General features: G+C 70.8%; 54 protein-coding genes, 1 tRNA gene, 1 other RNA gene and 1 riboswitch (2 of these 57 only partly in view). Of the genes, 31 read left to right on the top strand and 25 right to left on the bottom strand.

Annotated features, from left to right (window positions below):
* Positions 1-243 carry the 3' portion of a malate synthase A gene (gene aceB / locus CGQ25_RS01565; protein ID WP_208711500.1) on the top strand. It extends 1431 nt beyond the left edge of the window, so only the last 243 of its 1674 coding nucleotides appear in the window; the start codon falls outside the window, past its left edge; its stop codon occupies positions 241-243.
* Positions 244-577: 334 nt separating this feature from the next.
* Positions 578-1318 (top strand): DsbA family protein, encoded by a 741-nt coding sequence (locus CGQ25_RS01560; protein WP_208711499.1) that lies wholly within the window; start codon positions 578-580, stop codon positions 1316-1318.
* Positions 1319-1351: 33 nt separating this feature from the next.
* On the opposite strand, the gene CGQ25_RS01555 is transcribed toward CGQ25_RS01560, so the two are convergent.
* The gene (locus tag CGQ25_RS01555; protein ID WP_208711498.1) at positions 1352-2455 is read right to left on the bottom strand and encodes a Gfo/Idh/MocA family protein; all 1104 of its coding nucleotides are present in this window, start codon (positions 2453-2455) and stop codon (positions 1352-1354) included.
* A 78-nt stretch (positions 2456-2533) separates the two neighbouring features.
* Positions 2534-2722 carry a DUF1918 domain-containing protein gene (locus CGQ25_RS01550; protein ID WP_208711497.1) on the bottom strand — a complete coding sequence of 63 codons (189 nt, stop codon included), beginning with the start codon at positions 2720-2722 and terminating at the stop codon, positions 2534-2536.
* A 118-nt stretch (positions 2723-2840) separates the two neighbouring features.
* Between CGQ25_RS01550 and CGQ25_RS01545 the strand changes: the two genes are divergently transcribed.
* Positions 2841-3482 (top strand): cyclopropane-fatty-acyl-phospholipid synthase family protein, encoded by a 642-nt coding sequence (locus CGQ25_RS01545; RefSeq protein WP_208711496.1) that lies wholly within the window; start codon positions 2841-2843, stop codon positions 3480-3482.
* 43 nt (positions 3483-3525) lie between these two features.
* On the opposite strand, the gene CGQ25_RS01540 is transcribed toward CGQ25_RS01545, so the two are convergent.
* From CGQ25_RS01540 to CGQ25_RS01530, 3 genes are all read right to left on the bottom strand, one after another.
* Entirely contained in the window at positions 3526-4617 is a 1092-nt protein-coding gene (locus CGQ25_RS01540) for a Vms1/Ankzf1 family peptidyl-tRNA hydrolase (RefSeq protein WP_208711495.1), read from the bottom strand.
* Positions 4618-4681: 64 nt separating this feature from the next.
* Positions 4682-5578 carry a biopolymer transporter Tol gene (locus tag CGQ25_RS01535; RefSeq protein ID WP_208711494.1) on the bottom strand — a complete coding sequence of 299 codons (897 nt, stop codon included), beginning with the start codon at positions 5576-5578 and terminating at the stop codon, positions 4682-4684.
* Entirely contained in the window at positions 5575-6795 is a 1221-nt protein-coding gene (locus CGQ25_RS01530) for an ROK family protein (protein ID WP_208711493.1), read from the bottom strand. Before CGQ25_RS01530 ends, CGQ25_RS01535 begins: the two co-directional genes overlap by 4 nt.
* Before the next feature lie 178 nt (positions 6796-6973).
* Here CGQ25_RS01530 and CGQ25_RS01525 point away from each other — a divergent pair, with 178 nt between their 5' ends.
* From CGQ25_RS01525 to CGQ25_RS01495, 7 genes are read left to right on the top strand one after another with little or no spacing between them, the layout of a single operon-like run.
* The gene (locus CGQ25_RS01525; RefSeq protein ID WP_208711492.1) at positions 6974-7714 is read left to right on the top strand and encodes a sugar phosphate isomerase/epimerase; all 741 of its coding nucleotides are present in this window, start codon (positions 6974-6976) and stop codon (positions 7712-7714) included.
* The gene (locus tag CGQ25_RS01520; RefSeq protein ID WP_208711491.1) at positions 7711-8823 is read left to right on the top strand and encodes a Gfo/Idh/MocA family protein; all 1113 of its coding nucleotides are present in this window, start codon (positions 7711-7713) and stop codon (positions 8821-8823) included. Before CGQ25_RS01525 ends, CGQ25_RS01520 begins: the two co-directional genes overlap by 4 nt.
* A gap of 52 nt (positions 8824-8875) precedes the next feature.
* Positions 8876-10213 (top strand): extracellular solute-binding protein, encoded by a 1338-nt coding sequence (locus CGQ25_RS01515; protein ID WP_208711490.1) that lies wholly within the window; start codon positions 8876-8878, stop codon positions 10211-10213.
* 54 nt (positions 10214-10267) lie between these two features.
* On the top strand, positions 10268-11254 hold the full coding sequence (locus tag CGQ25_RS01510; protein ID WP_208711489.1) for a carbohydrate ABC transporter permease: 987 nt from the start codon (positions 10268-10270) through the stop codon (positions 11252-11254).
* Complete coding sequence (locus tag CGQ25_RS01505; RefSeq protein WP_208711488.1) at positions 11247-12086, top strand: carbohydrate ABC transporter permease; 840 nt, start codon at positions 11247-11249, stop codon at positions 12084-12086. Before CGQ25_RS01510 ends, CGQ25_RS01505 begins: the two co-directional genes overlap by 8 nt.
* A gap of 48 nt (positions 12087-12134) precedes the next feature.
* The gene (locus CGQ25_RS01500; protein WP_208712809.1) at positions 12135-13271 is read left to right on the top strand and encodes a Gfo/Idh/MocA family protein; all 1137 of its coding nucleotides are present in this window, start codon (positions 12135-12137) and stop codon (positions 13269-13271) included.
* Between the two features lie 39 nt (positions 13272-13310).
* Positions 13311-14315: a sugar phosphate isomerase/epimerase gene (locus tag CGQ25_RS01495; protein WP_208711487.1), complete on the top strand. Its 1005-nt coding sequence runs from the start codon at positions 13311-13313 to the stop codon at positions 14313-14315.
* Positions 14316-14407: 92 nt separating this feature from the next.
* On the opposite strand, the gene CGQ25_RS01490 is transcribed toward CGQ25_RS01495, so the two are convergent.
* Together CGQ25_RS01490 and CGQ25_RS01485 are read right to left on the bottom strand one after the other, a co-directional pair.
* Complete coding sequence (locus CGQ25_RS01490) at positions 14408-14641, bottom strand: hypothetical protein (RefSeq protein WP_208711486.1); 234 nt, start codon at positions 14639-14641, stop codon at positions 14408-14410.
* A 13-nt stretch (positions 14642-14654) separates the two neighbouring features.
* Positions 14655-15464, bottom strand: coding sequence for a methylenetetrahydrofolate reductase (locus tag CGQ25_RS01485; RefSeq protein WP_208711485.1), 810 nt, complete (start codon positions 15462-15464; stop codon positions 14655-14657).
* Positions 15465-15608: 144 nt separating this feature from the next.
* A riboswitch (glycine riboswitch) is annotated at positions 15609-15706 on the bottom strand.
* Positions 15707-15857: 151 nt separating this feature from the next.
* Between CGQ25_RS01485 and CGQ25_RS01480 the strand changes: the two genes are divergently transcribed.
* Positions 15858-16544, top strand: a complete 687-nt coding sequence (locus tag CGQ25_RS01480; protein WP_208711484.1) for a TetR/AcrR family transcriptional regulator — start codon at positions 15858-15860, stop codon at positions 16542-16544.
* Here CGQ25_RS01480 and CGQ25_RS01475 read toward each other — a convergent pair.
* Complete coding sequence (locus tag CGQ25_RS01475) at positions 16498-17136, bottom strand: LytR C-terminal domain-containing protein (RefSeq protein WP_208711483.1); 639 nt, start codon at positions 17134-17136, stop codon at positions 16498-16500. The two genes, CGQ25_RS01480 and CGQ25_RS01475, sit on opposite strands and share 47 nt — an antisense overlap.
* Positions 17137-17143: 7 nt before the next feature.
* On the bottom strand, positions 17144-17443 hold the full coding sequence (locus CGQ25_RS01470; RefSeq protein ID WP_208711482.1) for a type II toxin-antitoxin system VapB family antitoxin: 300 nt from the start codon (positions 17441-17443) through the stop codon (positions 17144-17146).
* Positions 17444-17600: 157 nt separating this feature from the next.
* On the opposite strand from CGQ25_RS01470, the gene CGQ25_RS01465 reads away from it, so the two are divergent.
* Positions 17601-18491 (top strand): hypothetical protein, encoded by an 891-nt coding sequence (locus tag CGQ25_RS01465; RefSeq protein ID WP_208711481.1) that lies wholly within the window; start codon positions 17601-17603, stop codon positions 18489-18491.
* 133 nt (positions 18492-18624) lie between these two features.
* Here the strand turns inward: CGQ25_RS01465 and CGQ25_RS01460 are convergent, their stop codons facing one another.
* Entirely contained in the window at positions 18625-19110 is a 486-nt protein-coding gene (locus CGQ25_RS01460; RefSeq protein WP_208711480.1) for a DUF4188 domain-containing protein, read from the bottom strand.
* A gap of 87 nt (positions 19111-19197) precedes the next feature.
* Here CGQ25_RS01460 and CGQ25_RS01455 point away from each other — a divergent pair, with 87 nt between their 5' ends.
* Complete coding sequence (locus tag CGQ25_RS01455; protein ID WP_255405495.1) at positions 19198-19773, top strand: TetR-like C-terminal domain-containing protein; 576 nt, start codon at positions 19198-19200, stop codon at positions 19771-19773.
* Between the two features lie 106 nt (positions 19774-19879).
* On the opposite strand, the gene CGQ25_RS01450 is transcribed toward CGQ25_RS01455, so the two are convergent.
* The 5 genes from CGQ25_RS01450 to CGQ25_RS01430 all read right to left on the bottom strand — a co-directional run bounded on the left by CGQ25_RS01450 (position 19880) and on the right by CGQ25_RS01430 (position 24035).
* Complete coding sequence (locus tag CGQ25_RS01450) at positions 19880-20383, bottom strand: glutathione peroxidase (protein ID WP_208711479.1); 504 nt, start codon at positions 20381-20383, stop codon at positions 19880-19882.
* Between the two features lie 53 nt (positions 20384-20436).
* Complete coding sequence (locus tag CGQ25_RS01445) at positions 20437-21501, bottom strand: M23 family metallopeptidase (RefSeq protein WP_208711478.1); 1065 nt, start codon at positions 21499-21501, stop codon at positions 20437-20439.
* A 321-nt stretch (positions 21502-21822) separates the two neighbouring features.
* Positions 21823-21908 (bottom strand) — tRNA-Ser (locus tag CGQ25_RS01440).
* Positions 21909-21978: 70 nt separating this feature from the next.
* Positions 21979-23322 (bottom strand): HAMP domain-containing sensor histidine kinase, encoded by a 1344-nt coding sequence (locus CGQ25_RS01435; RefSeq protein ID WP_208711477.1) that lies wholly within the window; start codon positions 23320-23322, stop codon positions 21979-21981.
* The gene (locus tag CGQ25_RS01430; protein ID WP_304442228.1) at positions 23319-24035 is read right to left on the bottom strand and encodes a response regulator transcription factor; all 717 of its coding nucleotides are present in this window, start codon (positions 24033-24035) and stop codon (positions 23319-23321) included. Before CGQ25_RS01430 ends, CGQ25_RS01435 begins: the two co-directional genes overlap by 4 nt.
* Positions 24036-24202: 167 nt before the next feature.
* Here CGQ25_RS01430 and CGQ25_RS01425 point away from each other — a divergent pair, with 167 nt between their 5' ends.
* From CGQ25_RS01425 to CGQ25_RS01400, 6 genes are all read left to right on the top strand, one after another.
* Positions 24203-24763 carry a hypothetical protein gene (locus CGQ25_RS01425; protein ID WP_208711476.1) on the top strand — a complete coding sequence of 187 codons (561 nt, stop codon included), beginning with the start codon at positions 24203-24205 and terminating at the stop codon, positions 24761-24763.
* Between the two features lie 42 nt (positions 24764-24805).
* Positions 24806-24902, top strand: an RNA gene (gene ffs / locus CGQ25_RS01420) — signal recognition particle sRNA small type.
* 53 nt (positions 24903-24955) lie between these two features.
* Positions 24956-27922 carry a DNA polymerase III subunit gamma and tau gene (locus CGQ25_RS01415; RefSeq protein WP_208711475.1) on the top strand — a complete coding sequence of 989 codons (2967 nt, stop codon included), beginning with the start codon at positions 24956-24958 and terminating at the stop codon, positions 27920-27922.
* 9 nt (positions 27923-27931) lie between these two features.
* The gene (recR, locus tag CGQ25_RS01410) at positions 27932-28531 is read left to right on the top strand and encodes a recombination mediator RecR (RefSeq protein WP_208711474.1); all 600 of its coding nucleotides are present in this window, start codon (positions 27932-27934) and stop codon (positions 28529-28531) included.
* A gap of 98 nt (positions 28532-28629) precedes the next feature.
* Entirely contained in the window at positions 28630-29655 is a 1026-nt protein-coding gene (locus tag CGQ25_RS01405) for an isopenicillin N synthase family oxygenase (RefSeq protein WP_208711473.1), read from the top strand.
* A 169-nt stretch (positions 29656-29824) separates the two neighbouring features.
* Positions 29825-31138: an aspartate kinase gene (locus tag CGQ25_RS01400; protein WP_208711472.1), complete on the top strand. Its 1314-nt coding sequence runs from the start codon at positions 29825-29827 to the stop codon at positions 31136-31138.
* Positions 31139-31264: 126 nt separating this feature from the next.
* On the opposite strand, the gene CGQ25_RS01395 is transcribed toward CGQ25_RS01400, so the two are convergent.
* Together CGQ25_RS01395 and CGQ25_RS01390 are read right to left on the bottom strand one after the other, a co-directional pair.
* A complete protein-coding gene (locus tag CGQ25_RS01395) occupies positions 31265-31495 on the bottom strand; it encodes a hypothetical protein (protein WP_369802272.1) in 231 nt (76 codons plus the stop codon).
* A 111-nt stretch (positions 31496-31606) separates the two neighbouring features.
* The gene (locus tag CGQ25_RS01390; RefSeq protein WP_208711471.1) at positions 31607-31831 is read right to left on the bottom strand and encodes a hypothetical protein; all 225 of its coding nucleotides are present in this window, start codon (positions 31829-31831) and stop codon (positions 31607-31609) included.
* A 91-nt stretch (positions 31832-31922) separates the two neighbouring features.
* On the opposite strand from CGQ25_RS01390, the gene CGQ25_RS01385 reads away from it, so the two are divergent.
* Positions 31923-32402: a MarR family winged helix-turn-helix transcriptional regulator gene (locus CGQ25_RS01385; protein WP_208711470.1), complete on the top strand. Its 480-nt coding sequence runs from the start codon at positions 31923-31925 to the stop codon at positions 32400-32402.
* Between the two features lie 15 nt (positions 32403-32417).
* Positions 32418-32912 (top strand): serine protease inhibitor, encoded by a 495-nt coding sequence (locus CGQ25_RS01380; RefSeq protein WP_208711469.1) that lies wholly within the window; start codon positions 32418-32420, stop codon positions 32910-32912.
* Between the two features lie 92 nt (positions 32913-33004).
* Here CGQ25_RS01380 and CGQ25_RS01375 read toward each other — a convergent pair whose 3' ends face one another.
* On the bottom strand, positions 33005-34651 hold the full coding sequence (locus tag CGQ25_RS01375; RefSeq protein ID WP_208711468.1) for an alkaline phosphatase: 1647 nt from the start codon (positions 34649-34651) through the stop codon (positions 33005-33007).
* A gap of 263 nt (positions 34652-34914) precedes the next feature.
* Here CGQ25_RS01375 and CGQ25_RS01370 point away from each other — a divergent pair, with 263 nt between their 5' ends.
* Both CGQ25_RS01370 and CGQ25_RS01365 read left to right on the top strand, forming a co-directional pair.
* Complete coding sequence (locus tag CGQ25_RS01370; protein ID WP_255405707.1) at positions 34915-36177, top strand: glycosyltransferase family 87 protein; 1263 nt, start codon at positions 34915-34917, stop codon at positions 36175-36177.
* 10 nt (positions 36178-36187) lie between these two features.
* Positions 36188-37456 (top strand): glycosyltransferase 87 family protein, encoded by a 1269-nt coding sequence (locus CGQ25_RS01365; protein WP_208711466.1) that lies wholly within the window; start codon positions 36188-36190, stop codon positions 37454-37456.
* Here the strand turns inward: CGQ25_RS01365 and mptB are convergent.
* A complete protein-coding gene (mptB, locus tag CGQ25_RS01360) occupies positions 37453-39039 on the bottom strand; it encodes a polyprenol phosphomannose-dependent alpha 1,6 mannosyltransferase MptB (protein ID WP_208711465.1) in 1587 nt (528 codons plus the stop codon). The two genes, CGQ25_RS01365 and mptB, sit on opposite strands and share 4 nt — an antisense overlap.
* Before the next feature lie 162 nt (positions 39040-39201).
* On the opposite strand from mptB, the gene CGQ25_RS01355 reads away from it, so the two are divergent.
* Both CGQ25_RS01355 and CGQ25_RS01350 read left to right on the top strand, forming a co-directional pair.
* Positions 39202-40137, top strand: coding sequence for a 3-methyladenine DNA glycosylase (locus CGQ25_RS01355; RefSeq protein WP_369802270.1), 936 nt, complete (start codon positions 39202-39204; stop codon positions 40135-40137).
* Between the two features lie 31 nt (positions 40138-40168).
* Positions 40169-40444: a hypothetical protein gene (locus tag CGQ25_RS01350; RefSeq protein WP_208711464.1), complete on the top strand. Its 276-nt coding sequence runs from the start codon at positions 40169-40171 to the stop codon at positions 40442-40444.
* A gap of 96 nt (positions 40445-40540) precedes the next feature.
* On the opposite strand, the gene CGQ25_RS01345 is transcribed toward CGQ25_RS01350, so the two are convergent.
* The 3 genes from CGQ25_RS01345 to CGQ25_RS01335 all read right to left on the bottom strand — a co-directional run bounded on the left by CGQ25_RS01345 (position 40541) and on the right by CGQ25_RS01335 (position 44955).
* Positions 40541-43687 (bottom strand): S8 family serine peptidase, encoded by a 3147-nt coding sequence (locus CGQ25_RS01345; protein ID WP_208711463.1) that lies wholly within the window; start codon positions 43685-43687, stop codon positions 40541-40543.
* Positions 43688-44143: 456 nt separating this feature from the next.
* Complete coding sequence (locus CGQ25_RS01340; RefSeq protein ID WP_208711462.1) at positions 44144-44437, bottom strand: DUF1540 domain-containing protein; 294 nt, start codon at positions 44435-44437, stop codon at positions 44144-44146.
* A 101-nt stretch (positions 44438-44538) separates the two neighbouring features.
* On the bottom strand, positions 44539-44955 hold the full coding sequence (locus CGQ25_RS01335) for a YchJ family protein (RefSeq protein ID WP_208711461.1): 417 nt from the start codon (positions 44953-44955) through the stop codon (positions 44539-44541).
* A gap of 85 nt (positions 44956-45040) precedes the next feature.
* Here CGQ25_RS01335 and purS point away from each other — a divergent pair, with 85 nt between their 5' ends.
* The 3 genes from purS to purL are packed head-to-tail and all read left to right on the top strand — an operon-like array spanning position 45041 to position 48443.
* On the top strand, positions 45041-45331 hold the full coding sequence (purS, locus tag CGQ25_RS01330; RefSeq protein WP_208711460.1) for a phosphoribosylformylglycinamidine synthase subunit PurS: 291 nt from the start codon (positions 45041-45043) through the stop codon (positions 45329-45331).
* Positions 45332-45333: 2 nt separating this feature from the next.
* Positions 45334-46116, top strand: a complete 783-nt coding sequence (purQ, locus tag CGQ25_RS01325; protein ID WP_208711459.1) for a phosphoribosylformylglycinamidine synthase subunit PurQ — start codon at positions 45334-45336, stop codon at positions 46114-46116.
* On the top strand, positions 46113-48443 hold the full coding sequence (purL, locus tag CGQ25_RS01320; protein WP_208711458.1) for a phosphoribosylformylglycinamidine synthase subunit PurL: 2331 nt from the start codon (positions 46113-46115) through the stop codon (positions 48441-48443). Before purQ ends, purL begins: the two co-directional genes overlap by 4 nt.
* Before the next feature lie 72 nt (positions 48444-48515).
* Here the strand turns inward: purL and CGQ25_RS01315 are convergent, their stop codons facing one another.
* Positions 48516-49568, bottom strand: coding sequence for a zinc-dependent alcohol dehydrogenase family protein (locus CGQ25_RS01315; protein ID WP_208711457.1), 1053 nt, complete (start codon positions 49566-49568; stop codon positions 48516-48518).
* Positions 49569-49691: 123 nt separating this feature from the next.
* On the bottom strand, positions 49692-52820 hold the full coding sequence (locus CGQ25_RS01310) for an alpha-amylase family glycosyl hydrolase (protein WP_208711456.1): 3129 nt from the start codon (positions 52818-52820) through the stop codon (positions 49692-49694).
* Positions 52821-52936: 116 nt separating this feature from the next.
* Here CGQ25_RS01310 and CGQ25_RS01305 point away from each other — a divergent pair, with 116 nt between their 5' ends.
* Genes CGQ25_RS01305 through CGQ25_RS01295 form a run of 3 tightly spaced genes read left to right on the top strand, consistent with a single transcriptional unit; the run spans position 52937 to position 54280 of the window.
* Positions 52937-53383: a helix-turn-helix transcriptional regulator gene (locus CGQ25_RS01305; RefSeq protein WP_255405491.1), complete on the top strand. Its 447-nt coding sequence runs from the start codon at positions 52937-52939 to the stop codon at positions 53381-53383.
* Between the two features lie 10 nt (positions 53384-53393).
* Positions 53394-53804: a VOC family protein gene (locus tag CGQ25_RS01300; RefSeq protein WP_208711454.1), complete on the top strand. Its 411-nt coding sequence runs from the start codon at positions 53394-53396 to the stop codon at positions 53802-53804.
* Complete coding sequence (locus CGQ25_RS01295) at positions 53801-54280, top strand: iron chaperone (RefSeq protein WP_369802268.1); 480 nt, start codon at positions 53801-53803, stop codon at positions 54278-54280. Before CGQ25_RS01300 ends, CGQ25_RS01295 begins: the two co-directional genes overlap by 4 nt.
* 2 nt (positions 54281-54282) lie before the next feature.
* On the opposite strand, the gene CGQ25_RS01290 is transcribed toward CGQ25_RS01295, so the two are convergent.
* Positions 54283-55752, bottom strand: partial view of an LssY C-terminal domain-containing protein gene (locus CGQ25_RS01290; protein ID WP_208711453.1) — the 3' portion only. It continues 252 nt past the right edge of the window; 1470 of the gene's 1722 nt are visible here — the last part of the coding sequence; its start codon lies beyond the right edge, outside the window; its stop codon occupies positions 54283-54285.

The following is a 55752-nucleotide window of genomic DNA, read 5'->3' as shown; positions in this document are numbered from 1 at the left end:
CAGGGTGAGATCGTGACCCGCCAGTGGGTCGAGGAGATCCTCGACGAGGAGTTCGCCAAGCTCGAGCGCTTCGACGGCGACCGCTTCCGCGACGCCCGCGAGCTGTTCGAGGAGTGCGCCCTCGGCGCCGAGTTCCCGACCTTCCTGACCATGCCTGCCTACGCGCGCTTCCTGTGCGAGACCGCGGGCAAGGAGGACGAGTTCGAGGCCGGCCTGCCCGAGCGGCAGTTCGCCGCGGCCTAGCCTCGGCCGCTGGGCCCGCTGGTTGAGCGAAGTCGAAACCCGGGCCCAATGAATCTCCCGGATCCCGCGCGCTTCCATCGCAACAGGCACCCCGAAGGCCGGGGGCGGGACATCCGGGGTCACCGTTGAGGGGCCTCCCGCGTAGTGGTGCTGCGCGGACACGGGGCCCCTCAACTCATCCCACCTGGAGCGAACGACGGCGCCGACCCCCCGAGAGGCGGGCGGCGCCGTCGTGCGTGGTGCTGGTGCGGGAAGACGAACTCGCCGACTCCTACTTCTCTACAAGACGTAGAAGAGTTGGAATACTCTGGGCAGAGGATAACTTGAAGGTTTCATGAACATTGACATCTGGTCCGACATTGCCTGCCCCTGGTGCTTCATCGGCAAGCGCCGCTTCGAGAGGGCCCTGGCCGCCTTCCCCCACAAGGACCAGATCACGGTCACCTGGCACAGCTACCAGCTCGACCCCACGCTGCCCGAGCACTACGACGGCACTGAGCTCGACTACCTGAGCACCCGCAAGGGCATGCCGGCCGAGCGCGTGCAGCAGATGTTCGACCACGTTGCCGAGGTCGCCTCCGGGGAGGGCCTCCACTACGACTTCGACCGGATCGTGGTTGCCAACTCGTTCTCCGGCCACGAGCTCATCCACCTCGCCAAGGCCCGCGGCGGGAACGCCATGGCCGACTCGGTCAAGGAGGCCCTGCTCTCGGCCCACTTCGAGCAGGGCCTCGACATCGGCTCCCGCGAGGTCCTGCTAGCGGTCGGGACGGAGGCCGGGCTCGAGAGTGCGGAGATCTCCGCGGCGCTCGACGCCGGCACGTACCGCGACGCTGTCCGCGCAGACATCAGCCGGGCCCGGGCGCTGGGCATCCAGGGCGTGCCCTTCTTCGTCCTGGACAGCAAGTACGGAATCTCCGGTGCCCAGCCCGCCGAGCTCTTCACCCAGGCCCTCGAGACCGCGTGGCGCGAGGCCAACCCGCTCGTGATGGTCGGCCAGCCCGCAGGCCCGGGCGCTGGGGACGACGCCGAGACCCTCGGCGGAGAGGTGTGCGGCCCGGACGGCTGCCTCTGAGGCTGAGCCCGGTTCCCGCGCGGGCGCGTGCCTCTACAGCGCGACGGCCCGGCGTTCGCGCGCCGAACGGTAGGCGGCCTCGACCACGCCCAGGGTGAGCAGCGCGGCGTCGACCGTCACGGCCGGCGCACGCTTGGCGCGGATGGCGCCGACCACGTCCGCGTACTGGCGGGCGAGGCCCGCGGGCGACTCGGTGGGGTCTGCCCGTGGGGCCGCGGCCGCCACGGCGAGCTGGTTCCCGGCGCCGTACAGGCCGTAGTCCGGGGCGTTCGGCGCGGAGTCGGTGTGCAGGTAGACGAGGGTCTCGTTCTCGATCACCGCCGACCCCAGGCTTCCCGAGACCTGGAGGCGGGACGAGAGGCCGGGGTAGGCCGCCGTGCTCGCATGGACGGTCGCGATCGCGCCCGACTCGAAGCGGAGCAGCACTCCAGCCGTGTCCTCGGCCTCGATGGCGTGCACCGTTCGCGCCGTCATCGCCATGACCTCCACCGGGCGGCCGAGGAGGGCCACGACGAGGTCGAGCGTGTGGATGCCCTGGTTCATGAGTGCGCCGCCGCCGTCGCCGGCGAAGGTGCCGCGCCACGGGGAGGCCTGGAAGTACGCCGCGCTGCGCCACCACGGGACGGTCGCGACCGCGGAGGCCACGGTTCCGAGCCGGCCCGCGCGGACAGCGTCGCGCACGGAAAGGCTGGCGGCGTCGAAGCGGTGCTGGCTCACGACGGAGACCACGCGGCCCTCCCCCGCCTCACGCGCATCGCGGGCGAAAGCCCGCGCCGCGTCCAGATCGACGTCGAGCGGCTTCTCGATGAACGCGTGGGCACCTGCATCCAACGCCTCGGCGGCGACGGCGAGGTGGGACGAGGTCGGGGTCGCGACGACGACGAGCGGCGCCGCGCCGTCCGACGACCCGGCGGCGCGGCCCCGGCCGAGCGCCTCACCCAGGCTCCCCACAGCCTGCGGTCGGCGGGAACCGGACGCCGCGACCTCCTCGGCCAAGACGCGTGCGCTCGACGCCCCGCGGCTCACGATCGCGGCCAGCTCCACGCCTGGGGTGGCCGCGATGGCCTTCGCGTGGGAGCGGGCGATGGCTCCTGCGCCGACGAGGACGGCGCGGACCGGGGCAGGATCAGCGGACACGCCTTCCATTGTCCGGTGGACGGGGCCGCTGTGGCAATCGCTTGCCACAACGTGCCAAAAGTTTGTCGTCTGTGGCCGTCAGCTCGCCGCCTTCTCGACCGAGAAGTCCCCGCCGGGGAAGACGACGGATTCGTGGCCGTCGTCGAACTTCACAAGGTACGGCGGCTCCCCGTTCGCTCCACGGACCTCGAGGATCTCCCCGTGGCGGTCTGCGGAGTCCACCGTGCGGCCCCGGATGACGATGCGGTCGCCCTGCACTGCGTTCATGCTTCACACCTCCTTGCCCCCGAGGGTACGTAGTGCCACCGGCAGCGGGAAGGCCTCGCGACGGCCGCCGGGGCGCACGCCCCTTGTGCCACGCGCGGGCTCCCGATAGGAGTGGTTCATGACGAACGAGCCGAAGCCCACGACGGGCGAATTCTGGGACGGGTTCTACCGCGAGCGCGACGCCGTGTGGAGCGGGAAGCCGAACGCCGCGCTGGTGCGGGAAGCCGGGATGCTCGCGCCCGGGCGGGCGCTGGACCTGGGCTGCGGCGAAGGCGCCGACGCGATCTGGCTGGCCGAGCGCGGGTGGGTGGTGACCGCGGTCGACGTCTCCTCGGTCGCGCTCGGCCGGGCCGCCAAGCACGCCCTCGACGCCGGCGTCTCCGACCGCATCACCTGGGAGCGCCACGACCTCGCGACGTGGGAGCCCGTGGGCGACTACACCCTGGTCACCGCGGCCTTCCTGCACTCGCCCGTCGAGCTGCCGCGCGAGCACATCCTGCTCGCGGCCTCCCGTGCGGTCGCGCCGGGCGGGATGCTGCTCGTGGTCGGCCACACGGCCTTCCCGCCGTGGTCCCAGCACGCGCACGACGGCGAGGCGCCGCTGCCCTCGGCGGACGAGCTCGCCGCCGCGCTCGGGCTGCGTCCGCACGAGTGGACGGTGGAGACGCGCGAGACCGAGGGCCGCACGGCGACTGGGCCAGAGGGACAGACGGCCGTGCTGACCGACACCGTCCTCACGGCCCGTCGCGCCTCCGACTGACAGCGGGACCGCCCGCAGGGGCCGGCGTCCCCGGGATGCCCTCCTACCAGCGAAGCAGCGAGGCGGCCTCGCCGCCGTCGAGCACGTCCGAGGGGACCAGCACCGTGTCCGCGTCGGTGAGCACGGCCGCGCGCAGGAGCGTCGCCGAGGGATCCGCGTGGCCGAGCACGCCCGCACCGACGGCCTCGGCTTCTGTGGACGCCACCCAGGGCGCGTCGTCGAGGGCGAGGACGCGCCGCTGGACGACGGCACTCGGGGCGAGGAGCAGCGTGTCGACCCGAGCGCCCTGCAGCGCGTGGATCACCGCGCCCCAGCCGTGGGCCGCGAGCGCCCCTCGGCCCTCGGCCATCCGATCGAGGAGCCGGGCCTGCCGGGTCGCGGCGACCTCGTCCACGATGGCGCCGACCTGCTCCTCGTAGCGTTCACGGTCGGCACCGGGGGCGGCGGAGTTCATGGGCACGACCCGGACGAGCTTCGCTGCGCGCTCGCCGAGCGACTCGCGGATCTTCTCGAGGGCGCGCTCGTCGCCGGACAGGATGACGAGGTCGACGCCCCCGGCCTCGACGAGCCGGTCCACCTCCGCTGCGACCTCGGCGCCGTTCCTGCGCCAGACCTCTTCGGTGCGCCGCTGGTAGCGGCCCTGGGACCAGCCGCCGGAGGGCACCTTCTTGAGGTTCTCGGTGTCCCCATGGACCTCCTGCTCGGCGAGCGGGGACCGCGCGGACGCCCGGTGCCGCCGGATCTCGGCGTCGGCCCGCTCGGCCTCGACCTCGAGGTAGACCAGGTCGGTGCCCCGGTGCTCGGCGAGCGGGACGAGGTTCGGGATCGGCCCCACGTCAACCAGCGGAGTGCTCGGAGCACCCGGCAGGACCTCGTTGACCACCACCTCGCCGCCGCGGATGAGCACGAACCTGGAGATCGGGGCGGGAAGGCCCTTGGCGGCCCAGTCGAGCCTCTCGGCCGCGGTCCGGCAGCTCTTGTCCGCTCCGGCGGCGGCGAGCATCCGGCCGATGTTCTCGCCCAGCACGTCCGTGGCCTCGAGCGTGTCGACCGTCCCCGTGCTGACGTTCGCGTGGATGGTGCACCACGGTCCGCTTTCCTTGAGCAGGCCGGCATATTCCTGCAGCGCGCGCATGAGTCCTCCTCGTGAAGATAGCCTCACTGTCTCGGTGAGGGCTGTATACCCTGTGGGAGGTGCCTCACGCGCCGGATCGGAGCCCGTCCCCGATCGGGTAGCCGACGTACGCGAACCGGCTGCTGTCCGGTGCCCAGCTGTTGACGTTCATGGTCCCCTGCCCGCCGAACACCTCGATCCGGCGACGTTCGGCAGCCCAGTCGGAAGAGTCGACGAGGACCACGTGCACCGGGACGTCGGCGGGGTGGCCGAGGGTGCCGGACGGGAAGCTCACGTAGGCTCCGTGCCTCCCGTCCGGCGAGATGTGCGGGAACCAGTCCACGCGGCCGCTCTCGTGGAGCCGCTCGAGGGAGCCGTGCCCGTGAGCGGGGACGCGTGCGAGCTGGGCATGGCCTGCGCCCCCGCCGAACGACTCGGTGTTGAGGAGGATCCATGCCCCGTCGGGCGTGAACTCGGGGCCGTCGCAGTGCCCGTCCCCGACATCGGGGCGGGCCACCGTGCCGTCTGCGAGGTCGAGGACTGCGAGGCGCCCCCGGCGGCGGCCGTCGCCGTCGTGGATCTCGACGTATCCGAGCCGCCCGCCGTCCGGGCTGACCCCGTGGAGGAAGTGGCGCGCCCCGTCGTCGTGCGTGACGCGCTCCGCCGCGCCACCCGTGAGCGGGACGCGGTAGATGTGGCCGTCGTCGGCGGAGCAGAAGGCGGCGGTGCCGTCGGGGGCGGGGACGTGGTCGTTGTTGACCGGCGGCAGGCCGGTCGCGGGCAGCGGCTCGGGGCCGCCGCCGTCGGGCGCGAGGAACCACAGACGTCCGTCGCCGTTGAGCAGGAGGCGCCCGTCGGCGAGCCAGTTGGGCGCCTCGAACAGGGTCTGCGCCGTGACGAAGGCGAGCTCGGGCTCACCGCCGTCGGCCGGCGCGGTCCAGACCTCGCAGCGCTGACCGTCCCGCAGGGTGCGGGGCGTCATCCGGCGTTCGCCGTCGCGGCCAGGGCAGCCTCCACGCCTGCGGGCGAGAGCACGTGCTGGGAGACGAGCTGGCTCGCGCCCATCACGGCGGCCCGCTCGCCGGCGCGGGAGAGCACGATGCGCAGGTTCGTCGTGGCGAGCGGGGGCGAGCGGTGGTAGACGACCTCCCGCACGCCCGCCATGATGTGGTCGCCGGCCGCCGCCATCGACCCCCCGAGCACGATCACGCTGGGGTTGAGCAGGTTCACGCACGTCGCGAGGACCTCGCCGATGTCCCGCCCCGCCTGCCGCAGGGCCTGGATCGCGGCGAGGTTGCCGTTCGCGGCGAGGCCGACGACGTCGGCGCCCGCCTGGGCCTCGACGCCCTGCTCTGCGAGGAAACGGGCGACGGCGCCGCCGGACGCGAGGGCCTCGAGGCATCCCACGTTGCCGCACCGGCACACCACGTCGGAGCCGCGCGCCACGCGGACGTGCCCGAGGTCGCCGGCCGTGCCGTCCGCACCGCGCTGGAGCTGGCCGCTGGAGATGATGCCCGAGCCGATGCCGGTGGCCACCTTGATGAAGAGCAGGTCGTCGACGTCCGGCCAGTACGCGGCGCGCTCGCCGAGCGCCATGATGTTGACGTCGTTGTCCACGAGGACGGGGACGGGGAGTGTGCGCTGGACGAATCCGACGACGTCGAACCCGTCCCAGCCGGGCATGATCGGGGGCTTCACCGGCCTGCCGGTGGCGTGCTCGACCGGCCCGGGGAGGCCGATGCCGACGCCGGCGAGCCGGCTCTCGGGGCGGCCGCTCTCGGCGAGGAGCTTCTTGCCGGACTCCACGACATAGCCGAGCACCGCCTCGGGGCCCTCCGCGACCGGCTTCTCTGCCCGCCGCTCCGAGAGGACCTCTCCGTTGAGGTCGGTGAGGGCCACGCGAACGTGGCTCGCGCCGACGTCGGCCGCGAGCACGGTGCGCGCCTGGGCGTGGAACGCGAAGCGGGACGGCGGGCGGCCCCCGCTCGAGAGCGCCTCGCCCACGGACACGACAAGGCCCGAGGTGAGCAGGAGGTCCACTTTGCCGGCGACCGTGGACCGTGCGAGGCCTGTCGTCATGGCCAGCTCTGCCCGCGTCCAGGGCTTTCCGTCCCGCAGGAGCTGGAACAGGTCGCCGGCACGCGCGAGGCTGCCGCTGGCCTCGACGGCCGCGGAGGGGGCGTTGGATGGCGACGTCATGCATCAGTGATAGCACGCACCCCTTCTGCACGCTATGACCTCAGAAGAATGACGGTGAACCGAGATCTTTTGCTTGACGTTCGTCAAAAGCACTCCTAGGTTTGCTGTGAGGCAGCTCACTCGCCGCGCACCTCCGACCGCGACGACTGCCCACCGTCCCCACCCACGAGGAGAGACAGTGTCACTTTCGATCCAGCTCTACACCGTGCGGAAATCCCTCGAAGAGGATCTTCCCGGCACCATCAGGCGTCTGGCCGAGATCGGCTTCACGCAGGTAGAGCCCTACCGCTTCGTCGCGAAGGCCGCGGAGCTGCGCGCCGCGCTCGCGGAGAACGGACTGACTGCGCCGTCGGGCCACGCTCCGCTGCTGCAGGAAGACCAGGACGAGATCCTCGCCGCCGCCCGTGACCTCGGGATCGGCACAGTGATCGACCCCCATGTCCCCGCCGAGCGGTGGAAGGACCTCGAGAGCATCAAGGAGACCGCGCGGCAGCTCAACGAGGCTGCGAAGAAGGCCTCGGAGTACGGCCTCCGCGTCGGCTACCACAACCACTGGTGGGAGATCGAGGACCTGATCGAGGGCCGCACTCCCCTCGAGCACCTCGCAGACCACCTCGACCCGGAGGTCGTCCTGGAGCTGGACACCTACTGGGCAGCGGTCGGCGGCCAGGACCCGGTGGAGCTGCTGGGCCGGCTCGGCGACCGCGTGAAGTTCATCCACATCAAGGACGGCCCCGTCACGTGTGAGCCCTCGGACCAGCTCCCGCTCGGCCAGGGCAGCATCCCCGTGTTCGAGGTGATCGGCGCGGCGACCGCACTGGAGGCAGCCGTCGTCGAGCTCGACGACTTCAGGGGAGACATGTTCGACGCCGTCGAGCAGAGCTTCGGGTTCGTCTCGGCCGGGAAGGTCCAGGCATGAGCGCGCGGGGACCCGTCGGCGTCGGCGTCATCGGCGCGGGATTCATCAGCAAGCAGTACCTGGACAACCTCACGAGCTTCCCCGACGTGAAGGTGCTGGCCATCGGCGACATCTTCCCGGAGGCGGCCAAGGCGCGCGCCGGGGAGTACGGCATCCCCGTGCACGGGGGCGTGGACACAGTGATCGGCCACCCCGAGGTGGAGATCGTCGTGAACCTCACGGTCCCCGCGGCCCACGTGGAGGTGGGCACCCTCGCCGTCGAGGCCGGGAAGCACGTGTGGAGCGAGAAGCCCTTCTCCCTGGACCGGGAGAGCGGGAAGGCGCTCCTCAAGGCGGCCGACGCCGCGGGCGTCCGCCTCGGATGCGCTCCGGACACGTTCCTGGGCGCCGGCCTGCAGACCGCGTTCCGCATGATCCAGCGCGGCGACATCGGAACCCCGCTGACCGCGCTGACGCTCATGCAGTCCCCCGGACCGGAGTCGTGGCACCCCAACCCCGCCTTCCTCTTCCAGGAGGGAGCGGGCCCGCTCTTCGACATCGGCCCCTACTACCTCACGACCCTCGTCCAGGTCTTCGGCTCGATCAAGCGGGTCGCCGCCCTCGGCTCCAGGTCCCGGGACATCCGCGTGATCGGCTCCGGCCCCAAGGCCGGCGAGGAGTTCTCCGTGACGGTTCCCACGCACGTGAGCGCCATGGCGGAGTTCGAAGGCGCCACGTCGTCCCAGAGCGTCTTCAGCTTCGACTCGGCGCTGAAGCGGGCCGGCTTCGTCGAGATCGCGGGCACGGAGGCCACGATCGCGCTCCCCGACCCGAACATGTTCGACGGCGACATCCGCATCTGCCGCCTCGGGGAGGAGGACTGGACCACGGTCCCGAGCGTCGGTTCGACCGCGAGCCGCGGTGCCGGCGTCCTCGAGATGGCCCGGGCGATCCGCGAGGGGCGCCCCCACCGCGCCCAGGGCGAGCTCGCGTTCCACGTGCTCGACGCCATGGTGGCCATCGCCGAATCGATCGAGACGCGCAGCTTCGTCGACGTCGAGAGCAGTGCCCTTGCCGCGCCCGCCCTCCCCGAGGACTGGGACCCGACCGCCCCCACCCTCGGCGCCTAGTGCCGCCGGCAGCCCACTCCCCACTGACTCAACGACGAGAACCGGAGCAACGATGAAGAAACCACTCAAGTTCCTCTCCGCCGTCGCAGCCGCGGCAGCCATGACCATGGGCCTCGCGGCCTGCGGCTCGGGCGGATCCGGCGGAGGCGGAAACGCCTCAGGCGACACCATCACCTACTGGGCGTCGAACCAGGGCAACAGCATCGAGGACACCGCGGCGAAGCTCAAGCCGTCCCTCGACCGGTTCACGGAGAAGACCGGCGTCAAGGTCAAGCTCGAGGTCATCGGCTGGCCGGACCTGTACAACCGCATCCTCACCGCCGTGACTAGCGGCGACGGCCCCGACGTCCTCAACATCGGCAACACGTGGGCCGTGACCCTCCAGGAGACCGGGGCGTTCGAGCCGGTCGAGGGCAAGCTCCTCGAGGCGGTCGGCGGCAAGGACCGCTTCGTCCAGTCCAGCTGGTCCACCGGCGGCGCCCCCGGCAAGACCCCCACCTCGGTGCCGATCTACGGCCTCGCCTACAACCTGTACTACAACACCAAGCTCTTCAAGGCCGCGGGGATCGACAAGGCCCCCGCCACGTGGGACGAGTTCGTGGCCGACGCGAAGAAGCTCACGAAGGACACCAACGGAGACGGCAAGCCGGACCAGTGGGGCTTCACCGTTGCCGGCGCCTCGGTGCAGCAGAACGCGCACCAGGCATTCGTCCGCGGCCTCCAGAACGGCGGCGAGCTCTTCGACTCCTCCGGCAAGCCGACGTTCGACAGCGCCGAGCAGCTCAAGGGTGTCAAGCAGTTCATCGACCTCATGGCCACGGACAAGGTGATCGCGCCCTCCGACGCCGAGATTGTCGACGGCGCCCAGAAGGTGGACAACCTCATCAACGGCAAGGCCGCGATGATGTTCGACCAGAGCCCGATCAAGAACTTCACCGCCCGCGACTTCAAGGACTGGGGCGTTGCGGCGGTCCCGATGATGACCGCCGGGGCCACGGGTGACGAGGGCACGCAGAGCCACGTCGCCGGCATCAACATCAGCGTGTTCAAGAACAGCAAGAACAAGGACAACGCGTTCAAGCTCGCAGGCTGGCTCACGAGCGACGACGAGCAGGCCTACCTCAACAAGGCCTTCTCGTCCCTGCCTGTGGTCAACGGCGTGACCGACAAGGACCCGGCCTTCCAGACGGAAGAGGTCAAGGCGAAGCAGGACGCCCTGGCCAACCACGCCAAGCCGATGCCGCTCATCGCCAAGGAAGGCCAGATGGAGACCCTGAACGGCACGGCGATGAAGGGCCTCTTCGCCAAGGCGGCGACGGGCTCCGTCAGCGAGGCGGACATCAAGTCCGCACTGACCGACGCCAACAACCAGATGGCTGCTGCCCAGTAGCCATGAGCGCAGGTGCGGGGCCGCCAGGCCCCGCACCCCGCCCGAGGAGTCTCCATGTCGCAGACCACCATGCCCTCCACGAAGCGGGGCAGCGAGCGCGAGCCGGCTCCGTCGCCCGCCCACGCTCCCCGCCGCCGTCGCCGGTCGTTCCTGCCGTACGGCCTCGTCGCCCCGGCAGCGCTGCTCGAGCTGCTCATCCACATCGGCCCGATGCTCCTGGGCGTGTGGATCGCGTTCATCTCCCTCAACCAGCTCAACCTCACCAACTGGCTCGCGGCCCCGTTCGTGGGCCTGCAGAACTTCGTCAACGGCCTCAACCCCGACAGCACCATCGGCCAGGCCTTCTTCTCGACCCTGGGCCGGACCCTCCTGTACACCGTGCTCGTGGTGGGCTGCTCGTGGGCCCTCGGCATGGCCGGAGCGGTGTTCCTGACCTCCAACTTCAAGGGCCGCGGCCTCCTGCGGACCTTCTTCCTGGTCCCCTACGCCCTCCCGGCCTACGTCGGCACCATCGCCTGGGCCTTCATGTTCAACCAGCGCGACGGCGCGGTGAACCAGATCCTCGTCGACACGCTCCACCTCTTCGGGGACGAGCGGCCGTTCTGGCTCCTCGGCCAGAACTCCTTCGGCGCGATGGTGGTCGTGAACATCTGGCAGCTGTGGCCCTTCGCGTTCCTGATGCTCCTGGCAGCCCTGCAGAACGTCCCCAACGACGTCTACGAGGCGGCCTCGATCGACGGCGCGACCCTGTGGCAGCAGTTCCGCACCATCACGCTCCCGATGGTCCGGCCGGCCAACGGCGTCCTCCTGCTCGTCATGTCGCTGTGGACGTTCAACCAGTTCAACATCCCCTTCGTGCTCTTCGGGGCGGCGTCGCCCAAGGAAGCCACCCTGGTCTCGCCGCTCATCTACCAGAACTCGTTCGGAAGCTGGAACTTCGGCCTCGGCGGGGCCATGAGCGTCCTCCTCCTCATCGCCCTGTTCATCGCCTCCGTGTTCTACATCCGCATGGTCCTTCCCAAGGGGAACGAGAATGATTGAGACCCGCAACTTCCGCATCCTGCGCGCCGTCGTCCTGACGTTCCTCTCGCTGTGGGTGGCGATCCCGCTCTACGTGGTGGTCTCGACCTCGCTGAAGCCCCTCAAGGACGTCTCCGGGCTGTTCCAGTGGATCCCGCGCGAGGTCACGCTCGCGCCGTTCATCGACATCTGGTCCACGGTCCCCCTGGCCAAGTACTTCCAGAACAGCCTGATCATCACCACGTGCGCCACGGTCTTCTCGGTCACGGTCGCGGTCCTCGCCGCCTACGCCATCGCGCGGCTGCCCTTCAGGGGCAAGCGCCCGTTCAGCCTTGTGGTCCTCTCGACCCAGATGTTCCCCGGAATCCTCTTCCTGCTGCCGCTGTACCTGATCTTCACGCAGATCCGGAACATCACCGGGATCCAGCTCCAGGGCTCGTACCTGGGCCTGATCATCACCTACATGACGTTCACCCTGCCGTTCGCGATCTGGATGCTCACCGGCTACTTCGCCTCGATCCCGAAGGAGCTCGAGGAGGCCGCCATGATCGACGGCACCGGCAGGATGGGCGCCCTCGTCCGGGTCATCCTCCCCGTCGCGAAGCCGGGCATCATCGCCGTGGCGGTCTACTCGTTCATCTCGGCCTGGGGAGAGGTCCTCTTCGCCTCCGTCCTGACGAACGAGTCGACCAAGACGCTGTCCTTGGGGCTCAAGTCCTACGCGAGCGAATCGGACGTGTTCTGGAACCAGCTCATGGCCGCATCCGTCGTGGTCTCGCTTCCCGTCCTCATCGGATTCATTCTGGTGCAGAAGCACCTTGTCGCGGGCCTGTCCGCCGGCGCCGTCAAGTAGGCCGCGGACACCCGAACTGAAGGAGTACATGTGAAATCGGAGCAGGCCATGGCCCAGCCCCAGCCGACCCTGGGTGTGGCGGTGATCGGGTATGCGTTCATGGGCAAGGCCCACTCTCACGCGTGGCGGAACGTGGGGGCGTTCTTCGATGTCCCGGCCGTGGAGCAGAAGGTCCTCGTGGGCCGCCACGCCGAGGAGGTCGCCGAGGCCGCCGCACGGTACGGGTGGGCCGAGTCCGCCACCGACTGGCGCGAGGTGATCGCCCGGGACGATGTGCACATCGTGGACATCTGCGCCCCCGGCTGGCTCCACGCCGAGATCGCGGTGGCCGCCCTCGAGGCCGGCAAGCACGTCCTGGTCGAGAAGCCCCTGGCCAACACCCTGCCCGAGTCCGAGCGGATGGCCCAGGCCGCCCGCGCTGCCCGGGCCCGCGGAATCGTCTCCATGGTGGGGTTCAACTACCGCCGCGTCCCGGCCCTGGCCTACGCCCGCCAGCTCATCGCCGCCGGCCGCATCGGCACCGTCCGGGAGGTCCGCGCCTCCTACCTCCAGGACTGGCTCGCCGACGAGAACGCCCCCATGACCTGGCGCCTGCGCAAGGAGGCCGCCGGGTCCGGCGCGCTGGGCGACATCGCCTCCCACGCCATCGACCAGGTCCAGTACCTCACCGGGGACACCGTCACCGAGGCCTCCGGCCGGCTCCACACCTTCACCGCCCAGCGCCCAGGTCCCGACGGGCCCGAGGACGTCACGGTCGACGACGCCGCCTGGGCCACCCTGTCCCTGGCCTCCGGGGCCGTGGCCTCCGTGGAGGTCTCCCGCGCCGCCACCGGGCGGAAGAACTCCCTGCGCATCGAGGCCTACGGCTCGGCTGGGGCCATCGCGTTCGACCTCGAGCGCCTCGGCGAGCTCGAGTTCCTCGACGCCACCGCCCCCGCCGAGGAACAGGGCTTCCGCCGCATCGTCGTCACCGAGCCCGGCCACCCCTACGCCGGCGCGTGGTGGCCCCAGGGCCACATGATCGGTTGGGAGCACACCTTCACCCACCAGGTCCGCGACTTCCTCACCGCGATCCGCGACGGCACCGCCCCCTCCCCTTCCTTCGACGAAGGCCTCCAGGTCCAGCGCGTCCTGGCCGCCATCGAGGAATCCGCCGCCGCCAAATCCATCACCGTCCAGGTCTGACACGGCCTACCCCTGCCGCGAGAACTGAAGGAGATCACGATGCCCCGCCCGTTCACCCTGTTCACCGGCCAGTGGGCCGACCTCAAGCTCGAGGAAGTCGCCGAGCTCGCGGCCGGCTGGGGCTACGACGGCCTCGAGATCGCCGTCTCCGGCGAACACCTCGACGCCGCCCGCTGGGACGATGCGGCCTACATCGACGAACGCCTCGGCATCCTCGAGCGCCACGGTCTCAGGCTCTGGGCGATCTCGAACCACCTCAAGGGCCAGGCCGTGTGCGACGACCCGATCGACTTCCGCCACCAGGCCATCGTCGGCTCCGCCGTCTGGGGCGACGGCGACCCCGAGGGCGTGCGCCAGCGCGCCGCCGAGGACCTCAAGAACACCGCCCGCCTCGCCAGAGCCCTCGGTGTGGACACGGTTGTCGGGTTCACCGGGTCGAAGATCTGGCAGTACGTGGCGATGTTCCCGCCGGTTCCCGCCGAGGTGATCGAGGCGGGCTACCAGGACTTCGCCGGCCGGTGGAACCCGATCCTGGACGTCTTCGACGAGTGCGGCGTCCGGTTCGCCCACGAGGTCCACCCCTCCGAGATCGCCTACGACTACTTCTCCACCCGGCGGGCGCTCGAGGCGATCGGCCACCGCGAGGCCTTCGGGCTGAACTGGGACCCCTCCCACATGATGTGGCAGGGCCTGGACCCGGTCGCGTTCATCACCGACTTCGCGGACCGGATCTACCACGTGGACTGCAAGGACACCCGGATGCGGATGGGCAACGGCCGGGCCGGGATCCTCTCCTCGCACCTGCCCTGGGGCGACCCCCACCGCGGCTGGGACTTCGTCTCGGCCGGCCGTGGCGACGTCCCGTGGGAGGACTGCTTCCGCGCCCTCACGGCGATCGGCTACACCGGCCCCATCTCCGTCGAATGGGAGGACGCCGGCATGGACCGGCTCATAGGGGCGCCCGAGGCCCTGGCGGCCCTGAAGAAGTTCGACTTCGCCCCCTCCACCGCCTCCTTCGACGCCGCCTTCAGCAACCAGGCCTGACGGAAGCCGCTGCGCGCGGAACGCGGGCACGACGGCGCGGGTTCGCCTCCGCCGTCGTGCCCGCCTTCTGTGTGTCCCCAGGTATGGGGGGGCTACCGCGAGGGGCGCGAGCCGACGGCGATCACCACGTCGTCGCTGCTGTGGAACATGCGGCGCCCCTCGATGCCACCGAACTGGATCCAGAGGACCGAGCCGTCGCGGCTCGCGCCGTCGACCGTTCCCGGGCCGATGTACTCGCCGTGGGCGGTGATGTGGACGAGGGCGCCGCGGCGCAGTTCGTGCCAGGAGTGGCGCGCGACGCGCGCGATGCTGGGTGCGTAGGCCATGTTCGCCGTCCCCTCAGACCAGACCGAGGTTGTTGAAGGTGAAGAGGTGGATGCCGGCCAGCCCCGCGCGGGACGCCGACAGCTCGCCGATGAGCCGCTCCGACGAGTAGGCGTCGCCGCTCAGCAGCCTGCGGGCCAGCGGTCCCTTGCGGCTGATGAACTTCAGCGACGGGCCCACGCCGATCTTGGCGGCGAGCGAGATGAGCCGCGCGCGCGGGACGCGGCCGGGGACCCCGGCCCACACCGGCAGGTCCAGGCCCTCCTGCCGCAGGAGCGCGGCGAAGGCGGTGATCGCGGGCGCCGAGAAGCACATCTGCGTGACCACGTTGGCCGCGAGGTGCTGCTTGGCGAGGAGCGAGTCGAGGAGCTCGACGGCGGTGCGCTGGGGATGGCCCTCGGGGTACCCGGCGATGCCGATCGCGAGCCGCCCGCCGGTGAGGTCCGCGATGTCCTCCATGAGGTCCAGGGAGGTGGCGTACGGGCCGGCGGGGCGGACGGCGTCCCCACTGATCGCGAAGACCTCCTCGATCCCCGCGGACTCGAAGTCGCGCAGCGTCTTCGCGAGCCGGGAGCGGTCTACGATGCTCCGCGCCGCCAGGTGGGGCACAACGCTGTACCCGAGGCCGGCCAGGCGGACCGCGGCCTGGGCCGTGGCCTCGATCCCATGGTGCGGGAGGCAGGTGACCGTCAGGGCGGTGCCCTGGGGAACCGTGGTGGCGATCGCGGGAACGATCTCCTCGGTGGGCACGATCTCGAGGCGGGTCCGAAGGGGCTCGGTGGAAGCGGAGGTGCGCGGTGGCGCGGTGAGCGTCTGTCTCGTCATGGAGGACTCCCAGGTCTGGCCGGGACTGGGCCCGGCATGGATGGCTGTCCTCCCCGCTCTGTCATGAACCTGAGAGTTTCCGCGGCTGTCGCCGCTTTGCACCGTCGGTGAGCCCGCTCTGCGCGGGCTGCTTTCCAGAGTTGCCTCACCGCGGCGGTACGTGGGCCTGAGAGATTCCTGGGGAGGATTTGCTCCTACGGCACCCGCTGGCTGCACCGGCAGGACTCTCCCGCCGCAGATCATCGGCCTATTGACTTGTAGCGCAGCCCGGGGGCGGCACCGGTTCAGTGTGTCGGACCTCACCCACTGTGTCAATCGCGCCCACTGGCCCGGCGCCGCGCCACATGGCCCCTCAGCCGCACTTTTGGTGACACACCGACGTAAAATGTGAGTATGCCCCGCATCCAGGCCGAGTCGAATGCAGCCCAGCGAGCCCTGACGCAGCGCAGGATCCTCGACGCCTTCGGCGAGCTGCTCTTCACGCGGGGCCTCCCGGGACTCACCATGACGGACGTCGCGCGGCAGGCCGGCGTCGGTCGCACGGCTGTGTACAACTATTACGCGGACATGGAGGAACTCCTCATCGGGTACGCGCTCGACGAGACGGGCCGCTTCCTCGCCGAGCTCAAGGCCCAGCTGGCCGGGCTCGAAAACCCAATCGACCGTCTGGCCGTGTACATCCGCGCCCAGGTCGAGGACCTCTCCCGCCGCCACCTTCCCCCGGGGCCGGCCATGCGGGCCGTGCTCTCGCCGTCGTCCTTCGCCAAGCTCGGCGACCACGTGGGCGAGCTGAACATGCTCCTGACCGGGATCCTCCAGGACGCGATGGCGGAGGGCTACCTGCCCCAGGCCGACGTCGACGAGCTGGTGGGGCTCGTGCACGGCTCCCTCACCGCGAGCGCGGACCGGGGCCGCGAGGAGGAGGGTGCGGCGCACGACGACGAGGCGGAGCGCCGCACGGCCGCCACCGTGCGCTTCATCCAGCTCGGGGTCGGCGCGCGCTTCGACGCGGAGGGCAGGCCGGTGCGGGGTGCTAGCGGACCGGCGGCGTCGCCGTCGACGTCGGCAGGTCGCAGGTGATGGTGCCCGGAGTCTGGTCGATGAGCGCGGCGTCGGTCAGGGTCTTGTAGCCGGGGGCGAGGATGAGGTCCAGGCTCGCGTCGCTGCGACCGTCGCGCACGTAGATGCTCCCGGGGACGTTGCGCTGGAGCGTGAACGCGGCGGCCTCCCCCGCGATGCCTCCACGGATCACGGCGGCGGCCTCGGTCGGATAGGTCGCGTTCCCCACGTCCTTGATCACGAACTTGCGCGCCGCGAGCTGGTCGGCGACCTGGCGTGCGAGGCCCTCGCGGAATGCCGCGTTGAGCACGTTCACGCTGATCTGGTCCGCGGGGACGTAGTCGTAGGTCCCGGTGGGGCAGGCCGGCAGGGCCGGCTGGGCGTTCGGCTGCGGAATGGTGAGGTAGCCGGAGAGGATGGCCCAGGCGGTGCCCGCGCCGAAGACCACGATCAGCGCGAGGAGGGCGATGGCCACACCGTGCCGGACCCGCCGCCACATGCGGGACGGGTCCTGGAGCCCCTCGGGGTCTTCGCGGAACTGCTCGCGCAGCTGGCGGCCGTTGACCACGTGGTGTCCGTGGTAGACGGTCGGGTCCTTCGGCTTGCGTGCCATCGTCTGCTCACGAGTCCAGGTCGAGGACGCGGGCGTGGATCGCGGTGCGCTGGTGCAGTGCCGTGCGGACCGCGCGGTGGAGGCCGTCCTCGAGGTAGAGGACGCCCTTGTACTGCACCACGTGCGGGAACAGGTCGCCGAAGAAGGTGGAGTCCTCGGCCAGGAGCGCCTCGAGGTCGAGGGTCCTCTTCGTCGTCACGAGCTCGTCGAGGCGCACCGGTCGCGGGGGCAGCGCAGCCCAGTCCTTGGGGGACGTGTAGCCATGGTCGGGGTACGGACGTCCTTCGCCCACCGCTTTGAAAATCACGCCTCAAGACTAGGCTCGCACCGCCTCCGGGGGGAGCCGGGCCGGGAGCGGCCGGGGCATTGTGGCCAAACGGTTACCCGCCCCGTGGGCCTCGCGGGGGCCCGTCATCTCGGCAGGCGGATTCTTGCGCCGAAGGCCCCAATGGAAGAATGGCGGCATGGAGACCACGCCCGCCTTCGCCCTCCTGCTCGACGTCGACGGCCCCATCGCGAGCCCCGCGACACGTGACGTGAAGCCGGAGATCATCAGGCTCCTCGGCGAGCTCGGCACGGCAGGCATCCCGATCATCTTCAACACCGGCCGCTCGGACGCGTTCATCCGCGAACAGGTCATGGAGCCCATGCTCGCGGCCGGGATGCCCTCGGGCTTCACCGTGCACGCGATCTGCGAGAAGGGCGCGACGTGGTTCTCGTTCACCGCCCAGGGACCGGGCGTGGTGCACGTGGACCACAGCCTCGCGGTGCCTGACGCCTTCGCGGACGACATCCGGACGCTCGTCGCCGAGAAGTACTCCGCCCACATGTTCTTCGACGAGACGAAGCGGGCCATGGTCTCCGTCGAGCAGCATGTGGAAGTCTCGAACGCGGACTACCGCGCCGAGCAGGAGCTGTTCGACGCCGACGCGATGGCTGCGATGGGCAGGCACGACCTCGGGGTCGTGCGTCTGGACCACCACGTGCCCGGCAGCGACGACACAGTGGACTACCGCGTGGACCCCACCATCATCTCCACCGACATCGAGTCCGTGCGTCTGGGCAAGGACCTCGGGGCGTCCCGCGCGTGCGAACTCCTGCGCCGCGACAGCATCGTCCCCGCCGCCTGGTACACCGTGGGCGACTCCCGCACCGACTACGCGATGGCGGACTGGCTGCACCACAACGACCACGTCGTCTCGCACGTGGACGTCCGCCCCTCCGACGGCGTCCCCGCCAAGCCCTACGAGGTCCTCACCGCGGCGTACCTGGGCCTCGACGACGACGTGATCCACGACGACGCCGGCCTCGCCTTCCTCGCCCGGTGGCGGGATTCGCTGGCCCTCGCCGACTGACCGCCGAGGTCACCCCGTCTGAGCCCGAGGTCACCCCGTCTGACCGCGAGGTCACCCCCTCTGACCGCGAGGTCACCCCGTGTGAGCGCGAGGTCACCCCTGAAGCACGACGCCGGCCACTCGCCGTCGTGCGTCAGCCTGCCCTCTGCGCACGCAGCCGCTGCCGCGCGGTGTTGAGACCGGCGGTGACGGGCACGTGCCGCGTGGCCCGGGCGAGGCCGAATGCCGGCATGCCGTTGTACACGACCTCGATTCCGGATGCGGGCACCTGATAGGTCTCGTGCCAGACGCCGATGTCGCCCGTGCCTGCCACCGTGCGCATGAAGTCGCGCCAGGGCTTGAGGTGCGGGGCGTCGCGGTCGGCTGCGAAGCGATGGAGGTGCTCCGGGCTCTTCCAGTAGCTCACGAGCAGGGTGGTGCGGCCGAGCCACTGGTGCCACGCGAGCATCCCGGCGTCCGGGGCCCGCTCGAGGTGCCCGAGCATCCGCGGCATTGCGGACGCGACGCGGAGCACCGGCCCGAGCTTCCACCAGCGGTTGGCCCGCATCCCGATGAGGAAGACCGTGATGTCTCCGTCCGTCGCGGCCGTGTACCGGCCGGGGAAGACCTCCTGTGCCATGGCCCTGCCCTCGCTGTCTGCTCAGAACGTTCTGCAACTCGGTTTTGTAACTGCGTTACGTAACAACGTTATGAATACACTGAGGGCATGGCAAGGCCCGTCCTGCACGACAGCGTGCTCCGTTCCCGCCTTCTCGACGTCACCGCCGAGCTTGTGGACCGGGAGGGCCCCGCGCGGGTGACGCTGAGGCAGGTCGCGGCCGCCGCGGGAACCTCGACCACGGCGGTGTACTCGCTCTTCGGGGGCAAGTCGGAGCTGCTCTCCGCCGTCATCGACAGCGGGTTCGCCTCGTTCGGCGATGCGCAGCGGGCGGCGGCCGACGGCGGCCTCCCGGCTCTCGGGATCGCGTACCGCGAGTGGGCGCTCGCGCATCCCGCGCTCTACCGGCTCATGTTCGGAGGAGCGCTGGCCTCCTATGCGGAATGCGTGGCGGATCCGGAGACCGCGGACGGCTCCATGGAGCCGCTTCGCCGGTCGATCGCGGCAGCACAGGCGGAGGGGAGCATGAGGCAGGCCTCCCTCGAGGACGTGGCGGCAGTGATCTGGGCCCAGGTCCATGGCCTCGTGAGCCTCGAACTCGCAGGCATCGCGCCGCCCGACGCCGACTGGGACGCCGCCTACAACGCCGGGCTCGACGCCGTCTCACGCGCCTGGGCGCCGTGAGGCCGCAAGGCCTGCTGCGGCTGCCGGGCCAGAGGCCGGGCCAGGGCCGGGCCGGGCCAGGGCCGGCCGGGGGCGGCCGGGGGCGGCGGCGCGTGAACCCCTGTCGTCAGGCGGCCGAGACCGTCGCGGGGAGGGCATCCTCGATCGCAGCGACGAGCTCGGGAGCGTCCGGCTCGACCGCGGAGCGGAAGCGGCCGACGACCTCGCCCTCGGGGTCGACGAGGAACTTCTCGAAGTTCCACTTGACCTTCTCGCCGAGGTCATACCCTGCCGGGAAGCCCGTGAGGGCGGCGTAGAGCGGATGCTGGTGCTTGCCGAGGACATCGGACTTGGCTGTGAGCGGGAAGGTCACGCCGAAGTTCACGCGGCAGAACTCCTCGATCTCGGCGTCGCTGCCCGGCTCCTGCCCGGCGAACTGGTTGCACGGCACCCCGAGCACCACGAGCCCGCGCTCTCGGTACTGGCGGTAGAGCGCTTCGAGACCGTCGTACTGCCTGGTGAAGCCGCACTTGGAGGCGACGTTCACCACGAGCACAGCCCGTCCGGCGAAGCTGCCGAACGTCGTCTCGGTTCCGTCGTTGAGGATCAGGGCAATGTCAGTAAGGCTCACCCGACCGAGTCTAGGGGAGGGTGCGCGGGTCGGGCGGACCTTCGCTCCGGTGGCTACTTGGTCGGCGTGGGAGTGGGCGTCGCCGTGGCGGTCGGCTGCGGGGCCGTCGTGGTCGTCGTCGTGGTGGTCGTGGTGCTCGGTGCGGCGGTAGCCGTGGGAGTCGGACTCGGCGCCACCGCAGTCGGAGTCGGTGTCGGTGTTGGTGTGGGCGTCGGCGTCGGCGCCGGTGCCGTGGTCTCGGTCGGAGCCGGAGCCGGCGCGGGAGCCGGAGCCGGCGCGGGAGCCGGTGCCGGCGCGGGAGCCGGCGCCGGGGCGGGGGCCGGTGCCGGGGCGGGCGCCGCCGGGGTGGTCGTGGACGACGGCGGCGCGGCAGGCGAGCCGGTCGGGGTCGGGTCGACGAGCGGCGGTGGAGCCGGGGCGGTCGGGGCCGGGACCACCACTTCGCCGGGGGTCGGCTCGGCGGCCTGCGCGGGGATCGCCCAGTTCTGGCGCTCGTTCGTGGACTGGCCGTCCTTGGGAGTGTAGTCCGTGATGACCACGGAGCCGAGCGCAGCCATCTGCGCGATCGGGATGAACGTGAACGTCATCGGGTCCACGTGCTGCCCGTCGCGGATCGTCTCGAAGTGAAGGTGGCAGCCCGTCGACGAGCCCGTCGAGCCGACGAGGCCGATCACCTGCCCGACCTGCACCGTCTCACCCGTCTTCACTGCTGCACCGAGCATGTGGTTGTAGGTCGTGATGATCCCGTTGCCGTGGTCGATCTCGACCCGGTTCCCACCGCCCCAGGGGTGCCAGCCAGCGGCCCGCACCACGCCGGCGTCGGCCGCGTACACGCGCGTGCCGCAGGCGGCTGCGAAGTCCTGCCCCCAGTGGAACTCGCCGGCCGTGCGCGTGAGCGGACTGGTGCGGTACCCGAACCCGGAGGTCGGGACCAGGGTCTCGAGCGGCGCGTAGAGCTTGCCCGCCTCGGGACGGTGGAGATCCACGGAGGCGACGTTGACGGGGCCGCTGGGGCTGGTGCCGGTGCTCTGGCCGGCGCCGACCGTGAGCACGTCGGTGCGGTAGAAGCTGACCGAGGCGTTCGGATCGGCCATGATGGGGAGGACGTCGGATGCCATGGCAGGCGTCGCAGCAAGCGCTATCGAACTGAGGGCCGCGAGGAGCACGCCAGCGGAGCGGGCGCGGAGGCGTGTGGCACGGTGAGCAGAGGCTCGGAGCATGGTGTTCGGACTCCCCAATCAGTCGCCGCGCCGCCCCGACGGCGCTACCGGTATACAAGCGCCCCCGGCTGACGCACGATTCATTGTGCGTGACCCGAGGGCTTCTTGAACAGGGGCCGAAAGACCATGGCCGCCCGGCCAAACCTGTGAATTTCGCACCATGCCGGTGGGAGGGAGAAAGGAAGCCCCCGGTCCGAGGACCGGGGGCTTCCACATGCGCGGAGGATGGGGGATTTGAACCCCCGAGGGCTGTTAACCCAACACGCGTTCCAGGCGTGCGCCATAGGCCGCTAGGCGAATCCTCCAGGCTTGCTCATCAAGAGCAGGCTCCAGAATACCCGACTGTGCGCCGTGTGCCGAATCGGGCCCGAGGCGTCACGCGCGCGGAAGCCTCAGCGAGAACGCGGCCCCGCCCTCTGGCGCCCTCCCGGCGCTGAGCCGCCCGCCGAGCCGGGCCGCCAGCCGGGAGGCGATCGAGAGCCCGAGACCGGTGCCGACCTTCCGCTCCCCCGCGTACCGGTCGCGGAGGACGCCGCGGTCGAACGCGCGGGCAAGGTCCTCGTCGCTGAGCCCGGGGCCGCCGTCGCGCACCTCGAGCACGACGGCGCCGCCCTCCTCCCGCCCTGCGAGCACCACGGGCGCGCCCCGGGGTGCGGCCCGGAGGGCGTTCTCGACGAGCCCGTCGAGCAGCTGGCGCAGCCGCCGGGGGTCGGTGGAGACGATCAGCGGTCCGGACACCTCCGCCCGCACCGCGACTCCCGCCGGCTCCCACACGCCGCGCCACGCCTCCACGACGGCTGGGAGGACCTCGGCGGCGTCGACCTCCGCTGCGTCGATCCGGAAGTCGTCGGCCTCGAGCCGGGCGAGCTCGAGGAGGTCGCGGACGAAGTGGTCCAGGCGCTCCGTCTCGGCCGCGAGCGTCCGTCCGACGCCGGGCACCTCGGCCGGCGGGATGATGCCGTCCGCGAGCGCCTCCGCATAGCCCTGCAGCGCCGTGAGCGGGGTGCGCATCTCGTGGGAGATGGACAGGAGGAACTCGCGCTGACGGGCTTCGCTGGACGTGAGCGAGGCGTCAAGGCCTGCGAGCGCCCTGGAGACCTCCGCAATCTCCGCCGGGCCGCCGCCGTCGACCGCCACTCCCCGCTCGCCGCCCGCGAGCCGCCGCGCCGCCCCCGCCATCCGCACGAGCGGCCTGGCGACCCATCGTGCCACGAGCGCCCCGCCCAGGACCGCCGCAGCGAGCCCGATCAGCAGCGCCCATAGGAGCCGCGCCACGAGCGGCCCGGCAGCCTGCGTGACGGCCGAGACGGGCTCGGCGAGCACGAGCCCGCCCCCGGCGGCAATCGGCCGCGCCTCGACCACCACGGGCACGCCGAGCACGGTTTCCGCCTGGGACACCGACTGGCCGGCGAGGACCTTCTTCACCACCTCCGGGCTCACGAGCCGGCGCCCCGCACCGGAGACGGTCCCGTCCGGCTGGACGAGTGCGATCCGCCCGGCTTCCCCGAACGCCTGCTCCCTGAGGGAGGCGAGGTCCGTCACGTTTCCCGAGGCGCTCAGCGCCGTCGCCGCCCGGGCGAGGTCGGTGCGGGCCTGGTCCACGGCTGCCGAGCGGATGAGCTGGGCGCCGACGAGGCCTGCCACGACCGTGGCGATCGCGGCCACCACGGCCATGACGAGGGTGACGCGCGCGTGCAGCGAGCGCAGCCATCGCCTCATGGCGCCCGGGGCCGTTCGTCCGCCGCGCTGTAGCCGACTCCCCTCGATGTGCGCAGGGGACTCGCCTCGCCGAGCTTGGCCCGCAGCTGCGCCACATGGACGTCCACGGTGCGGCCCCCGCCGTAGTCCGCCTGCCCCCAGACGGCGGCGAGGAGCTGCTCGCGGCTGAACACCCGCCCGGGCTGGGACATGAGGTACGCGAGGAGGTCGAACTCCATCGCCGTGAGCGCCACGTGCCGCCCGTCGGCCTCGGCGGTGCGGCGTCCGAGGTCCAGCCGGACGCGGCCGACCGCCAGGACGGGCGGCGCCTGCGGGCCCGCCGCCCGGCGCAGGATGCCCCTGACCCGGGCCACGAGCTCGCGCGGCGAGAACGGCTTGGTCAGGTAGTCGTCGGCGCCGAGCTCCAGGCCGAGCACGCGGTCCACCTCGTCGTCGCGCGCGGTGACGAAGATGACGGGAGTCCAGTCGCCTTCCTCGCGCAGCCGGCGGCAGACCTCCACCCCGTCCAGGCCGGGCAGCCCGACGTCGAGCACGATGGCCACGGGCCGCAGCTGCCGGACGCGGGCGAGCGCGGCGGCTCCGTCCCGCTCCACGTGCACGCCGTACCCGGCCCGCGTGAGGTACAGGCGCTCCAGGTCGGCAATGGCGGCCTCGTCCTCGACCACGAGCACGAGCCCGCGTTCACCGCCTGCGCTCTGCCTGCGCTCCTCCACAGACTCATTCAAGCGCACGACGGCGCGCGCTCGCCCCTGCCTTCCCGGACGGCCGCGAGACTTTACAGTCCCCGAACATGGAGCGAACCCGGCGCTTGCCGGCGCGGGGAACCATGGGCTGCATGAGGCGCGAATCAGCCGCTACCCCCAGAACGGAAGGCACCACCATGCTCCCGACGACAGACCACTCCACACGCTCCCGCCGACCCTGGAAGGCAGGGGCCGCGGCTGCGCTCACGGCAGCCCTGCTCGCCGGCGGCGGGACAGCTGCGGCCTTCGCGAGCACGGCGCCCCAGTCGGTGGCTCCCGCCGCTGCGGCGTCCACCCCGTCACCGTCGCCGTCGGCCTCCGGGCATCCGGGCCCGGGGGCCCAGCGTCTGGCGCGGGTCGCGCTGAGGCGCGTGCTCGCCGTCGTGATCCGGCAGGACGGGAGCGACCAGTACGGACAGCACGCCCAGCGCGCGGCCCGGGCGCTCACCCGGCATCCAGCGGTGTTCAAGCATGTGCCCGAGAAGCTGCAGCAGGATCTCAAGACGCTCGCCGACGCGCCCGCGGGAGACGCCGTGAAGGACGCCCAGACCGTCAAGGACCGCGCACTCGACGGGACCTACGGCGACTCCGTGAAGAAGGCGGCCGAGGCCATCCAGAAGGCGCCCGCGAAGGCCCAGCAGAAGGGCTCGCCCTCGCCGTCTGCCACCCCGAGCCCGAGCCCGAGCGCGACCAGCTGAGCGGCCGATTCGAGGCATCGGCCCAACTCCGCTAAGATGGTCTGCAGCCCCTCATGTGGCGTCATCCTGCTGAACTCCCCCAGGACCGGAAGGTAGCAAGGGTAGGTGGGCTCTGGCGGGTGCATGAGGGGCCTTTTCGTACCTGTGGATAACCCGGGCCGGGCCTCGGTCCTGATTGGTAGGGTTCTCTCTGTGACTGCTCCAGCTGCCCTGTACCGCCGGTATCGGCCGGACACGTTCAAGGACGTGATCGGGCAGGAACACGTCACCGAGCCGCTCATGACGGCGCTGCGCAAGGACCGCATCAGCCACGCCTACCTCTTCTCCGGCCCGCGCGGCTGCGGCAAGACCACCTCGGCGCGCATCCTGGCGCGCTGCCTCAACTGCGAGAAGGGCCCGACACCGGACCCGTGCGGCGTCTGCCCGAGCTGCGTCGAACTCGCGCGCGGCGGCGCCGGGTCCCTCGATGTGATCGAGATCGACGCGGCGAGCCACGGCGGCGTCGACGACGCGCGCGACCTCCGCGAGCGCGCCACGTTCGCCCCGGTCCGGGACCGCTACAAGATCTTCATCATCGACGAGGCCCACATGGTCACCTCGGCGGGCTTCAACGCGCTGCTGAAGATCGTCGAGGAGCCGCCGGAGCACATCAAGTTCATCTTCGCGACCACGGAGCCGGACAAGGTCATCGGCACCATCCGGTCCCGGACGCACCACTATCCCTTCCGCCTCGTGCCGCCGGAGCCGCTGCTGGCGTACCTCGAGCAGCTGTGCGCCGCCGAGAACGTCACGGTGGCCCCCGGGGTGCTGTCCCTCGTGATCCGAGCCGGCGGCGGGTCGGTGCGCGATTCCCTGTCTGTGCTCGACCAGCTCATGGCTGGCGCCGGGACCGACGGGATCGACTACGAGCTCGCCGTGGCGCTCCTGGGCTACACCCACGCGGCGCTGCTCGACGACGTCGTGGATGCCATGGCTGCGGGCGATTCCGGCACGGTGTTCCGCGCCGTCGACCGTGTGATCCAGACGGGCCACGACCCGCGCCGCTTCGTCGAGGACCTGCTCGAGCGGTTCCGCGACCTCATCATCGTCCAGGCGCTGCCCGACGCCGCCGAGTCCATCCTCCGCGGAGTCCCCGCCGACCAGCTGGCGCGGATGCGCGTGCAGGGGCAGAACCTCGGTGCTGCCGAGCTGTCGCGTGCCGCCGACGTCACCAACGAGGCGTTCAACGAGATGACCGGGGCCACGTCGCCCCGCCTCCACCTCGAGCTCCTCTGTGCCCGCCTCATGCTCCCGGCCGCCGATGCGAACGAGCGGGGCTGGGCTGCCCGCGTCGACCGCCTCGAGCGTCGGCTCTCCTTCGCGCACGACGGCGCGGAGCCGGCTCACGCCGCCCAGGCACCTGCCGCCCCAGCGCCGGCTGCTGAGGCACCTGCCGCCCCGGCGCCCGCCGCCGAACTGCGGGGCGCCGATGGGCAGAAGGCGCCGGCCGTACCCGAACGGAACGGACGGCAAGCGGAGCCGCGCGCGACGGCGCCGGTGGCCGAACGACCAACAGCCGTTGCCGCCGAACCGCGTGCCACCGAGCCGACGCCGTCTTCCTCGGGACCAAACAGGGTGACCTCGGGACCAAACAGGGTGACCTCGACACCACAGGAGGTGACCTCGGCACCACACGGGGTGACCTCGGCGCAGGGTGGAGGCGCGGGGAGCGTCGAGATGGTGCGCCGCGCCTGGCCCGAGATCCTCGACGCGCTCGCGAAGGTCAAGCGCAGCACGTGGGCCCTCGTCGGCCCGAACGCATCCGTCGCGGGGTACGACGGCCGAACACTCGCCCTGGCCTTCGGGACCTCGGGCCTGGCCTCGGCGTTCACACGCGGCGACCACTCCGAGAACCTGCGCAAGGCCATCCAGGACGTGATCGGGGTCGACTGCCAGATCGACGCCGTGACCGGGGGCAACGGGCCGGGAACCGCGCCGACGGCGGGGGGCGACCAGCGCCCAAAAGCGCCGGCTGACCCGCCCCCGGGCACGAGTGTGCCCGAACCCGGCAGACCCACGCCGGCTCAGGGACCCTCCGCCCAGGCGCCGCGGGCTCAGGCTGCAGCGCCCCACGCCACCGCGGGCAGGGCTGCCCAGCCCGAGGCGGCTCCTGCTCCTGCACCGGTGGCAGCTCCCTCGGCCGCGGACATCGCCTGGGGTCTGGCGCCGGCCCCCTCTCCAACCCCGACAGCCGAACCGACGCGATCCGCCCGGGTCGCGGAGCCGTCCCGGGCCTCGGCACCGGCCGTCCAATCCTCCCCAGGGGCCTCCCAGCCATCCACGGGGGCGGCACCGCCCGCGCTGTCGGCACCGTCCACGCCCTCGTCAGCTGGCGCCGACGCGGGTCGGCCGGCGGCACCCCCGGCACCGGAGCCCTCGCGGGCTGCCGCCCCCACCCCGGCATCGACGCCGGCGCCGGCGCCAGCAGCAGCACCCGCCCGCCGCCCCGCCGCCGAGCCGACCCCCTACGACGACATCCCGTACTCGGACGAGGAGCCTCCGAGCGACTGGGACGCCCCGTACCCGGAGGACGAGGGCTACGCCCCGAGCCGCTCGCGCAGCACCGCCCCGGACCACAGCGCCGCTCCGAGCGCCCCGGAAGCCGCGGGCACTGCAACGCCCGGGCCAACCAAGACCTCGGCCGGTGATCCGTGGTCGTACGCCAAGGAGACCTCGCCGGGCGTGTGGACCGTGGGCACGGAGCCCAACCTCCGATCCGGCGGCGCCCAGGCCCCGGCAGAGGCGAGGCCGACCGCGGAGCCTGACCCGGCGCCGTCGTACGCCCCTGCAGCAGCCCAGCCGCCCCAGTCATCCCCCCCATCGGCCCCCTCCCCCGCACCGGCCTCCCCCGCAGGGTCCGGGCGGGGCGACGGCGGCCGGAAGCTGAGCATGTACGAGCGGCTGAGCCGCAGCGCGGCCGCGCAGCAGTCGGTGCAGCAGCAGTCCGCCCAGCAGCCGCCGGCCCAGGGGGCGCCCCAGTATGTCGAGGAGATCCCCAGCGCGGACGACGAGACGATCGAGGGCTCGTCGCTGTTCGGCCGGGCCGCTGTCGAGCGGATCCTGGGCGGGAAGCTCATCGAGGAACGCTCCCTCGACGGTGCGCCCCTTCCGCCGCGGTAGCGTAGTGGGGTGTATGAAGGCGCAGTCCAAGATCTGATCGATGAGCTCGGCCGGCTCCCGGGCATCGGCCCGAAGTCGGCGCAGCGGCTCGCCTTCCACATCCTCGAGGCCGACTCCGATGACATGAAGCGGCTGGCCGCCGCGATCGTCGGAGTCAAGGAGCGGGTCAAGTTCTGCCAGATCTGCGGCAACGTCTCCGAGCAGGACACGTGCGCGATCTGCCGCGACACCCGCCGCGATCCGAGCGTGATCTGCGTGGTCGAGGAGTCCAAGGACGTGCTCGCGATCGAACGGACGCGCGCGTACCGCGGCCGGTACCACGTGCTCGGTGGAGCCATCAACCCCATCGCGGGAATCGGCCCCGACCAGCTGCGCATCCGGGAGCTGCTCACGCGCCTCAACGACGACCAGGTCACCGAGATCATCCTCGCGACCAACCCCAACCTCGAGGGCGAGGCCACGAGCACGTATCTCGCGCGCATGCTCAAGACCATCGGGGTGACCGTCACGCGGCTCGCGTCAGGCCTGCCGGTGGGCGGAGACCTCGAGTACGCGGACGAGATCACACTCGGCCGCGCCTTCGAGGGCCGCCGGAACGCGATCAGCTGAGGGCGCGATCACCCGCGGCAACGGCGGGGGATGATACCCCGCCGCCGGTTCGTGACAGATTGTTACGCTCCCCTCTCGCGCGGGCGCATGCTGGATCCATGAGCACTGCACGAACCTCCATCCCGGTCCTCGACCTCTCGACCGCGAGGGGCGCCGACGGCTCCTTCACCCCCGACTTCCTCGAGGCGCTGCGCGACGCGTCGCACAACGTCGGCTTCTTCCAGATCACCGGCTACGGCGCCCGCCCGGGACAGGACCAGGAGCTCCTGGACACGGTCGCCGAGTTCTTCCGCCTCCCGCTCGAAGACCGCCTCGCGCTCGACAACCGCTCCTCGGCCCAGTTCCGCGGCTACACCCGGCTCGGCACCGAGGTCACCCGCGGACGCGCCGATGCCCGCGAGCAGATCGACTACGGCCCCGAGCGCGCGCCGCTCGAGGACGTCCCCGCGGAGAAGCCCTACCTGCGCCTGCAGGGCCCCAACCAGTGGCCCGCAGCCTTTCCCGACCTCGAGAAGGCCGCCATGGAATGGGCCGAGCTCATGAGCACAGTCGGGGCGGAGCTCCTGCGCGGCATCTCCGTGGCGATCGGCCTGCCCGAGGACCACTTCGACGAGCCCTTCGCCGGAACGCCTGCTTGGATGGGCAAGCTCGTGCACTACGTCGGAACTGGCGTCGTGCCTGGAGCGGGCGACCAGGGCGTGGGCCTCCACGCGGACTACGGCTTCGTCACGCTCCTGCTGCAGGACCAGGTCGGCGGGCTCGAGGTCAAGCCGTACGGGCAGGACGAGTGGATCGATGTTCCCCCCACCCCAGGGGCGCTGGTCGTGAACCTCGGAGAGATGCTGGAGGTCGCGACCGACGGCTACCTCATGGCCACTATCCACCGCGTCATCGCCCCGCCGGCGGGCGTGGACCGCTACTCGGTGCCGTTCTTCTGGTCCCCGCGCCTCGACGCGGTCATCGACAAGGTCGAGCTGCCGGCCGAGCTCGCCGCCGCGGCCCGCGGCGTCTCCGACGACCCCGACAACCCCATGCTCGCCTCGTACGGGCAGAACGTGCTCAAGGGCTGGCTCCGCGCCCACCCCGAGACGGCGCGGATCCACTACCCCGACCTGGCCGGCTGACCTCCCTGCCACAGCGCACGACGGCGCCCCGCACCCAGGCGGGCCGCGCGCCGTCGTGCGCGGTTCCCGCGGCGTCCGCAGACCGGTCACAATTCATGGACGCCAACGGCCGGGCGTAGACTGTCAAGGACCATCCCTGTAGCCTCTAGCCCCCTGTGAGTGTGCCCGCATGTCGTTGCCCCTCGAATTGCCTGCCCGGCAGCTGATCGTCCAGAAGTTCGGCGGCTCGTCCGTCGCGGACGCGGCGGGCATCAAGCGGGTGGCCGAGCGCGTCGTCGAGACGCAGCGCGCCGGGCACGAGGTCGTCGTCGTGGTCTCCGCCATGGGCGACACCACGGACGAGCTGCTCGACCTCGCAGGCGAGCTCACGGACAGCGCACCCGCGCGCGAGATGGACATGCTCCTGTCCGCCGGCGAGCGCATCTCCATGGCCCTGCTCGCGATGGCGATCAACCAGCTCGGCGCCAAGGCCCAGTCGTTCACCGGCTCCCAGGCGGGCATGATCACCGACGGCATCCACGGCAAGGCGCGCATCATCGACGTCGACCCGCACCGGGTGCGCACCGCGCTCGACAAGGGCAACGTCGCGATCGTCGCCGGCTTCCAGGGCATGAGCCGCGAGAGCCACGACATCACCACGCTCGGCCGCGGCGGCTCCGACACGACCGCCGTCGCCCTGGCCGCCGCGCTCAACGCGGACGTGTGCGAGATCTACACCGACGTGGACGGCGTCTACACGGCCGATCCGCGCGTCGTCCCCGCGGCCAAGAAGATCGAGCGGATCTCGAGCGAGGAGATGCTCGAGCTCGCCGCCTCCGGCGCCAAGATCCTCCATCTGCGCTGCGTCGAGTACGCGCGCCGCTTCGGGGTCCCGCTGCACGTGCGGTCCTCGTTCAGCCACAACCAGGGGACGTGGGTGCTGCCCAGCCCCGAGGACAAGATCACCGTCAGCGAGGGAGTCGCTTTGGAACAGCCCATCATCTCCGGCGTCGCGCACGACCGCTCCGAGGCCAAGGTCACCGTCGTCGGCGTCCCGGACATCCCCGGCAAGGCCGCCGCGATCTTCCAGGTCATCGCGAAGGCCCACTCGAACATCGACATGATCGTCCAGAACGTCTCGACGCTCGGCCGCGGCAAGACGGACATCTCCTTCACTCTCCCGATCGTCGAGGGCGCCGAGGCCCTCACCGCGCTCAAGGAGGCCCAGGAGGAGATCGGCTTCGAGGACATCGAGTACAACGCCGAGATCGGCAAGCTCTCCCTCATCGGGGCCGGCATGCGCTCTCACCCCGGCGTGTCGGCGACGTTCTTCCAGGCGCTGTCCGACGCCGGCATCAACATCAACATGATCTCCACCTCGGAGATCCGCATCTCGGTCGTCACGCGCGCCGACCTGCTCGACGACGCGGTCCGCGCCATCCACACGGCCTTCAACCTCGACGCCGAGACGCAGGCCACCGTGTACGGCGGCACCGGCCGCTGACCCTGCCGGAGAACGGCGCGGAACGGAGGAAGCGGAGCCGAAACCCTGGGTTTCGGCTCCGCTTCGCTGTTTCGGGCCCAGCCCGCGTCCGGGGCGGCCTTCTGGCACTGCTGCTGAAGGTGTGTTCTAGAGGTGCGTCATAGGGGGCTTCTCGTCCTTGCGGACGGCGTAGTGGTGTCCTTCTGAGTCGGTCTCGACCGCGAACGTCAGCAGTTCCTGGTCCGACGCCTGCTCGAAGGCATCGTGCCTGTGGACCACCGGCGCGTTCGGGTCGCCGTGAGCGGCAGGACCCCAGATCGCGGCGGCACGGTCCGCCGCGTGGAAGAACCTGTCCATGGCCTTGTGCGTGCGGGGCATCTCATCACCCCCTTCCGGTACGCGCCATTGTACGCCCGGGTGTGCTCTGGCTCTCAGGGCTGAGCACGCTGCCGAAGGCCTCCGACCGCGCGGGCCCGAGCGCGCCTGGGGTCAGCGCAGCGAGCGGTCGGTGGGGTCCTTGGGGACCACGTAGGTGCTGCCGTCGGGGCGGGTCACGGTCTCCCACTGCTGGGCCTCCGCCTCGCGCTGGACCAGGAGCTGCTTGTTCTCCTCGGTCATCTCGTGCGTCATGGAGCTCACATGCGCCGGCCCGAAGATGGCGCGCAGCTTCCCCGTGGCGTGCATGAACCTCCGGGCGGCACTCTCACCGGACATTTCTGGCTCTCCCTTCGACCGCCGGACCTCCGGCTCCTCTATGAATAGTACACTCATGGTTAGTGCACTAACCAATGCGGAAGGATTCGCCATGGACGCCTCATACGACGACCTCAAGCTCGAGAGGCAGCTCTGCTTCGCGCTCAGCGTCGCGAGCCGCAGCGTGATCGCGTCCTACCGGCCCGTCCTCGAGAAGCTCGGCCTCACCCACCCGCAGTACCTCGTCATGCTGGCGCTCTGGGAGCGCAGCCCGCGCACCGTGAAGGACATCAGCGAGGCGCTCCTGCTCGAGCCGGCGACGATGACCCCGCTGCTGCGGCGCCTCGAGGACGCGGGCCTGCTCACCCGCACCCGCCAGCCGGGCAACGAGCGGGCGCTCGATGTCGCGCTCACGCCGGAGGGAGCCGCGCTCCGCGAGAAGGCTCTCGCGGTGCCGCCGACCATGATGTCCCGCCTGCAGATCACCCGTGAGGAGGCCGGCGAGCTCCACGCCTCGATGATGAAGCTCATCGCCTCCGCCCAGGCCAGCCGGGACCTTGACGGCGCCGAAGCCTTGGTAGCCCAGGCCTGACGGAGCGCGGAACCCGTGCGCCCCGTCCGCCGCGTCTGGATCCCGGCGCTGCTCGGCCTCGCGTCATGCGCCGTGGCGCTAGCCGCCTGGGCTGCCCAGCCCGGACCGGCGGGCCCCGGCTCCTCCGAGCCGCGCACGACGGCGCCCCCCACCTCGAGCGGCACCCCCGGCGAGCCGACGGCGGAGCTGGAGGTCGTCGTCGTGCGCGGGACGGGTGAGCCGGAGCAGCGGTGGAGGCTGCGCTGCGCCGGCCCCGCCCCGCTCCCCGGCAGCACGCACCCGTGGGCCGCAGACGCGTGCCGGCTCGTCGCCGCACGGCCCGAGCTCCTCACGCCGCCGCCGGGCAACCAGCTCTGCACCCAGCAGTACGGCGGCCCGGAGGTCGCGACGGTCATGGGAACGGCCGGCAGCGCGCGCGTCGAGCGGCGCTTCGACAGGACCGACGGCTGCGGTATCGCCGCGTGGAAGGCCGCCGAGGCGCTGCTCGGCCCGCCTGGCGGCGCGATCTAGGGAAATGACCCCTCAACGCCCACAAGGCGACTCCCCACCGCGCCTGAACGGACACCCCCGACGCTGTGGGTCCCGTCCCTGCCGTCGGGGAGTCAGCTCGCGGGGGTCAGGGTCTTCGAGTAGACCGTCTCGCCGAGCGCATTGCGCAGCGAGACGGTGAAGGCGTCCCCGCCGTCGATCTCGACATGGCCGAAGAACTGGCTCTTGCCGTCCCGCGGGGACTGGTTCGTCCGGATGCCCGCCTTCGCGAACTCGACCGTGGGCCCGAACGTCAGGTCCATCGCGTTGGGACCGAAGGAGCCGGCGTTGACCGGCCCGGCGACGAACTCCCAGAACGGGTCGAAGTCGCGGAAGGCCGCACGCTCGGGCGAGTAGTGGTGCGCGGCGCAGTAGTGCACGTCCGCGGTGAGCCACACGATGTTCTTCACCCCGGCGTCCTTGAACGCCTTGAGCACGCGGGCGAGCTCGAGCTCGCGTCCCAGCGGCGCGCCGTCGTTGCGGTTGGAGATGCTCTCCTGGCCCTTCGCGTCCGGCACGACGATGCCCAGCGGGAGGTCGTTGAGGATGACCTTCCACGTTGCCTTGGACGCGCTGACCTCGCGGATGAGCCACTGGACCTGCTCCTCGCCGAGGATGTGCGTCTCGGTGGCCTCGAGCCCCGGCGTGTTCTCGCCCTTGAAGGAGCGCATGTCGAGCGCGAAGAGGTCCAGCTGGGCGCCCCGCGGGATCTTGCGGTAGATGCGCGCGGGCTCGAAGCCGGTGGTCGCGGGCGCGAGGGCGCGCCGGTCCGCGATGGGCTGGTACTCCTGCCACGCCTGGCGGCCGCGCGCCGCGAGGGTGTTGACGTCGCGGACGGTGTAGCGGGAATCGTCGATGGTCTGGCCCGGCCACCAGTTGTTGTGCGTCTCGTGGTCGTCCCACTGTGCGATCACCGGGACGTCTGCGTAGAAGGCGCGGACGTTGGGGTCCATGAGGTTGTAGCGGTGGCGCCCGCGGAACTCGTTGAGCGTCTCGGCGACCTTGGAGACCTCCTCGGTCACGACGTTCTTCCACACCTGCCCGTCGGGCTCGGTCACGCTGGCCTGGATCGGCCCGTCGGCGTAGACCGTGTCCCCGGAGTGGATGAAGAAGTCCGGCCTCGTGGCGTGCATCGCGGCGTAGGCCCGCATCCCGCCGATCTCCTCGTTGATGCCCCAGCCCTGGCCCGCGGTGTCCCCGGTCCACACGAAGCTCTGCCCCCGCGGAACGTCGTTGCCCCGCACGGCGGTGCGGCCGGCGGCGTTGGGTCCGGCCGCCGTCGAGAAGGAGCCCTGGACGGCCTCGCCGAGGTTCCCGTCCTCGTCCTCGAACTGCAGGGTGAGGGCGAAGCGGCTGCCCGAGGGGAGCTGGGCGGCGGAGATCTTCGCCGTGAAGTCGGTGTCGGCGCTGGCCCAGGAGCCTCGAAGGGTGCGCTCGAAGGCACCCTTGCCGCTGATCACCGCGCCGTCGGCGTCCACGGCACGCAGCGTCGCGACGAGGCGCCCGGGTCCCGAGGACCGGGACCAGAGGACCGCCGAATCGGTGGTGGCGTCCCCGGTCTGGATGCCGGAGGGAAGGGTGAGGCGGCTGCGGACGAGCGGGACGGCCGACGGCGCGCCCGCCGCCTGGGCGGGACCCGCGGCCCCCGCCGCGGAGACCGCGGTGAGGGCACCGGCGGCAAGGGAGCTGAGGACAAGTGTGCGGCGTGACAGATCAGTCATGGCGGCAGTGTCCCGGGTCGAGCTGACGTCGCTGTGACCACTGGATGAACTTCCAGGCCACGCGGCGCTGGCTTTGGGCGGGTCTTGGGCGGATTTCACCCGGAATCGCCCAGTGGCAGTGCGGCTGGGCTCTTGTCCGATGCGAGAATACCGTGAACCGCCTTCTCCGGTTCATAGCGTCTGAGGACCTGCTGAAGCAGTGACTCACAGAGCGAGAGAGTTCATTCTCCATGGACAGATTCCTCGGGGTGCCTTCGGACGCCATGGTCATGCGCAAACGGTGGCAGGAGGGTCTGCGTTCCCCGCGCGGCCTCTTCTGGGGATTCCTTGTGGCCCATGCGATGTTCCTTGTGTTCGCAGCCCTGCTCTCGCTGCGGGGAGAAGCCTTCAGCGACACCTTCATCTACCGGGACTGGGCCATGGCAGGTTTCGACGACGAGACGCTGGCGCGGGGCCCCAGCCCCTGGGGCTACCCGATTCTGGCGCTCGTCCCGATGGCCTTGGCCGCGGCAGCCGGTCCCGGCCCCTTCCTGTTCCTCTGGGTCCTGCTGACCAGTGTGCTGAACGGTTGGGCCATGGGCTCGCTGACCATGTGGGGCCAGCGGCGTGACGCCATCCCGGCCGCATGGTGGTGGCTCGGGTTCACGGTGCTCATGGGATGGCTCGGCTTCGCCCGTGTCGACGGCCTGACCGCTCCCGTCGTCCTCGTTGCGCTTGTCTATGGAGTGCGTCAGCCCTTTGCAGCGTCGGTCCTGCTCGGAATCGCCGCGTGGGTGAAGGTGTGGCCCGCCGCCGTCATGCTGGCCTTCTTCGCCGTCGTGAAGGAGCGCGCGCGCGTGGCCGCCGCAGCAGTCCTGACGTCGGCCGCCGTCGTGGCCCTCGCCGTGGCGGCCGGGGCCCTTCCAAGACTGCTGAACTTCCTGACCCAGCAGGGGGGCCGCGGCATGCAGCTCGAGGCCACGTTCACGACCCCCTGGCTGTGGCTGTCCGTGCTGGGAATCGGCGACTCCCACATGTACATGAACACCGCCATCAACTCGATGCAGGTGGACGGTCCCGGCACGGCGGTGCTGTCGGTGCTGATGCAGCCTCTTCTCCTGCTGGCCGCGGCCGCCGTGACCGGTCTGACGTTCTGGGCCCTTCATCAGGGCAAGGCCAACGGCGGTATGGACCGTACGGAGCTGCTCCTTTCAGGAGCCCTCGCCCTGACGACCGCCTTCGTGGTCTTCAACAAAGTCGGCTCGCCGCAGTTCATGGTGTGGCTCGCCCCCGCCGTCGCGGTGGGGCTGACCCGCAACTGGAAGGAATGGCGCGTGCCGGCGGCGATGCTGATGGCAATTGCTGCCGCCACATTCCTCATCTATCCGCTGTTCTACGATGCCCTGAGCCACAACGACCCGGCGATGGCGCTCGTCCTGTCCATCCGCAACATCCTGCTCGTCATCCTGTTTGTCTGGTCAGTGCGCCGCCTGCGGACGCTGGGCCGGAAGCCGCCCATGGCGAAGCCCGAGACCGAGGAGTCCTGAGATTTCCGCGATGGTCTTCGAGCATCTGGTCCGCATCCGGCACCGCGTCCTGCCCCCGGGGTTCGTCGCCTGGTTCAGCCGGCCGTCGAGCGTGTGGTGGGGATTCGCCGTCGTCCATCTGTACTTCCTCGGATGGATGGCCTCCTTCTTCCTTGACGGCGGCACCTTCAGCGACACGGAGCAGTACCGCCAGTGGGCCATGGCGGGGTACAACCCGGACAGCCTCGGGGGAAAGATCAGTCCGTGGGTCTATCCAGTGCTGGCGCAGATACCCATCTTCCTGGCCAACGTAGCGGGACCAGAGCTGTACCTGCTGGTGTGGACCCTCATCATCACGGCCCTCAACGCGGTCGCGATGCTGTACCTGACACGCGGTCCCCGACGTCTGAGCGGGATTGCCCCTGCCTGGTGGTGGCTGTTCTTCACGGGCTTCATGGGATACCTCAGCTTCGCCCGGGTTGAGGGCATCACGGCTCCCATCGTCCTGGTCGCGCTGCTCTTCGCTGCCCGCAGACCCGTCGTCGCGTCCGTTCTGCTCAGTGTCGCGACCTGGATCAAAGTGTGGCCTGCGGCGGTGCTGGCCCCCATGGTGATCGCCTCCCGCCAGCGCCTGAGGATGGTGGCAGCGGCGGGCGCCGTCAGCGCCGTGGTGGCCTTCGGGACCTACCTGACCGGCGCCCTGGACCACATCATGGACTTCCTGATCAATCAGGGCGAGCGTGGCATGCAGCTCGAGGCAACCTTCTCCACGCCCTGGGTGTGGCTCACCGTCTTCAACGTTGCGGGCTCGAGAATGGCCGACAACGTGGCCATCAACTCCACGGAGGTCTATGGTCCCGGTGCCGAGGTGGCCGCCTTCCTGATGCAGCCCCTGCTGGTCCTCGCTGCGATCGCCGGTTCCGTCCTTCTGGTCCGCGCCCTCAACCGAGGTGCCGAGCGCGAGGAGCTGTTCCTCGAAGGGGCGCTCATGATGACGACAGCATTCATCGTGTTCAACAAGGTGGGGTCGCCCCAGTTCATCATCTGGCTGGCTCCGGTGGTTGTGGCGGGGCTGACCCACGACTGGAACCGATGGAAGGTCCCTGCCGCCCTCCTGATGGCCATAGCGGCGGCGACGTTTGTGATCTATCCGCTCTTCTACACGCCTCTCATCCACGCGCATCCCGCCATTGCAGCCGTTCTGACGACGCGGAATGTCCTGTTGGCTGTCCTGCTCTGGTGGTCGGTGCGCCGGACAGCCGAACTGGGGCGCAAGCACGGCGCCAGGCTGGCCGCCTAGCCGGCGTCGGGCTGCCGGCGGAGGATGCGCCGGAAGCCCCGGCGCATCAAGTCCGCCGGCTTGCCCTGGATCAGCAGCGTCCGTGTGTGGACGTCAAGGACCAACAGGTAGCACGTGAAGAGAAGGGCGATGGCAAAGGCGAGGGACGATGCATTGACAGGCAGCTCCACGAAGGACCAGACCGACAGCTGATCCTGCGCCCCGAACACCACGAAGAACGTGACCCCGACGTAGAGGCACCGGATCTGCCAGTCGTCCCTGATGCCGGTCGCGGCCAGGAAGGGGATGATCCAGAGGATGTACCACGGCTGGATGATGGGCGACAGCAGCACTACCGCCGCGAAGGCAAGTGCCATGCGTCGCACCAGCCGGGAATGCTCTCCCCGGAGCAGCAGCAGGAGGACCAGCCCGACGGCCGTCCACTTCAAGGCCGTCCTGAAGACGTCCGCCATTGCAGCACCGGGGAGCCCCAGGACACTGCCGAAGAACTCGACCTGCTGACCGAGGAAACCCGACGGCGAGTACCCCGTGTAGCCCGGGGTGGGGTCCATGATGGCCCAGGTCCAGCCCAGGCCCAAGCCGTGCGGTATGCCGCTGAGGACCAGCACCGCGAGGCTCAGCGCGGCGGTGGCGGCAGCGACCCCGAGCCTGCGCAGCCAGGATGCCCCAGCTCCTGCCCACATCAGGGCGATGAACGGGAGCAGTAGCACCGTGGCCGGCTTGATGCCGATGGATGCCGTCACGAGCAGGACTCCGCGCACATACCGACGGGTCGCGGCCATGTATGTCCCTGCAACCGCGAGGCCGACCATGAGGGCATCGTTGTGTGCACTCGCGATGAAGCTGATCAGGAACAGCGGATTCGCCACCGCGATCCACAGGGCCCGGGCGCCGTTGATCCCGTGCAGTTCCGCCAGTCTGGGCAGGTACAGCACACACAGCAGCACCCCGGCGACGGCCAGCAACCGGAAGAGCAGGACGGACATGTCCGGTTGGGCGCCGGTGATCGCGACCACAGCTTGTTCCAGCCAGAGGAAGTACGGGCCATACGGCGTGCGGGCCTCCGCCCACGCCGGGTCGGCTCCGAGGGAGAACCAGTTGTTCAGCACGGAGATGCCCTCGGCGTAGGGGTCTCTCCCCTCCATCAGCAAACGGCCCTGGCCGATGTAGGCGTAGACATCGCGCGAATAGATCGGCACCGCGAAAAGCAGCGGCAGGGACCAGGCGCCGATGGCCGCCATCACCTGTCGCCGCGTGCCATCGCCCCAATCCCCCAGCCGCTGGCCGAGCCGCAGCCATGACCGCATCAGCAGCATGGCCCCAACAGTCAGCAGGATGGTGGAAAGCGTCACCCCCCAGCGCTCGGCACGCATCGCAATGACGACTAGCTGGCGGACCATCGGAGATCCGCTGGCAATCCACCCGATGCCGATGGACCCGACAAACATCATCAGCGAGCCGACGAACCCCTGGCAGATCGCGACGTACGCCCTGCGCTTCTGCGCCGTGGCCGCAGGCCATCGCGCCTGTTTCGACGCCAAGGGGCTGCCCGCGGGCCGGGAGGGAGAGCTGCTTGTCGTCATGGCTCTGTGGTTTCCCCCACTCATGGTTCGGCACCCCCTGGGACGGAAGGCAGCTGACACCAATTCACAGGTGCTTCGGCAAGGAGAATTCTAGCAAGACGGCCTTTCGCGCCCCCGGCCCTGGGCCCCCGGCGGCCGCCTGGCATCGGGAATAATGGACGGGTGCCTTCCCGAGCCGTCCCGTTCTCCGTCCTCGCCGAGGACAGCTGGCTGCCGCGCGCCCACGCGCACGCGGCGCGGGTGGCGCGCTTCGCGGAGCCCTTCGTGGCCCGGCGCAACGCGGGGAGGAAGCACCCCATCGAGGACTTCCTCTTCACCTACTACACGCACAAGCCCGGCCAGCTGGGCCGTTGGCACCCGGGCGCGGGAACGGCTCTCGTGGGGCACGACGCCGCAGAGCGGCTCGGGTGGAAGCACTACCGTGCGCTCACCCGCACCGAGCGGGAGGCGGCCGGCGTGGAGGAGGACGTTGCCGCCGTCGTGCTCGACCTGCCCGCCTACGCCGCCGAACGTGAGGAGACGATCCGTTTCTGCGGGACCATCCTGCGCGGCACCGCGGCCCGTCCGCCGCAGTTCGGGTGCTTCGGCCTGCACGAGTGGGCCATGGCCTACCGGAGCGTGAAGTTCGGGATCCGGCACGAGTACCTCCCGCTGCGGCTCGGCGCCGACGGCACCGACCGCGTGGTCGAGGAGCACCGCATCCGCTGCACGCACTTCGACGCGTTCCGCTTCTACTCCCCCGACGCGGCGCCCCTCAACGAGCTCCAGCCGACCCGTGCCACGCAGCGCGACCTCGAGCAGCCGGGCTGCCTCCACGCGAACATGGACCTCTACAAGTGGGCGTACAAGCTGGGGCCCGCGATCCCCGGCGAGCTGCTCATGGACTGCTTCGAGCTCGCGTGGCGGGTGCGGACCATGGACATGCAGGCCTCGCCCTACGACCTCTCCGGCTGGGGCTTCGAGCCCATCGCCATCGAGACGCCGGCAGGGAAAGCCGAGTACGTCGAGGCGCAGCGCGGCTTCGCTGCCGAGGCGGCCGCGCTGCGGGAGCGGCTCACGACGGCGCTCGCCCCCCTGAAGGCCGCCCTCGCGTCCTGATCGGGCCGAGAATAGACGCAGGAGGTGCGGCATGGGCTGGTACTGGTGGCTCCTGATCGCCGCGGTCGTTGTCGTCGTCATGGATCGGGTCCTGCTGTGGATTGAGGGCCACGGCTGGATCTACTACCGCCGGCGCAAGCCCAAGGGCGGCAGCGCGGCGATGCTGGGGGTGGCCGCCGAGCTGTTCCAGCCGTCCCACACGGTGGTGGTCGAGGAGCGGGACCGGCAGCGCCGAGAGATCGTCGACACCGCCAAGGGACGCGACCCGGGCGACCTGCCGGATCTCGGCGAAGGCCCCTCGGCGTAGGGACTCCGCCCGGCCCCGACGCGCGGCTGCCCCGCCGCCGTCGTCCCCAGCGGACGACGGCGGCGGGGCAGTCGGGTGCGGAAGCGGGCTACCGCGTCACTGGCCGGGGACGACGTCGACGGGCGCCATCTCGGGGGCGCCGGGGGCGGAGGCTCCCGGGGCCGCCGCCGTGCCGGCGCCGACCGCGACGTTCACCATGCTGCGGACGCCGTTGTCGCCGAACGCGAGGCGGCCCATGTAGGCGCCCGGTGCGAGCCCTGTCCACGAGAGGGTCTCGGTGGCCTGGGCGCCGTTGGCGGCGACGATCGGGTTCGGCGCGACCACGGCGTTGCCCGCATCCCCCGCCCAGGTCGCAGCGCGGAGCACTGCGTCCGAGGAGCCGTTGCCGGGGCTCGCGAAGAGGTTCCCGATGACGTAGTACGTGCCCGGCAGCGGGTCCGCGATTTCGAGGCTCTCGCTTGCCGAACCGGTCGCGGCCGTGTACTGTCTGAGCCCGCCCGAGCCGTTGGGGCCGAGGACGTACAGGTCCCAGTCGGTCTGGCTGTCGGCGGCGCTGAGCTCGAACCGGGCGACCTTCTGGCCCGCCGGCACGCCCACCGCGACGAGTCCGTTCGCGGCGTCATTCGTGGCCCTCACCGGGCCGGGCACCTTGGTGATGGCCTTCTGGGCGACCGGGGCGAGGCCCTCGACGCCCACGGTGATCGGTGCGTCGCTCCCCGAGGTCAGCGTGAAGGTCCCGGAGCCGTCGCCGGTTGCGGACGAGAAGCTGTAGGCCGGTTCGACCTTCGCATCGACCGGGCGCACGGCGATCGGCGAGGTGACGGTGCGGGGACCCACCCACGAGAGGGTCCCGGTGGTGAACTTCCCGAGCGGGGCCGAGACGTTCTTCACGGTGATGGTGACCTCGCGGGTCTGCCCCGCCTTCGAGAAGTTGAGCGCCTGCGGCTCGACGTGGACCTCGACGCCGGGCAGCGTGACCTGCGGCCGGTACAGGCCGGGGACCAGTGCCGTCAGCTGGCGCTTCACCTGGACCTCCCCGACGAGGGACCCCAGTGCGATCGAGGGGACGTTCACGTCCTTCGCGGCGAGCGAGCCGGCCTGCGGCGCACCCGTCGGGTAGCCCTGGCCGTTGAGGAACGCGAGCCAGTCCTTCGATCCGGCGTTGTACACGAGGCCCGGATCGGTGACCTTGGTCGTGTCGACGTGGCCGGCACCCCCGTCGAAGGGGTTGCGGTTGGCGGTGCCGTCGGCGTTGACGAGCGGGTACGCGGTCGTCATCATGGCGGACTTGACCATCGCCGGCGACCACGACGGGTTCCTGCCCAGCACGAGCGCGCCGACGCCGGCGATGTGCGGGGCCGCCATGGACGTGCCCGACATGAACCCGAACTGCTCGCCGTGGTTCCCCACGGTCGAGACGCCGGCCAGGACATTCACGCCGGGCGCGGATACGTCCGGCTTGAGCAGGTCGCCGCCGGAGGCGAGCGAGGGGCCCCGGGAGGAGAAGCCGGCGATCTGCGGGGTCGGGCTGGCGGGCCTGCCCGTGAGGTCGCCCTTGACGAGACTGACGGTCAGGGACGGGTTGGCGGCGATCTTCGCCTTGAGCTCGGGGCCCTCGGGCGCGTTGACGTGGATCGTCGGCACCGCGTGCAGGTCCGAATCCTCCGAGCTCGGGCCCAGGTTGACGAGGACCATCCCCACGCCCCCGGCCCGCTTGACCTCCGCGCTCTTGTCGGTGCGCGCGTTGACGCCGCGGTCGCACACCACGACCTTGCCGGCGGCCTTGGCCGGGTCGAGGCTGCCGGCGAAGCACAGATTCGCGTCCGCCGCACCGGCCGCGGCGGCGTCGGCCGCCAGGACCGGGGCCTTGTCGAGCACCTCGCCGCTCATGACCGTCGCGCCGCGGTAGGTCGAGCCGTCCGAGACCTTCACGGTGCCCACCAGGTCGCCGGGGAAGGTGCTCGCGGCCACCGTGGTGAGCCACGGAGAGGAGTGGTTGACGGTCGAGGCCGCCGGCCCCGAGTTGCCCGCCGACGCCGAGACGAAGATCCCCGCGGCGGCGGCGTTGAGGAACGCGAGCGCCACGGGGTCCGTGGTGGAACCCGTGTTGCCCGAGATCGAGTAGTTGAGCACGTCCACACCGTCCTGGATGGCAGCCTCGATCGCCGCCACCGAGGCCGAGCTGTAGCAGCCGCCGGTGTTCGGGTCGTCGTCCTCCCAGCAGACCTTGTAGACGGAGACCTTCGCCGACGGCGCCACCCCGGAGCTCACGCCGAAGTCGGTGCCCGCGATGCTCATGCGGACGTCGGCGTTCCCTGCCGCGGTCGACGCCGTGTGGGTGCCGTGGGAGCCGATGTCCACCGGGGAGATGACCTCCTCGGGCGCGCGGTGCGGGGCGGGCACCGACGCGAGGAAGCCGTCCGCGAAGTAGCGCGCCGAAACCACCTTGGAGTTGCAGGCCGTCCCATCGAAGGACGCCCCCGTGTCCGTGCCGGCCTGGCATTCCCCCGTGAAGGTCGTGCCGTCGCCCTTGAGCATCGCGATCCTGCCGTCGGAATCCCGGTACGGGATGCCGACCTGGGGCTTCGCCCCGGGCGCCAGCGCAGTCACCGGCTCCCCGGCCAGGAAGGGGTTGTCCGGGGAGTACCCCGTGTCGATGACCCCGACCACCGTCCCCTTCCCCGCGCCCTCCTTGCCGCCGAACTGCGTGGCCCATGCCCCCTGCGGGCCCGTCAGCTTCATGAAGTCATTGCTCGTGTAGTCCGGGGCCGCCTGCACGTCCTTGGCGACGGCCACGACCCGCGGGTCCTTCGCGAGCGTCTGGGCCTGCGCAGCGGTGAGGTCGGCGACGAAGCCGTTGAGCGCCGTCGTGAACTGCTGGCCTACGGCCACGCCGTTCCGGGCGGCGACGTCCCGCTGGGCCTTGCGCAGGTGCGCGTCGTAGGCCCTCACGTTCGGGCTGCCGGAGTCGACCTTGCGGCCCTTGCTAGGAGCGGTGGCCGCGTAGCCGGGTGTGCCGCCGTCGTAGGCAGCCACGGCCTGTTCGGCGAGGACCACGATGTGCCGGCCATCCTCGTACGAGGCGCCGGCGTCGGCCCGGGAGGCTGCCGGCGCGGTCGGGGTGATGTCGGGCGCTGCGCCGGCCGGCGCCGCGACGGCGGTGAGGACGAGGGGCAGCCCGACGGCGAGCGCCGCGAGGCGCGTCAGCCCGGGCCGCCCCCGGCCGAGGTTTTCTCTGTTCACGCGAGTGAGACCTTTCAGGAGCGAGTGTGACCTCCGCCACGGCGGATTGGGCCACAAGCTACCCGAAGCGAGTGCTTCACACTAGATCTATCCGGAAGATGGATCCCACCAACTTCACAGATATGACAGAGGCTTGACAGGAGCGCGGATCGAAGATGCCAGGGGCGGCGACCGGTGCGCAGAAAAAAGGCGCGCAGAAAAGAGGGGCGCGCCGACTGCGGCGCGCCCCTCAGGCGTCTGTCTCTTTCGTGTTCTCTGTCTGGTGTGCAGATGTCCTTCCGTTGGGGATCTCTGCTTGCTGGCCTCTGACAGTCCGGGGCCTACGGCGACCGAGGCCTTACATCCGCCGCGGCATCCCCGAGTCGCTGTCCTTCGCTGCCTGCGCCTCCCTGTCTTCCTTGACTTTCCTTGAGGACTGAGGGCCTCTGCGGACCCGGCGGATCCGCCGGTCCGGCCCTAGCGGTGCTCGTAGGTCAGGCAGTCCGCAGCGTCGCTGCCGGGGCCGACCCGCACATCGTGGGCGTTGCACATGAGGTGGTCGTTGTGGACGCATTCCCCGCGCTGGCAGGCTCCCACGTGGGCCAGAACCTTGGGCAGGCCGCCCAGGGAGGAGGTGTCGATGAACGTCCCACAGCTCGCGTGGTTCTCGCCGCCGCCCACCGTGATGGCGTAGGCGCTGCATTCGTGGTCGTGGTTGAACGAGCAGTTGTCGACCGTGCAGGCGGAGACTTCGGTGATCTGGAGCGTCATTGATCCTCCTCGAGCCGTTCTCGTTTGCCCGGAAATCTACTCCCGTCCGCGAGGAAAAGACCCAGCCCAATACGGCACTTTTTCGTTCCCTATGGCAGCCCTCAGGCCCCGGCGACGTCGCCGTCGACGTAGTACCAGCGTCCCTCTTCGCGGACGAACCGCGAGTGCTCGCGCAGCACGCCGCGCCCTCCCTCGTCGACGAAGCGCGCCTCGAAGTCCACGGTCCCCTCCGTGTCGAAGGGGCCGCCCGCCGTCGCGCGCACGACGTCGAGGCGCCGCCACCGCGTCGACGTGTCGAGTTCGAGGGTGGGCGGGCGCGTGGACGGGTGCCAGGTGGCCAGCAGGTAGGAGGTGTCGCCGAGGGCGTAGGCCGAGTAGCGCGAGCGCATGAGGGCCTCCGCCGTGGGCGCGGAGGCGCCCTGGGCGAGGCCGCTGTGGAATCGGCCGCAGCAGGCGCCGTACGTGTCACCGCTCCCGCAAGGGCAGCGCAGATCGGGATCGGGGGTTCCGGGACGCATGCGGGCTATGGTAAGCGCCTCCGGTAGAATCGGGGTGCAAGCCGAGTGCTTGCCCAACCACCCCCAAGCACAGGAGCACCTTTCGATGCCGCGGATCGTTGTCGATGTCATGCCCAAACCCGAGATTCTCGACCCTCAGGGTAAGGCGATCGTGGGGGCGCTGCCGCGGCTCGGCTTCACCGCCTTCAGCGGCGTGCGCCAGGGCAAGCGCTTCGAGCTCACGGTAGAGGGCCCCGTGACGGACGAGGTCCTCGAGCAGGCACGCAACGCCGCCGCGACGATGCTCTCGAACCCGGTCATCGAGGACGTGGTGAACGTCGAGGTGCTCGCAGAGGACGCGAGCACTGCGGACGCGACCGCAGGCGCCGAGGCCTGAGCATGAGCGAGACCCCCCTCATCGCAGACCTCAGCGGGCCCGAGTCCGCGCCCCTCTCCGGCGCTGTGCTTTCCGGTGCCCGGATTGGCGTCGTGACCTTCCCCGGCACGCTCGACGACCGCGACGCCGCGCGCGCCGTCCGCCTCGCGGGCGCGACTCCCGTCCCGCTGTGGCACGCAGACGAGACGCTCGGCGACGTGGACGCCGTCGTGCTCCCCGGCGGCTTCTCCTACGGGGACTACCTCCGCGCCGGTGCCATCGCGCGGTTCGCGCCGCTCATGGGCAAGATCATCGACGCGGCCAACTCCGAGGCCAAGCTCCCCGTGCTGGGCATCTGCAACGGCTTCCAGGTCCTCACCGAGAGCCACCTGCTCCCGGGCTCGATGATCAAGAACGACCACCTGAAGTTCATCTGCCGCGACCAGGTGCTGCGCGTCGAGAACAACCAGACCGCGTGGACCAGCGACTACGAGGTCGGCCAGGAGATCACCGTCGTCCTGAAGAACCAGGACGGGCAGTACGTCGCGGACGAGAAGACCCTCGACGAGCTCGAGGGCGAGGGCCGCGTCGCCTTCCGCTACGTGGGCTGGAACCCGAACGGCTCGCGCCGCAACATCGCGGGCATCACGAACGCCGCGGGCAACGTCGTCGGGCTCATGCCCCACCCGGAGCACGCCGTCGAGCCCGGCTTCGGCCCCCTCTCGCCCGAGGACTGCGGCTATTCGACCGACGGGCTCGGCTTCTTCACGTCCGTCCTGACCACGCTCGTCGGAGGCTCCAAGTGACCGCAGGGAACACAGAAACAGCGACCGCCCGCAAGTTCAACATCGACACGGTCGAGCACGCGGCGCAGACTCCCGCTACCGACCTCCCCTGGGCCGAGCTGGGCCTGAAGGAGAACGAGTTCGACGAGATCGTCAAGCTCCTCGGCCGCCGCCCCACCGCCGCCGAGCTCGCGATGTACTCGGTCATGTGGAGCGAGCACTGCTCCTACAAGTCCTCCAAGGTGCACCTGCGCCAGTTCGGCGAGAAGCTCACCGACGAGATGAAGAAGGACATGATGGTCGGCATCGGCGAGAACGCCGGCGTGACCGACCTCGGCGACGGCTGGGCCGTGACCTTCAAGGTCGAGTCCCACAACCACCCGTCCTTCGTCGAGCCCTACCAGGGCGCGGCGACCGGCATCGGCGGCATCGTCCGCGACATCATCTCGATGGGCGCCCGCCCCGTGGCCGTCATGGACCCGCTGCGCTTCGGCGCGATCGACCACCCGGACACGGCCCGCCTCGTGCACGGCATCGTCTCGGGCATCGGCGGCTACGGCAATTCCCTGGGACTGCCGAACATCGGCGGCGAGGTCGTCTTCGACTCGGTCTACCAGGCCAACCCGCTCGTGAACGCGCTCGCCGTGGGCGTGCTGCGCCACGAGGACCTGCGCCTCGCCAACGCCTCCGGCGTGGGCAACAAGGTGGTCCTGTTCGGTGCCCGCACGGGCGGTGACGGGATCGGCGGCGCCTCGGTGCTCGCCTCGGAGTCCTTCGACGACACCAAGCCCTCCAAGCGGCCCGCCGTCCAGGTGGGCGACCCGTTCGCCGAGAAGGTGCTCATCGAGTGCTGCCTCGAGCTCTTCAAGCACTCCCTCGTCGAGGGCATCCAGGACCTCGGCGCTGCCGGCATCTCGTGCGCCACCTCGGAGCTGGCCTCCAACGGCGACGGCGGCATGCAGGTCGAGCTGACCAACGTCCTCCTCCGCGACCCCACCCTGACCCCCGGCGAGATCCTCATGTCGGAGTCGCAGGAGCGCATGATGGCGGTCGTGACCCCGGAGAACGTGGCCGAGTTCGAGAAGGTCATGGACAAGTGGAACGTCGAGTACTCGTGGCTCGGCGAGGTCACCGACACCGGCCGGCTCATCATCACGTGGGACGGCGAGACGATCGTCGACGTGGACCCGCGCACCGTGGCCCACGAGGGCCCCGTGTACAACCGCCCGTACCACCGCCCCGAGTGGCTCGACGGCGTCCAGGGCGACACGTTCCGCGCGTCCGAGGCAGGCAAGGACCTGCCCTCCACGGGCGAGGAGCTCAAAGCCGCGGTCCTCGAGCTCATGGCGAGCCCGAACATGTGCGACAAGTCGTGGGTCACCAGGCAGTACGACCACTACGTGGGCGGAAACACGGCCCTCGCCTCCCCCGACGACGCCGGCGTGATCCGCGTCGACGAGGAGACCGGCATGGGCGTGGGCCTCTCGACCGACGCCAACGGCCGCTACGCCTACCTCGACCCGTACACGGGCGCGCAGCTGGCCCTCGCGGAGTCGTACCGCAACGTCGCCACCTCGGGCGCCGTGCCGATGGCCGTCACCGACTGCCTCAACTTCGGCTCCCCCGAGGACCCCGAGGTCATGTGGCAGTTCGCCGAAGCCGTCCGCGGCCTCGCCGATGCCTGCCAGGTGCTCGGCATCCCGGTGACCGGCGGAAACGTCTCGCTCTACAACCAGACGGGCACGACGGCGATCCACCCCACCCCCGTGGTCGGCGTCCTGGGCCGGTTCGACGACGTCGCCCGCCGCACGCCGTCGGGCTGGCAGCGGAACGCGGACGGGCAGGCGATCTACCTGCTCGGCGTCACCCGCGACGAGCTGGACGGGTCCGAGTTCGCCAACCTGCGCGGCCACCTCGGCGGGCTCCCGCCGAAGCTGGACCTCGAGGCGGAGAAGACGCTGGGCGCGATCCTCATCAACGCCTCCCGCGACGGGATGATCGACGCCGCGCACGACCTCTCCGAGGGCGGCCTCGCCGCCGGGCTGGCCGAGATGGCGCTGCGCTTCGGCGTGGGCGCGCGGGTCTCCCTCGACGAGCTGTGCGAGCGCGACGGCATCGATGTCTTCACCGCGCTCTTCTCCGAGTCGCAGGGCCGCGCGATCGTGTCGGTGCCGCGCTCCGAGGAGGTCCGCTTCAACGACATGGCGACCGCCCGGAACTACCCGGTGCAGCGCCTCGGCGTGGTCGACGTCCTCGCGACCTCGATCGACGTCCAGGGCCAGTTCGAGCTGCCCCTCGCGGACCTCCGCGAGGCCCATGAGGGGACGCTGCCGAAGCACTTCGCCTGACCCCGGCCCCCGGCCCCAGGCCCCACCCATCGACTGCTCCGTAAGTGTCGTTCTGACGCCTCAGAAGGACACTTACGGAGCAGTCGTTTGTCCGGGGGGCCGGGGACACACCTCGAGCACGGCGGCCCCCGTGATCCGGTCCCCCGCGAGGTCGGCGAGCGCGCGGTGAGCGGCGCCGAAGGGGTACGGCACCGTCGTCGTGCGCACGGGGATCTCGGCGGCGAGGCGGAGGAACTCCTCGCCGTCGGCGCGCGTGTTGGCGGTGACGCTGCGCAACTGCCGCTCCTCGAAGAGGTGGCGCTGGTAATTCAGCTCCGGGATGTCGCTGAGATGGATGCCGGCGACCGCGAGGGTCCCGCCCCGGTCCAGCGCGGCCAGCGCAGGCGGGACGAGCGTGCCGACCGGCGCGAAGAGGATCGCGGAGTCGAGCTTCTCGGGCGGCTCCTCGTCCGCGGCCCCGGCCCACGCGGCGCCGAGCTCGAGCGCGAGCGCCCGCGCCTCCGGGGCGCGCGTCATGACGTAGACCGTCGCGCCGAGGTGGAGCGCAAGCTGGGCGGTGATGTGCGCACTCCCGCCGAAGCCGTAGATGCCGAGGCGCCCGCCGTCGGGAACGTCGGCCCGCTTCAGCGCCCGGTATCCGATGATCCCAGCGCACAGCAGCGGCGCGGCCTCCCGGACTTCGAACGCCTCGGGCACCCTGTAGGCGTAGTCCTCGCGCACGACGGCGAGCTCCGCGTACCCGCCGTCGTCGTCCCACCCGGTGAACCGGGGTGCTTCGCACAGGTTCTCCCGGCCGGCGCGGCAGAACCGGCACGTGCCGCAGGTCCCGCGGAGCCAGGCGATCCCCACCCGTTCGCCGACCTCGAAGCGGGACGCTCCCGCCCCGGCGGCCTCCACCGTCCCGACCACTTCGTGGCCCGGGACGACGCCCTGCCGCCTGGGCGCGAGGTCACCCTCGGCGAGGTGCAGGTCGGTCCTGCACACCCCGCACACCGACACCCTGACCAGGATCTCGCCGGGCCCGGGGACGGGGTCGGCCCGCTCGCCGACGACGAGCGGGCCACCCTCACCGTCCCCGGAGGCACCGCCCGCGGGCCCCGGGACGTCCACCCACCATGCGCGCATGGCGCCATTGTGCCGCGGGCCAGCCGGGGCGGACAGGGACCGAGGTCCGGTGTCCGACCGGTTGTTGAGGGGTCATGTCCCTGACTCCTGCGCGCAGGGACATGACCCCTCAACCAGACGAGGTCAGCCCGACACCGCCGTCACCAGATGCGTGGCGGGGTCGTACCGGAACGCGATCGCGCCGCCGGGATGGTCGAACCCGATGTTCGGCCCGTTCAGCGCCCCGCCCACCCCGTAGTTGAGGTCCCAGGACCCGTTGAGGGCCGCCTTGAACGAGTACGAGCCGGCCGGCAGCGAGGCGAGCCGCAGGATCCACCCCTGCGAGCGCGGGTCCCACACGGCAGAGGTCGCCGGGCAGGCGGGGTCCCAGTCCCCCGCACACCCGGCCAGATGCTGGTACGTCCCGGGGAGGTTGACCGAGGCTGGCTGCGTCACGGGCCATCCCGCGGTGACGAGGTGGGTCGAGTCGTTGTAGCTGAACGTCACCGTCCCGCCCGGGTGGTCGAGGCCGATGTTGGGGCCGTTGACCGCCCCGCCGACCCCGTAGTTCACGTCCCAGGAGCGGTTGAGCGCGGCCTTGTAGGAGTAGCTGCCGGCCGGCAGCGTGTACGTGCCGCGCCAGACCCCCTGCGCGCCGTCGAACGCGAGCTGCGTCTGGGGGCACGCCGGATCCCAGTCTGCCGCGCAGCCCATCGCCGTGTTCAGCGTCCCCGGCACCGCGACCGCTGACGGCTGCGCCGCGTGCTCGGCCACCGTGGTCAGGTGGGTGTCGTGCCGGTAGGTGAACGTCAGCTTCCCGCCCGGGTGCCTGACCGAGATGTTCGCCCCGTTCGGCGCCCCGCCGTCGCCGTAGTTCTGGGTCCACGATCCGTTGAGCGCGGCCTTGACCTGGTAGGTGCCGGCCGGGAGGTCGAGCGTGAGCCGCCACTCGGAGGCAACCGGGTCGTACTGCGCCATGGTCGCCTCGCACGCGGGGTCCCAGTCGCCCGCACAGCCGGCGAGGTGCTGGTAGTCGCCGGCCACCGTGACCGAGAGCGGCTGCGGCGCCGGCCCCTTGGGCGCGTCCGGGTCCACCGGGGTAGGCACGACGGCGGAGACGGTCGCCGCCGAGGCGGCCGTGTGGCCGGCGTTGTCCAGGGTGAGGGCCCGGTACTCGAGCGGGGTTCCCGGCGTCATGCCCTTCGTGGCGTGGAAGACCTGGTAGGGGTACGTGTCATCAGTGCCGATGTTCTCCCACTGGCCTCCCGGCGTGCGTGCCTGGAACGTGACCTCGTAGAACGAGTCACGCGGCAGGTCCGCAGTGACGTTGACGCGCGTGTTGTCGCCGCCGGCCGCCTTCGGGGTCCCGAGCACGGGAACCGGTGCGGCCGCCGAGTCCGGGATGCGTCCCGCCGATTCGTACACCACCGTGGAGAATGCCGGCACGGTCACGGTGAGGGTCTTGTCCGCCGCCGTCTTGAGCCGGTCCGCGGCGCCGTCGCCGAACACCTTCGCGAACGGCCGCTGCGCGAGGTAGGTCGGCACGGCCGCGGTCCGGGGGGCCGCGGTGTTGTTCAGCGCCACGACGTACTCACGCTGCGCGGTCGCGTCGATCCGGGAGAACGCGTACACCCCAGCCGTCGCGTCGGCGTACCGGTCCTGGTGCGCGCCGGTGCGCAGCGCCGGGTTGTCCTTGACCACCTTCGCGAGGTCGGCGATCGAGGTGTAGAGCGGGTGGGTGGTGACGTAGTTGTCCGAGGCGTGCGTCGCCGTCGTGCCCAGGAGCGTGTCGGCGAGGTACTCGGGGGTCTTCGAGGCGAACATGTCCTGCCGGGCGAGCTGGTCCCCGCCGGCGCCGGTGAAGCCCTGCTCGTCGCCGTAGTAGACGATCGGGTTGCCGCGTGAGAAGTACATGAGCTCTGTGGCGAGCCGGTCGCGGGCGACCTTCTCGGCGTCGGAGGCGTTCGGGTTGTCCTGGGCGATGAACGAGCCGATGCGGCCCATGTCGTGGTTCCCGAGGAAGGTGGGCAGCTGATACACGTTCGAGGTCGCGGTCGTGTACCAGTCGTCGCCCTGGAAGAGCTTCTGCAGGGTGGTGGCGGGCGATGACGCCGAAGCGTAGGAGCGGGCAGCCTGCTGGAACGGGAAGTCGAGGACGGCCCGCACGCCGTCGGACGTGGTGAATTTCGAGGTGAAGTCCCGCGAGGTGTCGTAGACCTCGCCGAACATGAAGAAGTCCTTCTTGCCCACCGAGTGGGCGTAGTCGAGGATCGCGGGCGAGAACTTCTGCCAGAACTCATCGTTGACGTGCTTCATGGTGTCGATCCGGAAGCCGTCGATCCCGAAGTCCCCGATCCACTTCCTGTACACGTCGATGAACCCGTTGAGCACCGTCGGGTTCTCGGTGAACAGGTCGTCGAGGCCCGAGAAGTCCCCGTAGTTCGCGCTCTCGCCCGCGAACGTCGAGTCGCCGCGGTTGTGGTACAGGCTGACGTCGTTGAGCCAGGCAGGCACCTTCAGGTTCTCCTCGCCGGGCGAGACGTACGGGTGGTACGGGAACGACGTCGCCGGGTCCATCACCGGGAAGCTGGGCTGGTCGGCGACCGCGGCGTCGTCGAACACGTTCCCCGCGGCGTCCCTGTACGGGGCCGCGGTCTTGCTGATGTAGCCCTTCCGGTCCCCCTCGGTGTACTTGATGACGTCCGCGGTGTGATTGGTGATGATGTCGAAGTAGACCTTCATCCCCCGCTCGTGTGCCTTCGTGATGAGGTCCCCGAGCTCGGCGTTGGTGCCGAGGTGCGGATCGATCTGGGTGAAGTCGGTGATCCAATAGCCGTGGTAGCCGGCGCTCTTGTCCTGCGGCTGGACGGCCTTGTTCTTGAAGCTCGGGGTGAGCCAGATCGCCGTCGTGCCCAGGCCCTGGATGTAGTCGAGCTTGCCGGTGAGGCCCGCGAGGTCGCCGCCGTGGTAGAAGCCCTTGTTCGCCGGGTCGAACCCGGAGACCATCGGGTCCGCGCCGAGGCCGCCCTGGTCGTTCGCGGCCGTGCCGTTCGCGAACCGGTCCGTCATGACGAAGTAGTAGTTCTCCGTGCCCGCCGCGGTGCGGAACGAGTGCGCGGCGCCCGTCGCCGGGCTGGCGGGCGACGGCGCCGGGCCGGCGAGCGCCGTCGTCGCCCCCTGGGTGAGCAGGCCCGCGGCGAGCACGACGGCGGCTGCGGCGGCTCCCGCACGGCGGGCGCCGCGGGCGCGGGGGCGGAAAGGGCGGTTCGTCATGGAGACCTCCGGGAGTGCGGTGACTCGGCCAACTATGGTCCATGTCACACTGCGTGACAAGGCCGTCATGGAACCGGGTCTCGACAGTCGCATGGCGGGCTTGGGACGATCGGCTCGTGACCGCTTCCTCCCCCTCTTCGGCTCCGCGCCTGCGCGACCTCGCGCTCCTGCGGCGCGTGCGTGACCGGATCGACCGCGAGTACGCGCAGCCGCTCAACGTCGAGGAGCTGGCCCGGGGCGTCCACCTCTCCGCGGGGCACCTGAGCCGGCAGTTCCGGCAGGCCTACGGGGAGTCGGTGTACCAGTACCTGATGACGCGGCGGATCGAGAGGGCGATGTCCCTGCTGCGGATCGGGGATGCCAGCGTCACCGAGGTGTGCTTCGCCGTCGGGTTCTCCTCCCTCGGCACGTTCAGCACGCGGTTCTCGGAGCTGGTCGGCGTGCCCCCGAGCGTCTACCGGGAGCAGGGGGCGGACGTGACCGCCGGAATGCTGCCGTGCATCGCCAAGCAGGTCACGCGACCGGTCAGGAATCGAGAAGTGCAGCCCGCCGCACGCTCGTAGCGTGGTGGCCATGGAACTCACCATTCATGCAAGCGCCCTCCCCCACACCGACCCGGAGGCGTCCCTCGCCTTCTACCGGGATGTCCTAGGGTTCGAGGTCCGCCAGGACGTCGGCCGGGGCACGATGCGCTGGATCACCGTCGGCCCCGTGAACCAGCCCAGCACCTCGATCCTCCTGGCCCCGCCGGCCACCGACCCGGGGATCACCGAAGACGAGCGCCGGACCATCTCCGAGATGATGGCCAAGGGGACCTACGGCTGGATCCTGCTGGCCACCCCGGATCTCGATGAGGTGTTCGAGAAGGTCCAGGCCACCGACGCCGAGGTCGTGCAGGAGCCCACTGCGCAGCCCTACGGCCTCCGCGACTGCGCCTTCCGGGACCCCGCCGGCAACCTCATCCGCATCCAGGAGCACAAGTGAGCCCGGCAGCCAAGGCGGCCGCTGCGGCCGAGGCGACCGGGGCGCCGTCGTCCGCGTTCAGCGCCGAGGAGCGCGCGGCGATGAAGGAGCACGCCGCCGAGGTGAAGAAGGCCCGCGGCCGCCAGAGCGCGGCGGACAAGGCGGCCGGCGACCTTGCCGACACGGTCGCCAAGATCGAGTCGTTCGAGGAGCCGGACCGTTCGATCGCCCGGCGGCTGCACGCGCTGGTCGCCGAGGCCGCGCCCCAGCTCGCGCCGAAGCTCTGGTACGGCATGCCCTCCTACGCCCGCGACGGCAAGGTGGTGCTCTTCTTCAAGGACCGGAAGAAGTTCGGGAGCCGGTACGCGACGCTCGGATTCGAGGAGACCGCGGCCCTGGACGACGGCGCCATGTGGGTGACGTCGTTCGCCCTGACCGAGCCGGGCGAGGACGACTGGGCCCGGATCGCAGAGCTCGTGAAGAAGGCCGCGGGCTGAGGTCAGCGCAGCACGATCAGCTGGGCCCTGCCGTCGGTGAAGAACTCGTCCCCGCTGCCGTTGTGGCCCATCTGGGGGTGCGTGAGCGCGACGAGCTGCTCCGGGTATCCGAGGGAGCCGATGATGTAGGCACGCTCGGCATCGATGTTCGGGTCGATGTGGTGGGTGGGCACCTTCGCCGTTCCGGCGAACTCGATCCCGTCGTCGAAGCTGGCCGTGCCCTCCCAGACGGGGCGGCCGTCGGGCGCCGTGTAGTCGGTGCGCCAGATGCGGGTGTGGTGGCGCTGGCGCAGCGAGTTCTCTGCGGTCGCCTTCTGGAACGCAAGGGACTCGGGGCGCCCCGCCACGAACGACGGCGTGACCGGGGCCGTGGCGTACTGGCCGCCCTGGATCCCCACGGCGAAGGCGCGCAGCGTGTTGGCGAACGTCGACGGCTCCGCACGGTCCCACCCGGCCGCCCCGAACGCCGCGAGGAGCTGGTCCTCGGAGCCGACGTAGATGAAGTTCGCCGGCTCCATCCGGTCGCCGGTGAGCGTCTCGCTGTAGAGCGGGAGCCGCGCGAACGACGCCGCGTCCAGCGCCGGCAGCGCCGTGGTGGGCCGCTGCGCGGGGTGCTCCTGCGGGTGGAGCAGCAGCGGCGCCGTCGTGAGCGCGAAGGCCACCCCCACGACGGGCACGACGGCGACCACGCGCCTCACGCTGACGGCCCGCCGCTGCCGGCCGATCAACGGGAAGCGGCCCGAGATCTCGAGGAAGCCGACGGCCGCGGCCAGGAGGGCCGCCCCGAACAGCATCCCGCCCCAGACGTCGCTCACGTGGTGCACGCCGAGGTACACGCGGCTCATCCCGACCAGCAGGACCACCGCGAGGTAGGCGGCGACGACCAGCGCCCGGGACGCCACTGAACCGTACGCCCGCACCAGCAGGTACACGAGGATCCCGTAGACCACCACTGCCCGCACGGTTTGGCCGCTCGGGAACCCCGGAGTCGTCACCACGAGCAGGGCCAGGGACTCGTCCGGGCGCTGCCGGTGGAGGATCTGCTGGACCAGATCCGTCAGGAGCTCCTGCGCCACGACGGCGCCGACCACCGCGGTGGCGAGGAAGCGGCGTCGGGCCTGCCACAGCACGAGCGCCGCAGCGGCCGTCATCAGGACCACGGTCTGCCAGTTCGCGAGCATCGTGGCGGCGGCGAAGAAGGCCGTCTCCCCCGGCGTGCGGACCTTGGGCATGAGATTCGCGATCCGCTCGTCGATGCGCGTCAGGACACCGCCGCTCACCACGGCGTAGGCCACGCCGAGGAAGTTCACGAACGGAACGGCCGCCACCACGACGACGCCCGTGAGCCACAGCCCCGACGCCCTGTCGCGGCGGAACCGATTCCGCAGCCACACCGCCCCCGGGGTGTTCGTAGCCCGGGCCCTGACCACATACTCGTTCGCGGCGAGGCCCTCCCAGGCCGACGCGGCGAG

The organism is Sinomonas sp. R1AF57 (genome assembly GCF_002224485.1).
Lineage (GTDB): Bacteria > Actinomycetota > Actinomycetes > Actinomycetales > Micrococcaceae > Sinomonas > Sinomonas flava.
This window is presented reverse-complemented; position numbering and strand designations above follow the sequence as displayed.

Coding starts and splice junctions, on each gene's coding strand:
- CGQ25_RS01340 (WP_208711462.1), bottom strand. CDS start 44,437: ATGACGCTCCAGATCACCGAAGTCTCCGCCTGCACGGTCGACAACTGC.
- CGQ25_RS01455 (WP_255405495.1), top strand. CDS start 19,198: ATGGCAAGGCCCGTCCTGCACGACAGCGTGCTCCGTTCCCGCCTTCTC.
- CGQ25_RS01460 (WP_208711480.1), bottom strand. CDS start 19,110: ATGGCACAGGAGGTCTTCCCCGGCCGGTACACGGCCGCGACGGACGGA.
- CGQ25_RS01370 (WP_255405707.1), top strand. CDS start 34,915: ATGGTCATGCGCAAACGGTGGCAGGAGGGTCTGCGTTCCCCGCGCGGC.
- CGQ25_RS01560 (WP_208711499.1), top strand. CDS start 578: ATGAACATTGACATCTGGTCCGACATTGCCTGCCCCTGGTGCTTCATC.
- CGQ25_RS01475 (WP_208711483.1), bottom strand. CDS start 17,136: ATGGCACGCAAGCCGAAGGACCCGACCGTCTACCACGGACACCACGTG.
- CGQ25_RS01400 (WP_208711472.1), top strand. CDS start 29,825: ATGTCGTTGCCCCTCGAATTGCCTGCCCGGCAGCTGATCGTCCAGAAG.
- CGQ25_RS01535 (WP_208711494.1), bottom strand. CDS start 5,578: ATGACGCCCCGCACCCTGCGGGACGGTCAGCGCTGCGAGGTCTGGACC.
- CGQ25_RS01495 (WP_208711487.1), top strand. CDS start 13,311: ATGCCCCGCCCGTTCACCCTGTTCACCGGCCAGTGGGCCGACCTCAAG.
- CGQ25_RS01520 (WP_208711491.1), top strand. CDS start 7,711: ATGAGCGCGCGGGGACCCGTCGGCGTCGGCGTCATCGGCGCGGGATTC.
- CGQ25_RS01310 (WP_208711456.1), bottom strand. CDS start 52,820: ATGACGAACCGCCCTTTCCGCCCCCGCGCCCGCGGCGCCCGCCGTGCG.
- CGQ25_RS01425 (WP_208711476.1), top strand. CDS start 24,203: ATGCTCCCGACGACAGACCACTCCACACGCTCCCGCCGACCCTGGAAG.
- CGQ25_RS01500 (WP_208712809.1), top strand. CDS start 12,135: ATGGCCCAGCCCCAGCCGACCCTGGGTGTGGCGGTGATCGGGTATGCG.
- CGQ25_RS01300 (WP_208711454.1), top strand. CDS start 53,394: ATGGAACTCACCATTCATGCAAGCGCCCTCCCCCACACCGACCCGGAG.
- CGQ25_RS01490 (WP_208711486.1), bottom strand. CDS start 14,641: ATGGCCTACGCACCCAGCATCGCGCGCGTCGCGCGCCACTCCTGGCAC.
- CGQ25_RS01405 (WP_208711473.1), top strand. CDS start 28,630: ATGAGCACTGCACGAACCTCCATCCCGGTCCTCGACCTCTCGACCGCG.
- mptB (WP_208711465.1), bottom strand. CDS start 39,039: ATGACGACAAGCAGCTCTCCCTCCCGGCCCGCGGGCAGCCCCTTGGCG.
- CGQ25_RS01375 (WP_208711468.1), bottom strand. CDS start 34,651: ATGACTGATCTGTCACGCCGCACACTTGTCCTCAGCTCCCTTGCCGCC.
- purS (WP_208711460.1), top strand. CDS start 45,041: ATGCCGCGGATCGTTGTCGATGTCATGCCCAAACCCGAGATTCTCGAC.
- CGQ25_RS01540 (WP_208711495.1), bottom strand. CDS start 4,617: ATGCGCGCGCTGCAGGAATATGCCGGCCTGCTCAAGGAAAGCGGACCG.
- CGQ25_RS01335 (WP_208711461.1), bottom strand. CDS start 44,955: ATGCGTCCCGGAACCCCCGATCCCGATCTGCGCTGCCCTTGCGGGAGC.
- CGQ25_RS01485 (WP_208711485.1), bottom strand. CDS start 15,464: ATGACGAGACAGACGCTCACCGCGCCACCGCGCACCTCCGCTTCCACC.
- CGQ25_RS01350 (WP_208711464.1), top strand. CDS start 40,169: ATGGGCTGGTACTGGTGGCTCCTGATCGCCGCGGTCGTTGTCGTCGTC.
- CGQ25_RS01505 (WP_208711488.1), top strand. CDS start 11,247: ATGATTGAGACCCGCAACTTCCGCATCCTGCGCGCCGTCGTCCTGACG.
- CGQ25_RS01365 (WP_208711466.1), top strand. CDS start 36,188: ATGGTCTTCGAGCATCTGGTCCGCATCCGGCACCGCGTCCTGCCCCCG.
- CGQ25_RS01515 (WP_208711490.1), top strand. CDS start 8,876: ATGAAGAAACCACTCAAGTTCCTCTCCGCCGTCGCAGCCGCGGCAGCC.
- CGQ25_RS01390 (WP_208711471.1), bottom strand. CDS start 31,831: ATGTCCGGTGAGAGTGCCGCCCGGAGGTTCATGCACGCCACGGGGAAG.
- CGQ25_RS01510 (WP_208711489.1), top strand. CDS start 10,268: ATGTCGCAGACCACCATGCCCTCCACGAAGCGGGGCAGCGAGCGCGAG.
- CGQ25_RS01435 (WP_208711477.1), bottom strand. CDS start 23,322: ATGAGGCGATGGCTGCGCTCGCTGCACGCGCGCGTCACCCTCGTCATG.
- CGQ25_RS01385 (WP_208711470.1), top strand. CDS start 31,923: ATGGACGCCTCATACGACGACCTCAAGCTCGAGAGGCAGCTCTGCTTC.
- CGQ25_RS01480 (WP_208711484.1), top strand. CDS start 15,858: ATGCCCCGCATCCAGGCCGAGTCGAATGCAGCCCAGCGAGCCCTGACG.
- CGQ25_RS01315 (WP_208711457.1), bottom strand. CDS start 49,568: ATGCGCGCATGGTGGGTGGACGTCCCGGGGCCCGCGGGCGGTGCCTCC.
- CGQ25_RS01445 (WP_208711478.1), bottom strand. CDS start 21,501: ATGGCATCCGACGTCCTCCCCATCATGGCCGATCCGAACGCCTCGGTC.
- CGQ25_RS01465 (WP_208711481.1), top strand. CDS start 17,601: ATGGAGACCACGCCCGCCTTCGCCCTCCTGCTCGACGTCGACGGCCCC.
- CGQ25_RS01545 (WP_208711496.1), top strand. CDS start 2,841: ATGACGAACGAGCCGAAGCCCACGACGGGCGAATTCTGGGACGGGTTC.
- CGQ25_RS01395 (WP_369802272.1), bottom strand. CDS start 31,495: ATGCCCCGCACGCACAAGGCCATGGACAGGTTCTTCCACGCGGCGGAC.
- CGQ25_RS01530 (WP_208711493.1), bottom strand. CDS start 6,795: ATGACGTCGCCATCCAACGCCCCCTCCGCGGCCGTCGAGGCCAGCGGC.
- CGQ25_RS01550 (WP_208711497.1), bottom strand. CDS start 2,722: ATGAACGCAGTGCAGGGCGACCGCATCGTCATCCGGGGCCGCACGGTG.
- purQ (WP_208711459.1), top strand. CDS start 45,334: ATGAGCGAGACCCCCCTCATCGCAGACCTCAGCGGGCCCGAGTCCGCG.